Annotated in this window: 52 protein-coding genes and 1 pseudogene (1 of these 53 only partly in view); 26 read left to right on the forward strand and 27 right to left on the reverse strand. The window is 58.8% G+C overall.

The annotated features are described in order from the left end of the window. The first annotated feature begins 268 nt into the window (after positions 1 to 268). Complete coding sequence (locus tag ACMG4M_RS14895) at positions 269 to 1,351, forward strand: glycosyltransferase family 9 protein (RefSeq protein WP_414430307.1); 1,083 nt, start codon at positions 269 to 271, stop codon at positions 1,349 to 1,351. 196 nt (positions 1,352 to 1,547) lie between these two features. On the opposite strand, the gene ACMG4M_RS14900 is transcribed toward ACMG4M_RS14895, so the two are convergent. From ACMG4M_RS14900 to bioB, 7 genes are all read right to left on the reverse strand, one after another. After that, the gene (locus ACMG4M_RS14900; RefSeq protein WP_414430308.1) at positions 1,548 to 3,659 is read right to left on the reverse strand and encodes a metallophosphoesterase; all 2,112 of its coding nucleotides are present in this window, start codon (positions 3,657 to 3,659) and stop codon (positions 1,548 to 1,550) included. After that, a complete protein-coding gene (locus ACMG4M_RS14905; RefSeq protein ID WP_414430309.1) occupies positions 3,656 to 5,380 on the reverse strand; it encodes an alkaline phosphatase D family protein in 1,725 nt (574 codons plus the stop codon). Before ACMG4M_RS14905 ends, ACMG4M_RS14900 begins: the two co-directional genes overlap by 4 nt. Before the next feature lie 193 nt (positions 5,381 to 5,573). Next, positions 5,574 to 6,218: a dethiobiotin synthase gene (bioD, locus tag ACMG4M_RS14910; protein ID WP_414430311.1), complete on the reverse strand. Its 645-nt coding sequence runs from the start codon at positions 6,216 to 6,218 to the stop codon at positions 5,574 to 5,576. A gap of 156 nt (positions 6,219 to 6,374) precedes the next feature. Then, entirely contained in the window at positions 6,375 to 7,196 is an 822-nt protein-coding gene (gene bioC, locus ACMG4M_RS14915) for a malonyl-ACP O-methyltransferase BioC (RefSeq protein ID WP_297769729.1), read from the reverse strand. After that, positions 7,162 to 7,974: a pimeloyl-ACP methyl ester esterase BioH gene (gene bioH / locus ACMG4M_RS14920; protein WP_414430312.1), complete on the reverse strand. Its 813-nt coding sequence runs from the start codon at positions 7,972 to 7,974 to the stop codon at positions 7,162 to 7,164. Before bioH ends, bioC begins: the two co-directional genes overlap by 35 nt. A gap of 134 nt (positions 7,975 to 8,108) precedes the next feature. Next, on the reverse strand, positions 8,109 to 9,269 hold the full coding sequence (gene bioF, locus ACMG4M_RS14925) for an 8-amino-7-oxononanoate synthase (protein WP_414430313.1): 1,161 nt from the start codon (positions 9,267 to 9,269) through the stop codon (positions 8,109 to 8,111). Positions 9,270 to 9,272: 3 nt separating this feature from the next. After that, complete coding sequence (gene bioB, locus ACMG4M_RS14930) at positions 9,273 to 10,436, reverse strand: biotin synthase BioB (protein ID WP_035245077.1); 1,164 nt, start codon at positions 10,434 to 10,436, stop codon at positions 9,273 to 9,275. A 204-nt stretch (positions 10,437 to 10,640) separates the two neighbouring features. On the opposite strand from bioB, the gene ACMG4M_RS14935 reads away from it, so the two are divergent. The 9 genes from ACMG4M_RS14935 (at position 10,641) to ACMG4M_RS14975 (ending at position 17,339) form a co-directional block, all read left to right on the forward strand. After that, complete coding sequence (locus ACMG4M_RS14935) at positions 10,641 to 11,207, forward strand: ComF family protein (protein ID WP_414430314.1); 567 nt, start codon at positions 10,641 to 10,643, stop codon at positions 11,205 to 11,207. A 174-nt stretch (positions 11,208 to 11,381) separates the two neighbouring features. Continuing rightward, on the forward strand, positions 11,382 to 11,927 hold the full coding sequence (locus tag ACMG4M_RS14940) for a hypothetical protein (RefSeq protein WP_035245102.1): 546 nt from the start codon (positions 11,382 to 11,384) through the stop codon (positions 11,925 to 11,927). Between the two features lie 25 nt (positions 11,928 to 11,952). Further along, positions 11,953 to 12,636 carry a 2-phosphosulfolactate phosphatase gene (locus ACMG4M_RS14945; RefSeq protein ID WP_035245104.1) on the forward strand — a complete coding sequence of 228 codons (684 nt, stop codon included), beginning with the start codon at positions 11,953 to 11,955 and terminating at the stop codon, positions 12,634 to 12,636. Between the two features lie 105 nt (positions 12,637 to 12,741). Continuing rightward, the gene (locus ACMG4M_RS14950) at positions 12,742 to 13,983 is read left to right on the forward strand and encodes an acyl-CoA dehydrogenase family protein (RefSeq protein WP_035245106.1); all 1,242 of its coding nucleotides are present in this window, start codon (positions 12,742 to 12,744) and stop codon (positions 13,981 to 13,983) included. 164 nt (positions 13,984 to 14,147) lie between these two features. Next, positions 14,148 to 14,963 carry a fatty acid desaturase family protein gene (locus ACMG4M_RS14955; protein WP_035245107.1) on the forward strand — a complete coding sequence of 272 codons (816 nt, stop codon included), beginning with the start codon at positions 14,148 to 14,150 and terminating at the stop codon, positions 14,961 to 14,963. Next, the gene (locus ACMG4M_RS14960; RefSeq protein ID WP_035245109.1) at positions 14,960 to 15,361 is read left to right on the forward strand and encodes a hypothetical protein; all 402 of its coding nucleotides are present in this window, start codon (positions 14,960 to 14,962) and stop codon (positions 15,359 to 15,361) included. The genes ACMG4M_RS14955 and ACMG4M_RS14960 overlap by 4 nt, the downstream gene beginning before the upstream one ends. An 86-nt stretch (positions 15,362 to 15,447) precedes the next feature. Then, on the forward strand, positions 15,448 to 16,158 hold the full coding sequence (locus tag ACMG4M_RS14965; RefSeq protein ID WP_035245111.1) for a hypothetical protein: 711 nt from the start codon (positions 15,448 to 15,450) through the stop codon (positions 16,156 to 16,158). A gap of 174 nt (positions 16,159 to 16,332) precedes the next feature. Then, positions 16,333 to 16,665: a 4a-hydroxytetrahydrobiopterin dehydratase gene (locus tag ACMG4M_RS14970; protein WP_035245113.1), complete on the forward strand. Its 333-nt coding sequence runs from the start codon at positions 16,333 to 16,335 to the stop codon at positions 16,663 to 16,665. A gap of 215 nt (positions 16,666 to 16,880) precedes the next feature. Further along, positions 16,881 to 17,339, forward strand: a complete 459-nt coding sequence (locus tag ACMG4M_RS14975) for a PaaI family thioesterase (RefSeq protein ID WP_035245115.1) — start codon at positions 16,881 to 16,883, stop codon at positions 17,337 to 17,339. Positions 17,340 to 17,521: 182 nt separating this feature from the next. Here the strand turns inward: ACMG4M_RS14975 and ACMG4M_RS14980 are convergent, their stop codons facing one another. The 12 genes from ACMG4M_RS14980 to ACMG4M_RS15035 form a co-directional block, all read right to left on the reverse strand. Beyond that, a complete protein-coding gene (locus tag ACMG4M_RS14980) occupies positions 17,522 to 18,304 on the reverse strand; it encodes a hypothetical protein (RefSeq protein ID WP_035245117.1) in 783 nt (260 codons plus the stop codon). Between the two features lie 153 nt (positions 18,305 to 18,457). Next, positions 18,458 to 19,519 (reverse strand): uroporphyrinogen decarboxylase, encoded by a 1,062-nt coding sequence (gene hemE, locus ACMG4M_RS14985; RefSeq protein ID WP_035245119.1) that lies wholly within the window; start codon positions 19,517 to 19,519, stop codon positions 18,458 to 18,460. 145 nt (positions 19,520 to 19,664) lie between these two features. Continuing rightward, positions 19,665 to 21,086, reverse strand: a complete 1,422-nt coding sequence (locus ACMG4M_RS14990) for an FAD-dependent oxidoreductase (RefSeq protein WP_035245121.1) — start codon at positions 21,084 to 21,086, stop codon at positions 19,665 to 19,667. A gap of 11 nt (positions 21,087 to 21,097) precedes the next feature. Beyond that, positions 21,098 to 25,561, reverse strand: coding sequence for a glutamate synthase large subunit (gltB, locus tag ACMG4M_RS14995; RefSeq protein WP_035245123.1), 4,464 nt, complete (start codon positions 25,559 to 25,561; stop codon positions 21,098 to 21,100). Positions 25,562 to 25,704: 143 nt separating this feature from the next. Beyond that, positions 25,705 to 27,291 carry an SPOR domain-containing protein gene (locus ACMG4M_RS15000; protein ID WP_414430315.1) on the reverse strand — a complete coding sequence of 529 codons (1,587 nt, stop codon included), beginning with the start codon at positions 27,289 to 27,291 and terminating at the stop codon, positions 25,705 to 25,707. Then, positions 27,281 to 28,360, reverse strand: a complete 1,080-nt coding sequence (aroB, locus tag ACMG4M_RS15005; RefSeq protein ID WP_035245127.1) for a 3-dehydroquinate synthase — start codon at positions 28,358 to 28,360, stop codon at positions 27,281 to 27,283. The genes ACMG4M_RS15000 and aroB overlap by 11 nt, the downstream gene beginning before the upstream one ends. Positions 28,361 to 28,490: 130 nt before the next feature. Beyond that, positions 28,491 to 29,024: a shikimate kinase AroK gene (gene aroK / locus ACMG4M_RS15010; RefSeq protein ID WP_035245129.1), complete on the reverse strand. Its 534-nt coding sequence runs from the start codon at positions 29,022 to 29,024 to the stop codon at positions 28,491 to 28,493. Next, positions 29,021 to 31,168 (reverse strand): type IV pilus secretin PilQ, encoded by a 2,148-nt coding sequence (pilQ, locus tag ACMG4M_RS15015; protein ID WP_414430316.1) that lies wholly within the window; start codon positions 31,166 to 31,168, stop codon positions 29,021 to 29,023. The genes aroK and pilQ overlap by 4 nt, the downstream gene beginning before the upstream one ends. Positions 31,169 to 31,184: 16 nt before the next feature. Further along, on the reverse strand, positions 31,185 to 31,712 hold the full coding sequence (locus ACMG4M_RS15020) for a pilus assembly protein PilP (RefSeq protein ID WP_052042465.1): 528 nt from the start codon (positions 31,710 to 31,712) through the stop codon (positions 31,185 to 31,187). Between the two features lie 7 nt (positions 31,713 to 31,719). After that, entirely contained in the window at positions 31,720 to 32,406 is a 687-nt protein-coding gene (locus tag ACMG4M_RS15025; RefSeq protein WP_156964814.1) for a type 4a pilus biogenesis protein PilO, read from the reverse strand. Further along, a complete protein-coding gene (locus tag ACMG4M_RS15030) occupies positions 32,403 to 32,972 on the reverse strand; it encodes a PilN domain-containing protein (protein ID WP_035245131.1) in 570 nt (189 codons plus the stop codon). Before ACMG4M_RS15030 ends, ACMG4M_RS15025 begins: the two co-directional genes overlap by 4 nt. Continuing rightward, the gene (locus ACMG4M_RS15035; RefSeq protein ID WP_414430317.1) at positions 32,969 to 34,036 is read right to left on the reverse strand and encodes a pilus assembly protein PilM; all 1,068 of its coding nucleotides are present in this window, start codon (positions 34,034 to 34,036) and stop codon (positions 32,969 to 32,971) included. The genes ACMG4M_RS15030 and ACMG4M_RS15035 overlap by 4 nt, the downstream gene beginning before the upstream one ends. 198 nt (positions 34,037 to 34,234) lie before the next feature. Here ACMG4M_RS15035 and ACMG4M_RS15040 point away from each other — a divergent pair, with 198 nt between their 5' ends. Next, a complete protein-coding gene (locus ACMG4M_RS15040; protein ID WP_272962151.1) occupies positions 34,235 to 36,814 on the forward strand; it encodes a penicillin-binding protein 1A in 2,580 nt (859 codons plus the stop codon). 149 nt (positions 36,815 to 36,963) lie between these two features. Here ACMG4M_RS15040 and ACMG4M_RS15045 read toward each other — a convergent pair whose 3' ends face one another. Further along, on the reverse strand, positions 36,964 to 38,238 hold the full coding sequence (locus ACMG4M_RS15045; RefSeq protein ID WP_035245137.1) for a malic enzyme-like NAD(P)-binding protein: 1,275 nt from the start codon (positions 38,236 to 38,238) through the stop codon (positions 36,964 to 36,966). A gap of 128 nt (positions 38,239 to 38,366) precedes the next feature. Beyond that, positions 38,367 to 38,585 carry a 50S ribosomal protein L31 gene (rpmE, locus tag ACMG4M_RS15050; RefSeq protein ID WP_035245139.1) on the reverse strand — a complete coding sequence of 73 codons (219 nt, stop codon included), beginning with the start codon at positions 38,583 to 38,585 and terminating at the stop codon, positions 38,367 to 38,369. Positions 38,586 to 38,743: 158 nt separating this feature from the next. On the opposite strand from rpmE, the pseudogene ACMG4M_RS15055 reads away from it, so the two are divergent. The 14 genes and pseudogenes from ACMG4M_RS15055 to tatC all read left to right on the forward strand — a co-directional run. Further along, positions 38,744 to 39,766, forward strand: a pseudogene (locus tag ACMG4M_RS15055) (DEAD/DEAH box helicase); the annotation flags it as partial. Between the two features lie 145 nt (positions 39,767 to 39,911). After that, the gene (priA, locus tag ACMG4M_RS15060) at positions 39,912 to 40,916 is read left to right on the forward strand and encodes a primosomal protein N' (protein ID WP_414430318.1); all 1,005 of its coding nucleotides are present in this window, start codon (positions 39,912 to 39,914) and stop codon (positions 40,914 to 40,916) included. Between the two features lie 121 nt (positions 40,917 to 41,037). After that, entirely contained in the window at positions 41,038 to 42,792 is a 1,755-nt protein-coding gene (argS, locus tag ACMG4M_RS15065) for an arginine--tRNA ligase (protein ID WP_414430319.1), read from the forward strand. A gap of 21 nt (positions 42,793 to 42,813) precedes the next feature. Further along, positions 42,814 to 43,443, forward strand: a complete 630-nt coding sequence (locus tag ACMG4M_RS15070; RefSeq protein WP_035245144.1) for an SPOR domain-containing protein — start codon at positions 42,814 to 42,816, stop codon at positions 43,441 to 43,443. 261 nt (positions 43,444 to 43,704) lie between these two features. Further along, positions 43,705 to 44,229 carry an ATP-dependent protease subunit HslV gene (hslV, locus tag ACMG4M_RS15075; RefSeq protein ID WP_035245145.1) on the forward strand — a complete coding sequence of 175 codons (525 nt, stop codon included), beginning with the start codon at positions 43,705 to 43,707 and terminating at the stop codon, positions 44,227 to 44,229. Between the two features lie 4 nt (positions 44,230 to 44,233). Beyond that, the gene (gene hslU, locus ACMG4M_RS15080) at positions 44,234 to 45,568 is read left to right on the forward strand and encodes an ATP-dependent protease ATPase subunit HslU (protein ID WP_035245146.1); all 1,335 of its coding nucleotides are present in this window, start codon (positions 44,234 to 44,236) and stop codon (positions 45,566 to 45,568) included. A 108-nt stretch (positions 45,569 to 45,676) separates the two neighbouring features. Continuing rightward, positions 45,677 to 46,372 (forward strand): FFLEELY motif protein, encoded by a 696-nt coding sequence (locus tag ACMG4M_RS15085; RefSeq protein WP_272962148.1) that lies wholly within the window; start codon positions 45,677 to 45,679, stop codon positions 46,370 to 46,372. A 1-nt stretch (position 46,373) separates the two neighbouring features. Continuing rightward, the gene (gene ubiE, locus ACMG4M_RS15090; protein WP_035245148.1) at positions 46,374 to 47,126 is read left to right on the forward strand and encodes a bifunctional demethylmenaquinone methyltransferase/2-methoxy-6-polyprenyl-1,4-benzoquinol methylase UbiE; all 753 of its coding nucleotides are present in this window, start codon (positions 46,374 to 46,376) and stop codon (positions 47,124 to 47,126) included. Beyond that, the gene (locus tag ACMG4M_RS15095) at positions 47,123 to 47,794 is read left to right on the forward strand and encodes an SCP2 domain-containing protein (RefSeq protein WP_035245149.1); all 672 of its coding nucleotides are present in this window, start codon (positions 47,123 to 47,125) and stop codon (positions 47,792 to 47,794) included. Before ubiE ends, ACMG4M_RS15095 begins: the two co-directional genes overlap by 4 nt. Continuing rightward, entirely contained in the window at positions 47,794 to 49,401 is a 1,608-nt protein-coding gene (locus ACMG4M_RS15100; protein ID WP_035245150.1) for an AarF/UbiB family protein, read from the forward strand. Before ACMG4M_RS15095 ends, ACMG4M_RS15100 begins: the two co-directional genes overlap by 1 nt. Positions 49,402 to 49,486: 85 nt before the next feature. Then, positions 49,487 to 49,822: a phosphoribosyl-ATP diphosphatase gene (locus ACMG4M_RS15105; RefSeq protein ID WP_035245151.1), complete on the forward strand. Its 336-nt coding sequence runs from the start codon at positions 49,487 to 49,489 to the stop codon at positions 49,820 to 49,822. Between the two features lie 43 nt (positions 49,823 to 49,865). Next, positions 49,866 to 50,099: a Sec-independent protein translocase subunit TatA gene (gene tatA / locus ACMG4M_RS15110; RefSeq protein ID WP_272962145.1), complete on the forward strand. Its 234-nt coding sequence runs from the start codon at positions 49,866 to 49,868 to the stop codon at positions 50,097 to 50,099. 47 nt (positions 50,100 to 50,146) lie between these two features. After that, complete coding sequence (gene tatB / locus ACMG4M_RS15115; protein WP_035245153.1) at positions 50,147 to 50,500, forward strand: Sec-independent protein translocase protein TatB; 354 nt, start codon at positions 50,147 to 50,149, stop codon at positions 50,498 to 50,500. Continuing rightward, entirely contained in the window at positions 50,493 to 51,251 is a 759-nt protein-coding gene (gene tatC / locus ACMG4M_RS15120; RefSeq protein WP_035245154.1) for a twin-arginine translocase subunit TatC, read from the forward strand. The genes tatB and tatC overlap by 8 nt, the downstream gene beginning before the upstream one ends. Positions 51,252 to 51,378: 127 nt before the next feature. On the opposite strand, the gene ACMG4M_RS15125 is transcribed toward tatC, so the two are convergent. The 5 genes from ACMG4M_RS15125 to pip all read right to left on the reverse strand — a co-directional run bounded on the left by ACMG4M_RS15125 (position 51,379) and on the right by pip (position 56,260). Then, positions 51,379 to 52,320, reverse strand: a complete 942-nt coding sequence (locus tag ACMG4M_RS15125) for an alpha/beta hydrolase (RefSeq protein ID WP_035245155.1) — start codon at positions 52,318 to 52,320, stop codon at positions 51,379 to 51,381. Next, on the reverse strand, positions 52,299 to 54,017 hold the full coding sequence (locus ACMG4M_RS15130; protein WP_272962144.1) for a DUF4105 domain-containing protein: 1,719 nt from the start codon (positions 54,015 to 54,017) through the stop codon (positions 52,299 to 52,301). The genes ACMG4M_RS15125 and ACMG4M_RS15130 overlap by 22 nt, the downstream gene beginning before the upstream one ends. A 224-nt stretch (positions 54,018 to 54,241) precedes the next feature. Continuing rightward, entirely contained in the window at positions 54,242 to 54,724 is a 483-nt protein-coding gene (locus ACMG4M_RS15135; RefSeq protein ID WP_035245157.1) for a DUF3015 domain-containing protein, read from the reverse strand. A gap of 178 nt (positions 54,725 to 54,902) precedes the next feature. Further along, positions 54,903 to 55,340, reverse strand: a complete 438-nt coding sequence (gene dtd, locus ACMG4M_RS15140; protein WP_035245158.1) for a D-aminoacyl-tRNA deacylase — start codon at positions 55,338 to 55,340, stop codon at positions 54,903 to 54,905. Then, positions 55,337 to 56,260 (reverse strand): prolyl aminopeptidase, encoded by a 924-nt coding sequence (gene pip / locus ACMG4M_RS15145; RefSeq protein ID WP_035245161.1) that lies wholly within the window; start codon positions 56,258 to 56,260, stop codon positions 55,337 to 55,339. Before pip ends, dtd begins: the two co-directional genes overlap by 4 nt. Between pip and ACMG4M_RS15150 the strand changes: the two genes are divergently transcribed. After that, positions 56,259 to 56,726, forward strand: a complete 468-nt coding sequence (locus ACMG4M_RS15150) for a nuclear transport factor 2 family protein (RefSeq protein WP_035245162.1) — start codon at positions 56,259 to 56,261, stop codon at positions 56,724 to 56,726. The genes pip and ACMG4M_RS15150 overlap by 2 nt on opposite strands. A 151-nt stretch (positions 56,727 to 56,877) precedes the next feature. Here the strand turns inward: ACMG4M_RS15150 and glnG are convergent, their stop codons facing one another. Then, positions 56,878 to 57,671, reverse strand: partial view of a nitrogen regulation protein NR(I) gene (glnG, locus tag ACMG4M_RS15155; RefSeq protein WP_035245163.1) — the 3' portion only. It continues 640 nt past the right edge of the window; the window shows 794 of its 1,434 coding nt (coding positions 641-1,434); the start codon falls outside the window, past its right edge; the stop codon is at positions 56,878 to 56,880.

A 57,671-nucleotide genomic window follows, 5' to 3' on the forward strand; every position in this document is an offset into this window, starting at 1 on the left:
GGGCAGAGGCAAAGCTCTGTCCGCCGTTCTTTCTGGAAGCTGTCGAGTGCTGAAATGCCTGATTGCTCTATGGGCGATTTCCGCGCAAGCGCGGTTCGCGGCTCAAGCGCCGCTCCTACAGCGGCTTCGTCGAAATGACGAAGCACGAGTAACTTTCCAGACCTTCCCTCTATCCAACCAGCGTAGCTCGTAGCTCGTAGCTCGTAGCTCGTAACTGCCTGTTGTCATGTAAACGACACCCCATCCCTCTAGGCTGTTATGCCATGTTATGGATAACTACCAGCCTGTCATGTCCCGCTTGTTGATTCTGTTTCCCTGCAGCCACATGGGCAATCTGCTGATTGCTCTGCCCCATCTGCGTGCCATGCTGACCGCACAACAGGACGCGTTGCTGGTGGTGAGTCAGCGCTATCAAACGCTGGTGGAACAAAGCCTGCCCGACGAAACGCGCCTGCTGTATTACCCGGAACAGTCACTCACCCGTCAGACGCCATTACTTCAGCGCGCGCGCAGTTACCTGCAACTGGTCATGACCATGCGTCGCTTCAAAGCGAAGGTGGTGGTGGATATCGAAGGTGAGCAAAAGTCCGCCACGCTGGCGCGGCTCAGTGGGGCCGGCGAGCGGATCGGCCCGCGCCGCCGCCATGGCCAGTGGCTCTACACCCGACAACGGCAAGCGGACTGGTCCGGCCATCGCTGGCAGGCCTATGCCAGCCTTAGCTGCCCCGCTGCGAAATCACCGGCACACTACCTGCCACTGAAAGACACGGTGGCAGGCCAGGACGAAGCGAACCGCATTCTGGAAGGCGCCCACAAATCTGACACTCTGATCGTCATCCATGCCGGCGCCACCAAGACCTACAAGATCTGGCATGCGGAGCAATTCGCGGCCCTCTGCCAACGCCTGCGTCGTGCCGGCCTGACGCCCTTGCTGATTGGCGCCGGCCAGAAAGATCGCCAACAGATTGCCCGCATCCAGAGCTTTCTCTGCGAGCCGGTTATCGACCTGTGCGATCAGCTCAGCCTGAACGGACTGATCGCCTTGCTGAAACGCAGCCGCGGTTTTGTCGGCAACGACAGCGGTCCCATGCATCTGGCCGCAGCCTGCGGGCTTCCTACCGTGGCCCTGTTCGGGCCCACCGATGACACCCTCTGGCAACCACTCTCACCCGATGCACGGGTGCTGCGCTGGCAGCATTGTCATAAGAGTTGCGAACGCTGCAGCTGCGCCCTGGACAGTTACCCCTGCCTGCAGAGGATTACCGTGGACCAGGTGGTCAATACCCTGGAAGAGCTGGGAGTGCTCCCTGTAGCCCACTCGGGCCCGGTGAAGACGTTGCGCATTTCCTGAAGCGATACCGCTTACCCGTTGAAGCCTTGCTTGCAAGGCGAAGGTGTCAACAGAATCCGGAGATTTTCGGCCCTTCGCCTTGCAAGCAAGGCTCCAACGACCTCTTCCCTCTACCCTCTTGCTCTCTCAAAAAAACCGCGAGGCGTTTCCACCTCACGGTTTATGGACAAGGAAGACTGTCTGTTTTTATTGGCAATCAGAAACCATCAAACAATCCAGCCAGCAACCCGGTGATCGGCGACAACAGATCCAGCAGCGGTGCCAGAGGGCTGAGCAGTCGCTCATCCAGTTGTTCGGTCACTTCCCGCACCACGATCAGCAGCCCTGAAGACAGCGCATCGCCCGGCAAGGTCGCATAATCCTCCGCGCCGGGAATCTGGTTGAGCCAGAGCACGTCGTTGACCAGATTCTCAAGGGTCTGCTGTACCGTGCCCACCAGTTGCTCACCGGTGGCACTGGTATCCAGCAGGACCAGTTGTTCCAGGGTATTCGCCAGACCCAGAGAAACGGTAGAGAGCACCGAGGTCAGCCCGGCAAACACTGGCACGTCGCTCGGCACCTGCTCTTCAATGCCATCAAGAATATTGTTCAGGTTGCGGGACAATGCCACCAGCGGGCCGGCGATAAAGGCAATGTCTTCCACCGTGCCGCCTTCACCCGCATCACCACCACCGCCACCAAAACCGGCGGCCAGGGCATCGAACGCGCCGCCCAGTTGATCAAAGGGTGCCGGCAGACCGCTGGTATCGATGGCCTGCAATTGCTCCGACGCCGCCAGCACCGCCTGAACGGACTGGGTGATTCCACTACTGTCGCCTTGCAGGATCGCAGCGGTGGCCGCATCCATGGCATTGAACAGGATATCGGTCCCGGCAATCATCTGGTCGAACACCTGACGCTGATCGTCGGGCAAGTTGGCACCGGCCTGGGTAAAACCGGACACCAGGGTTTCACGCAGCTCTTTCAGCGGGCCAGTAAAATCCGCATCAAAACCATCCGGCAATGGCAGCGGCAAGGCGCCGTCACCCAGGGGCAGACCGGAAAAATCATTGCCCGGCACCAACCCCGTCATGGGCTGTTTTTCATAACAGTGGGTATAGGCCGGGGTCAGCTCGCCGTTGCTGATCACGCCCAGTCCTTCTGCCTCCGGCTCTACCACATAGGCATCCAGGCAGAGGGTGGCTGGCGCCAGGGTAACCGGGTCGGCTTCAGTGGCCTTCATCCAGAAGAAACCATAGACATCGCCTTGCTGGAAACGCGCCGCATTGCGTTCCGGATCATCAATGGACCGGGTCTTGCCGGCGGCGCCACTGACCACGAACTCGGTACGGCCGCACTCCGGCACCGCTTCGAGAACCTGCAGATCATGGTCGTGACCGGCAAAGAAAAAGTCGGTCTGATCACAGACTGCTTCTTCCATAAACGCCTTCCAGCGCTCCCCGGCCAGCACCGGCAGAATCTCACTGGGCACACCATCATAGTTGCCGGCGTTGCCATGAGTACCATTGGACAAATAGGGATGGTGGGCCATGGCGATCTTGAACACGGCATTGGAGCCGGCCAGAGTGTTCACCGTCCAGTTGCGCTGATCAATGCCATAGGTGTGGTAAGCATAGGCAATATCCGGATCACCGAAACCACCGGCAATGGGGTTGGAATCCAGTGCCACGAAATCCACCAGCGAGCGGGGATTGGTGTGGGTGGTGCCAGCACTATGCAGGAAATAACGGTCCGGCATATTCCAACGGTTGGACAGCTTGCCATCGAAGTAGGTGTAATCTACCTGAAACTCACCACGTGAATTTCCCGCGCCGTCGCCGCCCACATAGGCCGTATTGTCGTGGTTACCCAGGACCATATAGAAAGGCAGCTGCACCGGCTCGAAAGGCTTCTCAAATTTTTCTGCGAATTGGGGGTCGTCCACACTGGTGACACCGGACTCGTAGATGTTGTCACCCAAGCCGACAACCAGGTCACAGCCCGGAAACGCCATGTCGTCCACAAACTCATCTTTGCGTTGGCAGACTTCGGCGATGGCTTCACCCACCGCATACTGACCGGCAGAGCCACTACCGGAATCACCGATCACAATAAAACGCAGTGCCGCTGGCGGGTTGCTGGCCACCGGCCCTTCACCGCCCTCATCACCGCCTTCTCCATCCCCCGGCTCGGATGGGTTGTTGGGAGTTTCGCTGTTACCGCCAGCGTCATCGCTGTTCGCCGGGCCGGAACCGGAAGAGCCCCCGCCGCCACAGGCTGTCAGCGTCAATGCCGCCACCAGGGGCAACAGTTTCCAGGGAAAAGTCATGACATCACCTCATCGGAATTCGGTACAGGAGGATGGAAAACCGCGGTGCGCAGGGAACGCGGCCGAGACGGGGGCAGGTCTTCGACAATGCGACTGTCACCGCTTTTCACCGCCACCACCTTGGTCTTGCTGGTATCGATCTGGCCACGCTGATCGAAGGATTCGATGCTCTGCGCGTAGTAGAACTCGCCCTGGGTACGCTGGCGATCCACGTCCACCAAAATGAAACCGCGGGATTTAGCTTCCACATAACGGATATGCGGGTTAACCACTGGAATCAGCGCGCCGGCCACTTCTGCCGCCCCGTCCGGGAAGCCCGGGCTGGTCACCGCCGGGGTGACCAGCTCTGCTGCCAGCGGCTTGTCGAACAGATCACCGAGTAATGAGCCCGGGTTGCGATAGATTTCACTGGCCCAGGAGGTATGAATATCCCCGGTGAGAATCACCACATTATCGATGTTGTTGTCGTCGATATGGTTGAGAATTTTCAGTCGGTCTGCCGCATAGCCATCCCATTGATCCATGTTGATGGCGGACAGATTGCCGCGCAGTTGTGCGCTGCGCTCATCCAGGGTCGGCAGCTCGGCAATGTTGAGCTGGGCAAACATGACCTGCTGGCCGATGAAACGCCACTGACTGGTGGAGGCGCTGAGACTGTCGAGCAGAAAGTCCATCTGCTCGGCACTGATCAGGTGGCGGTCTTCATCGTTGCGGGCCGGGTCAGCGGGAATCGTCAGTTGCTCGTCACGGCCTTCCAGACGCGTGTCCAGCATGGTCAGATCCAGCAGATCGCCGAACTGGAAACGGCGATAGATCACACTGTTATTACCCGGTTCGCGAGGGCGAATGGGCAGCCATTCGAAGTAGGCCTGCTGGGCAATCTGTTTGCGGGTTTCCCAGTCGCCTTCAGTGAGCGGCTGGTGATTCTCGGCACCGTCGCGGTAGCTGTCGTTGGTAGATTCGTGATCATCCCAGACAGCGATCATGGGGAATTGCTGATGAATTGCCTGCAGATCCTGATCGGTCTTGTACTGGGCATGGCGTTGGCGGTAATCGCTCAGCGACACCATTTCATGGGCCGGCAGCGGGTCACGGTCGGGAAAATCCCCATATTCTCCCGCGCCATATTCGTAGATGTAATCCCCAAGGTGGAGGACAAAATCCAGGTCCGAGTGATTGGCCACCGCCCGGTACACCGAGAAAAATCCATTGGGATAATTGGAACAGGACACCACCGCGAAACGGGCGCGGTCGATAAAACGATCAGAGGCCGGAAAGGTCCGGGTACGACCCACCGCAGAGGTGTTGTTCGCCACCGCAAACTGATAGTAGTACCAGCGGTCTGCCTGCAGGCCCGAGGCATCCACCTTCACGCAGTAGTCTGCTGCTGCCGTGGCCGTAGCCGCATAAGTAGCCACGATCTGCTGCATGGCCGGATCACTGGCCACGGTAACCGCCACCGCCACATCCTCACCGTTGCCAAGGTCTGGCGTTACCCGCGTCCACAGAATAACCCGGTCGGACAGTGGGTCCCCGGATGCCACCCCATGCAGAAAAGACGCAGAGGGCAATGCATCAGGCTGATCCGGAATCTCGGGCTGATTCGGTGTCGGTGTATTAACCGGTGTCGTTGGCGAGCTGCTGCCGCCCCCGCAACCCGCTAATGCGAGCGTACTGCCCGCACCCAGCGCCTGCACCAGGCGACGTCGTTTGTGATCCATGGAATTTCCCCCTGATTGAACGCCATCGCTTCACGCGCTGACGACTCAAGATTAGGCAGGAAATTGCATCGGGACAGTGGGCCTTGGGTAGTTGCACTGTAGTACTATGTAGCCTCCTGTAACCACCCAGTTAAAGGTGACAGACGCATGAATAACGGCTGAAAAATCTATGACGATGGCCGGGAAAAACGCGCTACACCAGCGCAAATGCGCCGGGCAGATGCTGTCGAAGGGCAAGCAGATTCTCCTCCTGCACGTCCATCTCACCGAAGCAGTTGGCCATGGTGCCCGCATACTGGAGCCCATCCTTTTCAATCGCTTCCGCGGTCAACAGTGCATGATTGATACAGCCCAGTTTCATGCCCACTACCTGAATAACCGGTAGCTCCAGGGCACTGGCCAGGCCGGAGAGCATTTCCCGGTCGTTGAGAGGCACCCGCCAGCCACCGGCGCCTTCAATCAGAATCAGGTCTGCTTTATGAGCACTCAGGGCGCCGCGCACATAACCCACCAGGCGCGCCAGGCTGATCGCCTTGCCTTCCTGCTGAGCAGCAATATGCGGCGCAACCGGCGCTTTCAACGCCACCGGATTAACCAACTCATAGGGCAATGTCACCGAGCTGGCCGCCATCAACTGCAGGGCATCATCATTGCGCCAGCCCTCTGCGGTTTCCTCACACCCGGCGGCTACCGGCTTGAGACCGTAGCAACTCAAGCCGGCTTCGCGGGCACGCTCCAGCAGACGACAGCTCACCCAGGTCTTGCCGACTTCGGTGTCGGTGCCGGTGACGAAGAAGATGCCTTTGAGTGCGGGAAGGGGTGGTTTTTGGTTTTCCATAGCTATCCTTGGGTTGAGCTTATCGCTTTGATCGCCCTTCGGTCGATTCCGTGCTTCGCACGGTTCGTCCCTCAAGAGGAACTCCTACAAGCGGCTTCGTAGAAACTTCAGAACCCCCGCGAACGTCCAAGTTTTTCTTAATCCAATCAGCGTAGCTCAAAGCTTTTCCGCTTCCAGGAACAACACATTCCAGGTCAACGGCAGCCCCTGCCTGGTACGCCTGGTTTCGTATTCTGCCACCATCGCCTGCCAGGCATTCTTGCCGGTGAGGCCGCTGGCGCCATTCACGTGATCCGCGCCGGTAGCCTTGAGGCGGCGAGCAATCTGTTTGACCGAATCGTAGTATTCCACCATCACCTGTTGCTGGCATTGCGCATCGGCAAACCCAGCCTGCAAAGCCGCGCCCTGCCAGTCCTTCAACGACGGCAAGGGATTCACATGGGGACGATGATTGACTCCCTGCCAGCTCTGATTCAATTCCTGCAGAGAACCAGCCAGGGGGACCGCCAGCAACAACCGCCCTCCCGGGGCCAACACCCGGCACACCTCCGCCATGACCCTGACCGGGTGGCACCACTGCAAGGCAAAACAGGAAAACACCAGCCCCTGGGACGACGCCTGCAGCGGCAGGGATTCCGCATCCGCGCACAGGGGCTGGTAATGATCGTTGAGTCGGCCCCGTTCAGCGGCTTCGTTAAGCATATCGGATGACAGATCCACCGCCTGCCATAACACCTCCGGCAGAGCCTGTTGCTGGGCACGGGCAAAGGGTGCGGTGGCACAGCCAAGATCGAGAGCCGCCGGCTTCACCAGTTGGTCAGGCAGTCGCTGGACCAGCGAGCGCCCCACCGCCAGCTGCAGCTCCGCGTGCGCATCGTAACTCCGCGCGGCACGGCCGAAATGCTGACTGACAGCAGTCTTTAGTGGCGAGTCCACAGTCGGCTCAGCCAACCAGTCGATGGTCGCGATAGAAGTCATAGACGGCCCGGGTAAACGTATCGGGGGCGGACAGGAAAGGCACATGGGCCACCTGTTCGATCAGGGCGGTGCGGCCGGTTTGAATCAGGGGTTCCACCGCCGCCATGGCGGCCGCCGGCACGATATGATCATTCTCGCCAAACACCATCAGCACCGGCATGGGCAGGGATTTCAGCGTACCGCGCAGGTCCGTATCACGGAGAATATCGAGACCGCCGCGCAGGGCCCTGCGCGCCGGCAGGCCGCAGAAATAAAGAATGTCTTTCAGGCGCGCGGTGTCTTCACGCATGGCCGCACTGCCCTTGCAGTTGAGGGCCAGGAAGCGCACCAGGGTGCCCTCGTAATCCTCGTCGAACATCTCGGCAAACTTGGCCAGGATGTCCGCCTTCATGGCTGGCTGCCAATCTGCTGCCGCAGTGAAGCGAGGGGACGTGGCCACGGTGACGACAGACTCCACTCTCTGCGGCGCCTTCTCTGCCATGGCCAGTGCCACCAGCCCCCCCAGGGACCAGCCCAGCAAATGGGCCTGTTCCGGCATGACCGCCAACACCTGGTCGGCGAGAAAGTCCAGGGTGTAGTCATCATTGGGCAGCGGGCTCTGCCCCATGCCCGGCAGATCCACCACGGTGACCCGGAACCGTTCCAGCAACGCCGGCACAATGTCGTCAAAGACAATGGCATGCAGACCCCAGCCATGGATCAGCACCACATCCTGGGCATCCGCATCCGGGACGCCAGTGGCTTTGTAGGTGTTGTGGAAAGGGATCAACTTGGCCATTCAATTTCCTTTTTTACCACAGAGGGCACAGAGATCGCAGAGTGAAAACAAGACAGCCCAGCAGGGTGAGGGCGACCAGAAACACCCCCTACGCTGTTATCGGTTTTTCTCAGTGATCTCTGTGTCCTCTGTGGTTAAACGTCTTTTCTTTGACACCGCGCCAGCGCCACCAGCAACGCACCCACGTCGTTTTCCTCATGGGCCGCCGACAGGGTGACCCGCAATCGTGCCTGGCCCTCCGGCACCGTGGGCGGGCGAATGGCGGTGACCAGAAAACCCTGCTCTCGCAGCTGCTGGCTGAGCGCCAGTGCCTGCTGATCGGCACCGATCAGCAAAGGCTGGATCGGGGTAGTCGAGTCCATCAGGGAGAAACCCAGTTGCTCGGCGTCGATACGAAAATGCTGGATCAACGCTGCCAGTTTTTCTCTTCGCCACTGTTCTTCGCGGGCCTTGGACAGGCTCACCAGGGTGGCCGCCGCCACCGCTGCCGGCATGGCGGTGGTATAGATATAAGTGCGCGCGAATTGTATCAGGGTCTCGATCAAGGCGTGGCTGCCAGCCACGAAGGCACCGGCGGTACCCAGCCCCTTGCCGAGCGTGCCCATCAGTACCGGCACCCGCTTATTGACGCCCTGCGCAAAGACACTGCCACGCCCCTGTGCATCCAGTACGCCCAAGCCATGGGCATCGTCCACCATCAGCCAGGCATCATTGTCTTCGCAGGCAGTCGCATAGTCAGCCAACGGCGCCACGTCGCCGTCCATGCTGAACACCCCGTCAGTGACTACCAGCTTACGGCGCGCGTCACTGCGCTGCAGCTGGCCACGCAGGGCAGATGAATCGTTGTGGGAAAAACGACGAAAACGGGCACCACTGAGCAAGCCACCATCCAGCAGGGAGGCATGATTGAGGCGGTCGTGAAACACCGCATCGCCCTTGCCCAGCAAGGCGGTCATCACGCCCAGATTGGCCATATAACCGTTGGAAAACAGCAACGCTCTTTCACGACCGACATGATCGGCCAGCGCCTCTTCCAGTTGCTGGTGAGGGCGTTGATGACCGCAAACCAGATGGGAGGCACCACTGCCGACGCCCCAGTCTGCCGCTGCCTCCTGAAAGGCGGTGATCACCGCCGGATCATTGGCCAGCCCCAGATAGTCGTTGCTGCAAAAATTCAGGTACTGACGCCCGTCCACCACCGCATAACGGCCACAGGGGCCGTCCTGAATCAAGGGGTGGCGGTAACGGTGCTGCTCATGGCGAGCCGCCAGGTCGGCGGCCAGATCGAAAGCCATGACTCAATGTTCGGTGGCAGCGGGACGGCCGGTGTCCTTGTCCAGCACATGCTTGGCGGGGCGTTTGCCGCCGTCATTCTGCGACATGGCGTTGTAGAACAGCCCGGCTTCTTCTGCCTGCTGTTCAGCCACCTGGGCCTTGATCACATCCTCATGGGCTTCGTCGGACGCTTCATGACGCAAATCCAGGGGATGAATGCCCAAACGCTTGAACAGTTGCTGGTCGTGGTTGGCTTCCGGGTTATCCGTGGTCAGCAGCCGCTCGCCGTAGAAGATGGAGTTGGCACCGGCCAGGAAACACAGGGCCTGGGCTTCATCGTTCATTTCCTGACGACCCGCAGACAGACGCACATAGGATTGCGGCATCAGGATGCGCGCCACCGCCACAGTGCGGACAAACTCGAACGGGTCCAGGTCATCCACATCCGCCAGCGGCGTGCCTTCGATCTTCACCAGCATGTTGATGGGCACGGATTCCGGATGGTGCGGCAGGTTAGCGAGCTGCTGCAGCAGACCGACCCGGTCATCGCGCTGTTCGCCCATTCCTACGATACCGCCACAACACACTTTCATGCCGGCATCGCGCACATTGGCGAGCGTGGAAAGCCGATCATTATAGGTGCGGGTGGTGATGACCTGACCGTAGTATTCCGGCGAGGTATCCAGGTTGTGGTTGTAGTAATCGAGGCCAGCGTCCGCCAACGCATCCGCCTGGCCCTGATCCAGCATGCCCAGGGTCATGCAGGTTTCCAGCCCCAGGGATTTTACCTGCCGCACCATGTCCAGCACATAGGGCATATCTTTCTCGCGAGGGCTACGCCAGGCGGCCCCCATGCAGAAACGGGAAGCGCCCTTGTCGCGGGCCGCTTGCGCTTCTTCCACCACCCGCGCCACTTCCAGCAGCTTTTCCTTTTCCAGCTCGGTGTTGTAGTGACCGGACTGGGAGCAGTATTTGCAATCCTCCGGACAAGCGCCGGTCTTGATGGACAACAAGGTGCTCACCTGGACGGCATTGGGATCGAAATGGCCCCGGTGCACGCTGGCTGCCTGAAACAGCAAATCGTTGAACGGCAGGGCAAACAGGGCGTCGATCTCACTGCGTTTCCAGTCATGGCGTACAGCAACGTCAGAGGCTGGCGATTGGGCGGGGCTGGCGGTTGCGGGCATGCTTCTTCTCCATTCGGGAATCCAAGCAGGCTAGGGAGCAATATGACACCTGTCAACCTGATAGAGGCAACAAAAGTTTACTGCAGTCTATTTTTTGATCAATCCTGCCGTTGCCTGTTCTGCGGACAAACCCAGAGCAACCAGGTATGTCCGTCCTGCCTGGTATTGCTGGCGCGCCTGGATGGCCCTCTGTGTCGGTGCGGCTTGCAACATCCTGCTGGCAACGACGATGAAGACATCCCCGCTCCGCTCTGTGGACGCTGCCTGCGTCAGCCTCCCCCCTTTACCGCCAGCCAGGCCCCTCTGCGCTACAGTTTCCCACTGGATCGGCTAATTGGTCGTTACAAGTACCGCGGCGATCTGGTGGCGGAAAGAGGGATCGAACAGTTACTGGCAGACACTCCCTGCCCCTGGCCCGACATGGATGCCCTCTGCGCCCTGCCCGCACACTGGCGAAGGCGTTGGCAGCGGGGTTTCGACCAGAGCCAGCGACTGACCGATCGTCTCGCCGGCCTGTGGAAAATACCGTCCTTACCCGCACTGCAACGCCAACAATCAACCCCCATGCAGCAAGGACTCAGCCGTAGCCAGCGGCGACGCAATTTGCGTGGTGCCTTTGCCTGCACCCGGCCAGTCAGCGGGCTGAAGCTGGTACTGGTGGATGACGTCATGACCACCGGCAGCAGCGCCCGGGCCGCCAGTGAATGTCTGTTGCGCCATGGCGCCGCGGAAGTGCGGGTGTGGACCCTGGCACGGACTCCAGAGCGTTGAGACGCCTCTGAAAAAGGTCTCTTCTACTGTGGAAAGCGATACTTGCGTCGCGAATAACGGCGGTCCTGACGGCAGCTTCGCGATGCAAGTATCACTTACCACAGAATCAGCTGCCCGGACTGTATTTCAACCGCCTGTTAGGCATAATGAATCCCTGTTCACGGAGGGATACCCATGAAAACAATAACAACCTTGATAACTCTGCTTTTACTAACAGCAGGCACCCTTGCCAGCCATGCCCATGCCGAAGATCGTTACAGCGGCGTCACCCTGATTCGCGGCACCGTTTTTTCAGTGGGCCGTGTCGACCCCACTGAAAACGTGGATACCGGTTTCTTTGTGGATGCCAACTACAGCAGCGTGGCCATCAACGCCGGCGTTGGCAGCAAGAAATTCGGCGATTCGCCGCTGCGCTCAGACCAGCGCGAGGACGACCTCTCCGAAGCTGATGGCGAACGGGTCAACAACGCCTATGCCGGCATCGGGTTCGGTCGCATCGTGCAGATCCAGTACGGCTACGGCAACCACGGCGACCTGCTGCGCTTCCGCTCCGATTTCAACTACCGCTCGGTGGTGGATTTCTTTACTGGAAAACGTACCCCCAAGGACCGCATGACCCTGGGCGACCGCATTACCTTCACCATTGCGGTGGAACAATACCAGGACAGTGACGAAGAGATTTTCGACAATGCCACCTGGGGTGTGGGTCTGTTGTTCTGAGCCAGCGATCAAGAAAGGATCATTGATGGAAGTACATATCGCCCAGGGACATAACCCGCCGCACAATATTCACGGCATCACCGTGATCATCGACGTGATCCGTGCGTTCACCACCAGCCACCATGCCTTCCGCAAAGGTCTGCGCTGCATCTGGCCGGTGGAGAACGCGGAACAGGCCTTTGCCCTGCGTGACGAGCACCTGCCCGACGCCTTGCTGGCCGGGGAAGTGGATGCCCTGCCGATCAAGGGATTTGATTTCGGCAACTCTCCCTGGGAAATCGATCAGGCGGACTTGCAGGACCGGGAATTGATCCTGCGCACCACCAACGGCGTGGCGGCCACCCTGAAAGCCCGGGACAGCAAGGAAGTGCTGGTTGCCGGGCTGGTGAATGCGCAAGCGACGGCCAACTATCTGCGCGAACAGAATCCACCCACCGTGGTGCTGGTGGCCTCTCATCCCACGGGCGATGAAGATGTGGCCTGTGCGGAATACATCCGCCACTTGTTGGGCGGCGAAGGCGTCAGCTATGCCATTGCCCGCGAACGCACCCTGAATGCCAGGGCCGCCAAAAAATTCTACGACGGCTCCCACCCCCGCCTGCGGCCCCAGGACATTGACGCTGCGGCGGCAAGCGAAGGCGACAACGCACTGATCATGCGAGTCAGCTTTGATCCTTTCCCCTGCATCACCGCCCACCCGGCTCCCTAGCAACCTGCTGACCCGGAACGTCAAGGTTTCCGCTCTTTTTGATCAATGCGGTGGGCCTGTCCGGCTTGTTACTGTTGAAACCACTTCAACAGACAGGACAGCCCCATGATCCAGTGGTCCGAACAACAACAGATGATCCAGAAGATGGTGCGCGATTTCGTGGAAAAGGAAATCGTGCCGCACCTGGATGACATCGAATACAACGGCGTGCCGCCCTACGACATCCTTCGCAAGCTGATAAAGACCTTCGGCATGGATGTGATGGCCCAGCAATCCTTCGAGAAACAGCTGGCCCGGGAGAAGGCCATTGCCGCCGGGGAAACCGTCGAGGAAAAGAAAAAGGATGGCCCTTCTGCCATGGCCGGCGAAGAGGCCGCCATGCGCATGATCCCCATTATCGAAATCTGCAAACATGCCCAAGGGCTTGTCACGGCCATGGGCGTGTCCATGGGTCTGGGCGGTGGCGCCATCATGAGCAAGGGCACCATCGAGCAGAAAGAACGCTGGGCACTGCCGCTGCTCACCCTGGAGAAGGTGGGCGCCTGGGCGATCTCCGAGCCCAATGCCGGCTCCGACGCCTTCGGACAGATGAAGACACTGGCCAAACGTGACGGCAATGGTGGCTACATCATCAACGGTAGCAAGACCTGGATCACCAACGGTCCCTACGCCGACACCATCATCCTGATCTGCAAGCTGGATGAGGAAGGGGTCCCAGCCGACCAGCGCAAGATCGTCTCCTTCATTCTCGACAGCGGCATGGAAGGCCTGGAGCAATCCAAACCCTTCAAGAAGATGGGCATCGGCTCCTCGCCCACCGGCGAACTGTTCCTGTCTGACGTCAAAGTGGGCCCCGACCGGCTGCTGGGCGGTAGTGAAGACGGCTACGGCCGCAGCGGCGCCAAGGGCACCTTCATGCAGGAGCGCGCCGGTGTCGCCGCCATGGCCCTGGGGATGGTAGAACGGGCGCTGCAACTGAGCACCCAATACGCCCACGACCGGGTCCAGTTCGGCCGAGCCATCGGTCAGAATCAACTTATCCAGCTCAAGCTGGCCAAAATGGAAGTGGCTCGCACCAACCTGCAGAACATGGTGTTCCGCTATATCGAAATGACCGCCGCCGGCCAGCAGATGACCCTGGCCGAGGCCTCCGCCATGAAGCTATACGCCGCCCAGGCTGCCATGGAGGTGGCCACTGAAGCGGTACAGATCCATGGCGGCTACGGTTACATGCGCGAATCGCGTGTGGAACAGCTGATGCGCGACGCCAAGATCCTGCAGATCTACGCCGGCACCGACGAAATGCAGATCATCGCCATCGCCCGGGACTTGCTGGGCCGCGTGTAAGAGATTGACCATAAAGCCTGTAAGCTTTTGCCGGGTGCAATGTCAGCATATTGACCATCGCGCCCGGCAAAATGGTTTTTGTGGTCTTCATCACACTCTAAGTTTCAATATACACTCAACCATTATTCGTAGTAGGGACTGATACATCAGTCTAGGTGGTTGAAATGTTAGTACGCTATAGGGCTGATTTCGCCGCAGTTGCCCTGGTGTTGGCGGTGTTTTCCATTCAACTGGGCCTGTTTTTCTATAGTGACGGCCTGACAACCTGGCTGGCCATGCTGGCCCTGTTACCGGTTCAGGTATCCTGTGGCGCCATCTGCCACAACCATCACCATGTCAATGTGTTCGTCAAAAAACCGCTGAACCGACTGTTCGAGTGCATCCTCTACCTCCAGACCGGCACCAGCCCCCTGAGCTGGACCCTGCATCATAATATCGGCCACCATAAGTACTATTTAGAGCCGGAACAGGATCCCTCGTCCTGGCAGCAAGCGGATGGCTCGCTTATGCCCCGCTGGCGTTATGTGCTTATCAATACGCTGAAGGTCTACCCGGAAATCCATCGTATCGGCAAGCAGCACCCCCAGCTTTACCGGCGCTTTCTCCGTCTGTTAGTACTTGCAAACATTCCGCTTCTGCTGGCGATGCTCCATGACCCACGCAACGCCCTGATCCTCTTCATTCTGCCCATGACGGCAATGCTGTTCATGCTGCTGGACAACACCTACGGCCAGCATGCCGGCACCGGTTTCGAGGACCATTATCACGCCTCGCGCAATGTGGAACTGAAACGCTACAATCTGCCGTCCTGGAATCTGGGCTACCACACGGCCCACCATATGCTGCCCGGGATTCACTGGAGCCAGCTGCCGGCATTGCACGACAAGATCCGCCATCGCATCCCCGAGCACCTGATTACCGACAACATCCTGCTGCAGTGGGAACCCGCCCGCCAGCAACGAGGAGGATTGCCCTCATGATACGTGGCCTGCTTGTATGCCTGATCATGGGCTGCGCCGCCATGGCCCGTGCGCAGGACTGCTACTATTACTGGGTGCACCAGTGCATCGAAGTGGTCGATGCCAGCCAGAGACAGCTGCAGCAGTATGTGCTGATCTCCCCGGCGGTGAACTACCTGCAAGCTGAAGGCCAGCAATGCAGCGACGCGGTCACCGAGCGGCAGCAACCCATCGCCGTCGAACTACTGGCCCGCTTCAACCAGGCTGCCAGCAAGATCAGCGCCTGCCGGACCCCCGTCACGGAACTGCCCGCCCGGGTGTATGACAAACCCCACCAGGCCACCTGGCACTACAACCGCAGCCGCAAGGCCAGCCCACAGAAAATCGTGATTCCCCTGGCGGATTTACCTGTCCTCTGATATTAAGCCTTGAAGATCACTGCCAATCGCTGCACATCCGGTTGGGTGTGCTATGATCGACGGGCTTTTTCTATCCGGGGCGAATAATGAAAACAATTAAAACTGCCGCGTTACTGATCTGCATCCTACTGCTCGCCAGCTGCCAGAATCTGCAGGGCGAACGGCAAGGGGATTACTATTTCTCTCCCGCCGGCGCCTATATTCTGGACATGAGCATCAACACCTTCCGGGGTGAAGTGGTGCTTGATGAACGCTGCGACCGCCATGGTGGCTCAACCACCTTCTGGGACGGCAGTGGCCGTCTTTTCCGTGTGGACTATCTGAGCGCGGAAAACCATCCGATGATCCAGGCACCGCGGTTTGCCTCGGATCTGACCCTGCTCAACCTGACCCTGAACAGTTACTTGCGTGAGGTGGTGGCCAAGGCCCCCATGATCACCAGTGCCGAAGCCTCTTACCGGGAATTCCTGGAAGACGCCGATCCCCGTGCTCTGTTCGCCATCATTGGTATCAATGTGGATGCCGCCCAGGTGAAAGACAGCGAGGTGGAAAGCGGCACGTACTACTATGGTTTCATGCTGTTCAAGCGTGGCGACCGCATCTATGTGCTGCAGCACCGCCAACCGGTACTGATGCCTGAAAAAATGAAGGCTGTGCTGCTGAATCTGGCCGACGGCATGGAAATTCCCGGCCGCGTCCGCGACGACACGGATATGGAAAAGCTGCGCCGGCTATTGAAGAAAATGGCCCCGGGCGGCACCGATGGTGATCCGGTCCGACTGTGCGAACCCGCCTGAGAACATTAGCCAGTTGGAAGTTGCAACGAGCAACAGGCTTGGTGTGTACTGGATAGGCAGAACCCCGCGCTTCATGACAATGGCGCGGGTCCTATGCACTTCGGGAAACAGCACCCAAAACTGACTTTTGGGTTTTCGCTGTTAACTATTCACTATTCACTATTAACTGCTGCTATGACTTCCCTGACAACACAGAGCTGCGAAGCATGCCGGGCTGACGCACCCCGGGTAACCGACCAGGAACGCCAAGAGCTGCATCCTCAAATCCCTGAGTGGATTCTGGTAGAGGAAGACGGCATCGAGAAACTGCAACGGCATTTCTCGTTCAAGAATTTCGTCGACGCCTTGGCTTTTACCAATCAGGTTGGCGAGCTGGCCGAAAAAGAGGGCCATCACCCGGCCATCCTCACCGAGTACGGCAAGGTGACGGTGACCTGGTGGACCCACAAAATTGGCGGTCTGCACCGCAATGACTTTATCAGCGCAGCCAAGACCGACGCGCTTTAAGCACGAGCTACGCTTTTGGATAGTGGCGGCGTGAGAAGTTCCCGGCTTCCCTTTCACCGTCAAACATGGGCCAGGCTCACTCGGTTAGGCGTTGAAGTTTGAGGCTTGCCGCTTGAAGCTCTCTTTGACCATTTCCTCCACCGCCATGATCAAAACGGCTTGCGGCAACCGTCCCGGCCTTTGCTAGCATTCTTCTCAACCGAAGGAGAAACAGCATGGCCCTTTCCGAAGAACAGAAAACCCTGATTAAAGCCGCCAGCGACAAGACCTTTCCATTTGTGGAGCGCTGCGGGGTAAAGACCCTGGATGTGGAACGAGGTTACTGCAAGATGGTGATGCCTTTTGAGCCCAACATTAATCATGTTGGCATCATGTATGCGGGCGCCCTCTACACCATCGCCGAACTGCCCGGCGGGGTGATCTACCTGACGTCCTTCGACACCAAGCGTTGCTACCCCATCGTCAAGGACATGTCGATCCGCTTCCGTCGCCCGGCTACCACCGATATCACAGTGGAGGTCACCCTCAGCGAGGAAGAGATCGCACGCATCGAAAAGACCACCGAAGAGGTGGGTAAATGCGACTTCGAATGGGACGTGGAATTGAAAGACGCCAATGGCGAGGTGGTTGCCATCACCCATAACGTCTATCAGATGCGCAAGATCGGCGGGTGAATCGAGTTAAAAGTGCAAAGTTGAAAGTTACAAAGCGCGGGCAAGGGTAATGCCACATGACAAAGGCGATGCCCGCGCTCCAAGAAAGGCTTATCAACCCACCTGCAATGAACGCGGCCACCCAGATTTCAGAGCAAGATCAGGTAGTTCGCGTTTCAACTTTTAACGTTCAACTCGGTTTGTTATTCCGCCTGCTCACAGAAGCCGTTCGGCCCCATATTGACGGTGGTTGAGCATTGCCACTCCAGCCCACGCACCCCACCTTCCACCGGCCAAGTGGTCAGTTCATGGCCCTCCAGACGGCCAGCGAGCTCCAGCTTCAGCATGCCCTCGCGGAGCATATAGGCCCGTTTGATACGCTGATCCACCACCTGCTCAGGCGCAATCTCCATATCATTCAGGCTGCCCGGCCACTTGCCGCTGGACAGGTAGTACTCACTGATCCGCATGCGCAGCACCGACACGGTACTGAATGCTTGTGATAGAGAGGCCCGATCCCGGCTAGTGCTGAAAAGCTGCCAGGTTTTCCGGTCGATACCTGGCGGCGGCTCGTCCTTGTGCTGCGGACCACTTGCCTGCGATTTCTCGGGAATCGGCACCCGCCGGGCCAGGGCATCAATATCCGCTTCGTAACGCGCCCGCAGCGTGCAGCGCGAACCACTCCAGCGCCGCCCCTGCAGCGAGGGCTTTTCTTCCTGCAACTGGCTTAGATAGGCATCCCGGAGCAGGAATTCAGACCGGTCCTGCTGTTTGTAGGCCAGCTTACGTTTCTGATAATCATCGGTAGCAGCAATAACGCTCAGCAAGCTGACATGCAGCTCTTCTGTCATCATCTGCAAGGCCCGGTCGCAGACCTGCTGCTCGCTCTCCCCCTCCCCGGCCCGCTCCACCTTGGCCAGAGCCAGTGACACAGCGATTACAGGTGCACCCCACACCAGCAACAGGACCGCTATAACAGTGCGCACTCTATTTCCCCCTTGGGACCTCAAGCTATAACGCGATTGAATATTTTATCTGTGCTGAACCCAACAGCCCGCCTCCAAAGCCCCGGCGCTGCACCTGCAACGCAAACCAGACAAGCCCCTGATTCGCGTTGCAGCTTCAAGCTTATCGTTCTCTTACTTCCTGCTGAATTCCTGCACCGCGTCGATAAAGACACCCGCATTGGCAGGGTCCACCTGCGGCGTAATGCCGTGCCCCAGGTTGAAAATATGCCCGGGGTGATCACCGAAATCCGTCAGGATGCGTTTTACTTCCGCACGGATGGCATCCGGAGACGCATACAGCACCGCCGGGTCCATGTTGCCCTGCAAGGCCACCTTGTTGCCGACGCGGCGACGGGCTTCGCCGATGTTGATGGTCCAATCCAGGCCCAGGGCATCACAGCCACTCTCCGCCATGGACTCCAGCCACAGCCCACCGTTCTTGGTGAACAGGATCACCGGCACCTTGCGGCCTTCGTGGTCACGAATCAGGCCACCGACGATTTTCTTCATGTATTTCAGGGAAAACTGCTGGTAGGCCTCGGCGGACAGGGCCCCACCCCAGGTATCAAAGATCTGTACCACCTGGGCCCCATGACGAATCTGGGCATTCAGATACGAGGTGACCGATTGGGCCAGCTTATCCAGCAGGGCATGAGCCAACTCTGGCTGGCTGTAGACCATGGCTTTGAGATGACGGAAGTCCTTGCTGGAGCCGCCCTCAACCATGTAGGTCGCCAGAGTCCAGGGGCTACCGGAAAAGCCAATCAGGGGAATCCGGCCATTGAGAGCCCCACGAATGGTGCTGACCGCCTTCATCACATAACCCAGATCGCTTTCCGCATCGGGAATCGGTAACGCCGCCACGTCTTCTTCGGTGCGCACCACCTTGCGGAATTTCGGCCCTTCCCCGGTCTCGAAATACAGCCCCAGGCCCATGGCATCAGGAATGGTGAGGATATCGGAAAACAGAATGGCGGCGTCCAGCGGGTAACGCTCCAGCGGCTGCAGGGTGACCTCGCAAGCCAGGTCCGCATTCCGGCACAGATCCATGAAAGAGCCCGCATGCTCGCGGCTGGCCCGGTATTCCGGCAAATAGCGCCCGGCCTGGCGCATCATCCACACCGGTGTCTGATCCACAGGCTCACGGTTGAGGGCACGGAGAATACGGTCGTTTTGTAGAGGAGCGAAAGTCATGTGGGTTCCTTTGGAAACGCTCCACGCATCACGCTGCACGCAACACGCGAAAATCAAAAAATCCTCAATATCATATAGAAAAAGGGCCTGCAAAAGCAGGCCCTGATGTTGCGTGTCGCATGCACCGTGTTGCGTGCTACGTCAATCACACATCCAGATAATCGAGAATGCCCTTGGCCGCTTCACGCCCTTCCCAGATGGCAGTCACCACCAGGTCAGAGCCGCGAACCATATCGCCGCCAGCAAAGATCTTCTCGTTGCTGGTCTGGAATGGGAATTCCTGTTCTTCAACAGCCTGAACACGGCCGGAATCGTCAGTCGTCACATTCTTGGGCTCGAACCAGTCCGCCGGGCTGGGACGGAAACCAAAGGCCACGATGACCGCATCCGCCGGCAGAATTTCCTCGCTGCCCGGAATCGGCTCGGGACGACGACGACCGTTGTTGTCCGCCTCGCCCAACTTGGTTTCCACCACTTTCACGCCGGTGACCTTGCCGTCTTCCCCCACCACTTCGATGGGCTGACGGTTGAACAGGAACTGCACGCCTTCTTCCTTGGCGTTGGCCACTTCCTTGCGGGAACCGGGCATGTTCTCTTCGTCACGGCGGTAGGCGCAGACCACGCTGCCCGCCTGCTGGCGGATGGAGGTGCGGTTACAATCCATGGCGGTGTCACCACCACCCAGCACCACAACACGCTTGCCCTTCATGTCGATGAAGTCAGCCGGGTCTTTTTCGAAACCCAGGTTGCGATTGGCATTGGCCACCAGGAACGGCAACGCTTCGTGCACACCATCCAGGTCTTCACCGGGGAACCCACCCTTCATGTAGGTGTAAGTGCCCATGCCCATGAAGACGGCATCGTAGTCGGCCAGCAGTTCATCAATGGTGATGTCCTTGCCCACTTCCACGCCCAGACGGAATTCCACGCCCATGCCTTCAAACACTTCACGGCGCTTGGCCATGACCGGTTTTTCCAGCTTGAACTCGGGAATGCCGAAGGTGAGCAGACCGCCGATTTCCTCGTAACGGTCAAAGACCACCGGCTTCACACCGCTGCGTACCAGCACGTCGGCACAGCCGATACCCGCAGGCCCGGCACCAATCACGGCGACCTTCTTGTCGGTCCACACCACCTTGGACATGTCCGGACGCCAGCCCATGGCCAGGGCGGTGTCGGTGATGTATTTCTCGGTGGCACCGATGGTGACCGCACCAAAGCCGTCATTCAGGGTACAGGCCCCTTCACAGAGGCGATCCTGCGGGCACACGCGGCCACAGACTTCCGGCAGGGAGTTGGTCTGGTGACTCAGCTCCACCGCTTCCATCAGGTTGCCTTCACTGATCAGCTTCAACCAGTTGGGGATGTAGTTGTGGACCGGGCACTTCCATTCACAGTACGGGTTGCCGCAGTGCAGGCAACGGTGCGCCTGATGCTCCACTTCCCGAGTGTCGTACGGGTGGTAGATTTCCTCGTACTTGTGCTTGCGATCTTCAATGTCCTTTTTCTTCGGATCGTGCCGGGGCACGTCGAGAAACTGGAAGTTATTGCTCAAACGTTCAGCCATGGTCTCCCCCGTTATGCCGGATTGGCACGCGTGCTCTTGAGCAGGTTTTCCAGGCTTGCGGCCTTGGGCTTAACCAGCCAGAACTTGCGGCTCATGGCATCAAAGTTATCCAGAATGTACTGGCCCCACTCGCTGCCGGTCTCTTGCACGTAATCGGAGATCACGCCACGCAGGTGACTGCGGTGAGATTCGGTAGCTTCGGAACTGATGCGATGCAGTTCGATCAGTTCCGGGTTGATGCGGTCGAAGAAATCGTTGTCTTCGTCCAGTACAAAGGCGAAACCACCAGTCATGCCGGCACCGAAGTTATGCCCGGTGCGACCCAGCACGGTGATGGAACCGCCAGTCATGTATTCACAGCAGTGATCGCCAGCGCCTTCCACCACGGCGTGGGCGCCGGAGTTACGTACCCCGAAGCGCTCGCCAGCGGTACCCGCAGCCATCAACTTGCCGCCGGTGGCACCGTACAGGCAGGTGTTACCGATAATGGCCGTTTCCTGGCTCTTGAACGGGCTGCCATTGGGCGGACGGATCACCAGCTTGCCACCGGCCATGCCCTTGCCCACGTAATCATTGGCATCGCCTTCGATGTACATGTGCAGGCCGCCGGCGTTGAACACACCGAAACTTTGCCCGGCGGTACCGGTGAAGCGGACTTTGATCGGCGCGGTTTCCATATCCAGGTTGCCGTGACGCTTGGCGATTTCACCGGACACCCGCGCCCCCACGGAGCGATCACAGTTGGTGATCTCATAGTGGAAGGAGCCGCCGGACTTGCTGTCGATGGCCGTCAGCATGTCCTCAACCATTTTCTGGTTCAGCACCGCCTTGTCGAACGGCTCGTTGCGGCTGACCTGGCAGTGGGTAGGCTTGTCAGCCGGCACCAGATCATTGCGCAGGATCGGCGTCAGATCCAGCTTGCCCTGACGCACGGTTTCGCCTTCCAGCACTTTCAGCAAGTCGGTGCGGCCGATCAGCTCGGGAATGCTCTTCACGCCCAACAGCGCCAGCAACTCACGAACTTCCTTGGCCACAAAGGTGAAGTAGTTGATCAGCAGTTCCGGCGCACCGATAAAGTGTTCCTTGCGCAGGTCTTCACGCTGGGTCGCCACGCCGGTAGCGCAGTTGTTCAGGTGACAGATACGCAGGTACTTACAACCCAGCACGATCATCGGCACGGTACCGAAACCGAAGGACTCGGCCCCCAGGATAGCGGCCTTGATCACGTCCAGGCCGGTCTTCAGGCCACCATCGGTCTGCAGACGGATCTTGTCGCGCAGATCATTGCCACGCAGGGCCTGATGGGCTTCCGCCAGGCCCAGCTCCCAGGGGGAGCCGGCATAGCGGATGGAGGTCAGCGGGCTGGCCGCGGTACCGCCGTCGTAACCGGAAATGGTGATCAGGTCCGCGTAGGCCTTGGCCACACCGGAAGCCACGGTACCCACACCGGGCTCGGACACCAGCTTCACGGACACCTGGGCGTCCGGGTTGACCTGCTTGAGGTCGAAGATCAGCTGGGCCAGATCCTCAATGGAGTAGATATCGTGGTGCGGTGGCGGCGAAATCAGGGTTACGCCGGGCACGGAGTGACGCAGGCGCGCGATCAGCGCATTCACCTTGCCACCGGGCAGCTGACCGCCCTCGCCGGGCTTGGCGCCCTGGGCCACCTTGATCTGCAGCACCTCGGCGTTGACCAGATAATGCGGGGTCACACCGAAACGGCCGGAAGCAATCTGCTTGATCTTGGACACCCGCTCGGTGCCGTAGCGGGCCGGATCTTCACCACCCTCACCGGAGTTGGAGCGACCGCCCAGACGGTTCATGGCGGTGGCGATGGCCTCGTGGGCCTCCGGGCTGAGAGCACCGAGGGACATGCCCGCGGAGTCGAAGCGCAGCAGGATGTTTTCCAGCGGCTCCACCTGCTCCACATCAATGGCTTCCACGTCATCGCGCAGGGCAAAGAGATCACGCAGGGTGGCCACAGGGCGCTTGTTGACCAGTTCGGCATACTCTTTGTAGGCGTCGTAGTCACTGTCCTGGGTAGCCCGGTGCAGGGCATAAATCACGTCCGGGTTGAAGGCGTGATATTCCTTGCCGTGGATGTACTTGAGAATACCGCCGGCATCGATGGGCTTGCGCTGCTTCCAGGCATCCTTGGCCAGGCTCTTCTGGTCCGCTTCGAAATCCTCGAAGCTGGCACCCTGAATACGGCTGGGCACACCACGGAAACACAGATCCACCACATCGCGGGCAACGCCCACGGCTTCAAACAGCTGGGCACCGCGGTAGGACGTGATAGTGGAGATCCCCATCTTGGAGAGGATCTTCATCAGGCCCTTGTTGATGCCCTTGCGGAAGTTCTTCTGCAGCTCCACCGCATCGCCGAGCAGTTCGCCGGAGCGCACCATGTCGGAGATCACGTCATAGGCAAGGTACGGGTAGACGGCAGTGGCGCCGAAGCCGAACAGCACAGCAAAGTGATGGGAATCACGGGCGGTGGCCGTTTCCACGATGATGTTGGCGTCGGAGCGCAGACCTTTTTCGGTCAGGTAATGGTGCACGGCACCAGTGGCCATCAGGGCGTGGATGGTCAGCTGATCCTGGGCAATACCGTGGTCGGTAAGCACCAGAATGACCTTGCCATCACGGACTGCCTGGGCGGCCTGCTCGCAAAGATTTTCCACCGCCTGACGCAGGCCGATCTGCGGGTCGTAATGCAGGCTCAGCTTGGCCACATCGTACCCGGGACGATCGATCTTCATCAGGTTGGTGAATTTGGAATGAGACAGCACAGGGGTAGACAAAATCGCCCGGTCGGCATGATCCGCTGTTTCTTCGAACACATTCCGCTCGGCGCCCACACAGGTTTCCAGGCTCATCACGATCGCTTCGCGCAGCGGATCGATGGGCGGGTTGGTCACCTGAGCAAACTGTTGACGGAAGTAGTCGTACAGGGAGCGCTCGCGACGGGACAGCACCGCCATGGGCGTATCATCGCCCATGGAGCCGGTGGCTTCCTGGCCGGATTCTGCCAGCGGGCGAAGCACCTGATCGCGCTCTTCAAAGCTGATCTGGAAAAACTTCTGGTAGCTGAGCAGATCCTGTTGATCCACCTCGTCGGTACGCTCCACTTCGTGGTCGTAATCCGCTTCGATACGCAGGGCGTTGCCTTTCAGCCAGTCCCGATAGGGGTGGCGCACCTTGAGACGGTTGTCGATGTCCTTGGTGTGCAGCACTTCACCGGTTTCGGTATCAATGGCCAGGATCTGGCCCGGCCCGACCCGACCCTTGGCCACCACGTCTTCCGGCTTGTAGCCGTAAACGCCGATTTCTGAAGCCAGGGTAATAAAGCCGTTCTTGGTCACTACCCAGCGGGCCGGACGCAGACCGTTACGGTCGAGCATACAAACCGCGTAACGGCCGTCGGTCATTACCAGGCCGGCAGGGCCATCCCAGGGCTCCATGTGCATGGAGTTATATTCGTAGAAAGCCCGCAGATCGGAATCCATGGTTTCCACGTTCTGCCAGGCCGGCGGGATCATCATGCGCACGGCGCGGAACAGATCCATGCCGCCAGCCAACAACACTTCCAGCATGTTATCCATGCTGGAAGAGTCGGAGCCGGTGCGGTTAACCAGCGGGCTCAACTCTTCCAGACCGGGCAACAGTTCATTTTCGAACTTGTTTTCCCGGGCCAGTGCCCAGTTACGGTTGCCCTGTACGGTATTGATTTCCCCGTTGTGAGCCAGATACCGGAACGGCTGGGCCAGCGGCCACTGCGGCGAGGTATTGGTGGAGAAGCGCTGATGGAACACCACAATGGCGGTTTCCATGGCACTGTCACCCAGGTCCGGGAAGAACGCCGGCAGGTCCACCGGCATCATCAGACCCTTGTAGGAAATCACCGAGGCAGACAGGGAGCAGACGTAGAAGTAGCCATCGCTCTCCAACGCCTTCTCCGCATGACGACGGGCAAAGAACAGGCGGCGGTTAAGCTCCTGCTCGGTATTGCCGTCAGCTGCCACCAGCACCTGCCAGAAGCCGGGCAGAGAGGCACGGGCCAGATCACCGAGACAGGCGTCGTCGGTGGGCACTTCGCGCCAGCCCAGCACCTGCACGTCCTGCGCTTCCAGGGCCGTATTGATGGCGGCTTTCTGCTGTTCCGCCTGGTCGGCATCCGGGTGGGTAAAGATCATCCCCACGCCATAGTTGTCCGGCAGACTAATGGATTGAGCTTCCGCAACCTTGCGGAAGAAAGAATCGGGTTTCTTGAGCAACAGACCGCAGCCATCACCGGTTTTTCCATCGGCATTAATGCCGCCCCGGTGAGTCATACATGTCAGTGCTTCGATGGCCGTTTGCAAAAGCTCGTGGCTGGCGCTGCCCTCCATATGGGCAATCAGACCAAAACCACAGTTGTCCCGGAATTCTCCGGGCTCAGTGAGCCCCCGCACCAGCGTTGAGTTCTGCTGCATCAAAACCTTTCCTCTTGAAATTCAGAGACTTACAGAAGGCGAATGGCGTCAGGATAGTGGTGACGGCAAAAAAGGGATATGCATTCTACACATTGCGCCCTTGGGCGACAAATTGAACAGTCACCCAAGGGGTATTTTCGTTTTCAAAGTTCGCTGCGAATGTCGGCTATATTGCGGGGAAATGGGCCTGCAGAGCGCAACTTTGCAGGTAACGTCGACTTTGCATCCAGTGCCGCCTGACGGCTGGAATAGTCCCCGGAAAGCACTAGATAGACCGCTTTTCCGTTACGCTCGGCGCGATAATAGGCCCCCTTGCGCTCCAGCTGGTCCAGCACCCCGCGAGCATTGGCCTCCTGGCTGGTCACGGTAATCTGCAGGAACCAGCGGCTATCATCCAGCGTTGCCAACCAGTCTTCCCGCTGGTAGCCCAACTCCGCATCCAGGCCGCTCAGAGCCGGCTCGCTGGCGGGCACTGTATCAGGTTCGGCAGGCGTGTCCTGCGATTGCTCTTCCTGTTTCGGCTCTGGCGACGCCGCCTCCGCAGACTCCTGTGCCACACGCACTTCCGGCTCCTGCCGGGCAGGCGCTGACTGCATGACCGGATCCGTTACCGGCGTCAAGGACACACTTCCAGCATCACCATCCGTCTTTGAATCAGGCTCGGGATCCTGGCGATCGGGAAGGTCTTCCAGTCTGGCAACGGGCTCCATGGATGACGCCAACGGGCGAGTCTGAGGCTCTTGAGCTTCGGCAGCAGCACCCTCTTCAGCGCCGGATTGCTCCGGAACCGGAAGGGCAAGCTGACGAGATTCTCCCTGCCCGTAGCCGTCATCGCTACCGCCGGAGAAAACCGACCAGATGATGACCACCACGGCCAGCAGACCAACCACCGCCGCCACATGGCGCCATGGTGGAGTCACTGCGGCACGCCGCTCCTGTTCAACATCCTCATGGTCATCGCCAGTCTCAGCAAAACTCTCGGCCTCATCATCAACTGCGGATGAAGAAAGATGAAACTCTTCCTGCGAGTCCTCATCAACCGGGCGAGATGCAAATACGGCAGCGGGTTCGGAGTCATCCTCCTCTTCAGCAGCAGCGGACATCATCACCGGGGCGCCGACATCACCGTTGCTCAGCAACTCAATCAACCGGGCAATATTGCCGTCACTGTCATGACGGAGACGCTCCGCCTGGGCCTCATCCAGCTCAAGCCCCAGCACAAACCAGGCAAAATCCTGAATATCATCAGCAACCAGCGAAGGCAGATCGAGCACATCGTCCAGGGCCAGATCCGCCCCCTTCAGTTTTTCCACCGTACCGGGCAAGCCACCGAACAGATAACCCAGGCGGGCGCCCAGTTTCTGCTTAAGGGCGGCCATGGTTGCAATCGCCTCATCCAGCAGATCTTCGCTGTTATCCACTACTACCAGAATCCGGCTGTCAGCCAGGGTTTCCCGAAGTTTGTCGGGCAGTGCAGCCCGGTCAATATCGAAGTGCCGCAGTAGGGACTCGACGACCACATTGGCATTATGTTCAGCCGCGCCATCAATCCGGACGATCTCCATGTCACCAAGCAACGCCATCACCGTGTGACCAAGCAAGGTAGACACGCCGCTACCACTATCCCCTTCCAGCGCCACCACGGAACCCAGGCCAGCATGGGCAGTCAGCGCATCCAGATAATCGCCCCGGGATGCACCACTGAAAAAACGATCATCATCATGTTCCACAAAAAGCCTCCAGCGTCTGCCGTAATGCCACTGCATCATAGTCTGCTGTGACCACAGCCTCACCCAGCTGCCTCAGCAACACAAGACGAAGCCGACCATTCTGCACTTTCTTGTCCAGTGCCATCAGGTCAATGAACTGATCCGGGGTCATCCCCGGGGGAATCGTGACCGGCAGCTGCCACTGCGCCAACACACCCGCAAGACCTGGCTCCAGCGCCGCATCCACCCAGCCAAGCCTGACCGACATATGCACCGCCATCAGCATGCCAACGGCTACCGCTTCACCGTGGAGCCACTGACTATAGCCCGTGGCCGTTTCTATGGCATGGCCGAAGGTGTGGCCCAGATTCAGCAGGGCGCGGTTACCCTGCTCGGTTTCATCATCGGCCACCACCTGCGCCTTGTTCTCACAACTGCGATAGATGGCTTCGGATAATGCCTCATTGTCTCTGGACAACAGTTTGTCATTGTTGGTTTCCAGCCAGTGGTAAAAATCCGGATCGCGAATCAGGCCATACTTGATCACTTCCGCATAGCCTGCCGCCAGTTCACGTTGCGGCAGGGTGGCCAGCACATCAGTGTCTATCAACACCAAGCGCGGCTGATGGAACGCGCCAATCATGTTCTTTCCACGGGGGTGATTGACCGCGGTTTTGCCACCCACAGAGGAATCTACCTGGGCCAGCAACGTGGTAGGCACCTGAATAAAGTCCACCCCGCGCTGATAACAGGCCGCCGCGAAACCGACCATATCTCCGATCACACCACCACCCAGCGCAATCAGGGTGGTGGTGCGCGAATGGCGCCTGGCCATCAGAGCATCAAAAATACTCTCCAGGGTTTCCAGGTTCTTGAACTTTTCCCCGTCCGGCAGGACCAGGGTATCGCACTGGGAGGCAGCAAAATGTCGGGTCAAACGTTCCAGATACAGCGGGGCAATGGTCTCATTGGTAATGATCATTACCTGATTGCCGCGCACCTGCTCGGCAAGGGGAAAGGTGTCGAGCAAGCCGGCACCGATATGAATCGGGTAACTACGCTCGGCCAGGGCCACCTGAAGTGTTCGCATTGGGTCTCCGACAGACATTTGGTTCGATGCAAGGGCAAGGGGGGATCGAGTCATTCTTGCAGACAGGGTGAGGCGTCGCTAAACATGCCACCACCCAGTCGCGATGCGAACATCGCCTCTCACGACCACATTATCCTTGCCGGTGAGACACCAAACAAGCCAACACGTCATCCGCCACCTTTTTCAGGTTTCCTGAGGCCGTGGATACCACGTGATGAGACACCTGTCTGTAGAGAGGGTCCCGCTCGGCAAACAACGCCTCCAGCTTGGCGCGCGGGTCCGCCGTTTGCAGCAGAGGGCGATTCTTGTCATTGCGGGTACGGGCAAGCTGAACGTCCACAGGGGTCCAAAGATAGACCACGCAGCCGCGATCATGAAGCATATCCCGATTTTCGGGCGTCACCACGACACCACCACCAGTGGCCAACACGATACCGTTCTGACGGGTGAGCTCGTCAATCGCTTCCTGCTCACGGCGGCGAAAACCGGCCTCGCCTTCCATATCGAAGATCCACGGGATATCTGCTCCCGTCTTTTCCTCAATAACCCGATCAGAATCGAAGAAGGGATAATCCAGTATCTGGGAAAGGTGGCGACCCAGGGTGCTTTTCCCAGCACCCATGGGGCCAACCAGTATCAGAGAGGGGTTAGTCGTCTTGGTCACCGATTCGCCAAAGCATCCTTCATCAGCCTAGGAGTAATAAAAATCAACAACTCCTGCTTGTCATCCACTTTTGTAGTTCGACTAAACAACTTACCAATCCAGGGCAAGTCACCCAGGAACGGCGTTTTCGCAACAGAATTTCTTTTCTCCTGCTGAAAAATACCACCAAGAACAACTGTCTCGCCATCACTCACCAAAACAGAGGTCTCGACTCGATTTGTGTCGACCACCGGCGTATCCGCTACAAAACCACTTATCGCATCATTGAACACTTTCAGAGTCATTATGATATTGCCATCCGGAGTGATGTGAGGAGTTACCTCCAAACGAAGCTCCGCATCGATAAATTCCACCGCTGTCGCACCAGAGGATGTCGCCGTTTCATAAGGAACTCGCTGGCCAGCAGCGATAACAGCCGGCTGCTGATCCGCTGTCAAGACCTTGGGCGTGGCCACAAGCTCACCATGGCCTTCAGCCTCCAGAGCGGACAATTCAAGCTCAATCAACCCGGACGCCAAAGAGGTAAAGCCGACAGCAAAACGAGATGCCTCGCTAGACTCAACCCCCAAATCAACGATCAGATCATTATTGGTATCTACATTGAACTCTTCAATTTCACCAAGAGAGCCATCGTCATCACGATCAATATTGGCATAATGAAGCTGGCGAAGACTGGTTAGACGGCCGGAGAACATTGAAGTTTCACCTTCATTCGCCAGCTGAGAACCATCATAGCCAAGCCCGCCCCAGCGAACACCGAATTCTTTAGAGACATCATTTGAAGCCACAACCACTCTGGCCTCAATCAGCACCTGCTGCACAGGGATATCCAACTGCTCAATAAGATCACCAATATCATTCAGTCTGGCCTGGGTATCCTGAATAATGAGGGTATTGGTTCGCTTATCAACAACCACAGAACCACGCTCACTGAGCAAAGAGCCCACTTCTTTGTCGGCACCACTGATCAAGGTTTTAATTTCAGCGGCATTCGCATAATTCACATTTACATACTGCGTACGCAAAGGTGCCAAAGAGGCAATCTGCTTTTGACTTTCCAGCTCAAGCTGCTCACGAGCTGCAATTTCGTCTGCAGGCGCCACAAGCAAAACGTTACCCACTTTGCGCTTATCAAGACCTTTGGTTTTAAGTATCAGCTCCAGTGCCTGATCCCAAGGAACATTTTGCAACCGCAAAGTGATGCGACCATCCACCGTATCCGAAGCGACCAAGTTAAGTCCGGTAAAATCAGCAATCAACTGAAGCACTGAGCGAACCTCAATATCCTGAAAGTTCAGTGAAAGCTTCTCTCCTGTGTACTCAAACGCATCCTGTTTTTTCCTTTCAGCCGCATCGTTGGAAACAGGCTTCACATTAATACTGAAAAGCTCGTCAGCCTGATAAGCCAAATACTCCCACGCCCCTGAAGACTGAATCTCAATAGTTGTAGATCCATCTAACGCCTTAGTTTCAACTAACTTTACCGGGGTTGCGAAATCGGTAACATCCAGCTTCCTTACCAGCTCATCCGATACACCTGCACCGACAAAGCGGGCAACAATTTTATCGCCACTTTCTTGTACATCTACCGGGATCGACGCCTGAGACAACTTAACGAGCACACGGCCCTCACCATCATCTCCCCTGCGAAAATCAACCCCGGTCACAGCCGCCTCAGCGTCAGCAACAACATCAGAAGCAGTACCGACTCCCCCTGACCCGGCAGGCAAATTGTCACCGATCAAAACAACCAAGGTGTCGCCATCTACATTCGTCGAGTAACCCGCCAAGGAATCCAGATTGAAAATCAATCTCGTACGATCTTTTGCCTCAACGATGGTGACGCTGCGAACATTGCCTGCCCCCATATTTTGACGTTTTTCATCAACAACGCTATCAGCCCCGATTAAGTCGAGAGCGATACGCGCTGGCTTTTCTATACCGTAACCTTTTACCTCAGGCACAGCTCCGCTGAATGTCAGGCGCACCTCAAGACTATCACCAGATAGAGCATTGGCCTGAACCGACTTAAGAGTGCTTGCCTGGGCAGAGGATAAAGCCCCGAACAGAAGAACAGAAAGGAAAAACCCCGTCACACGCCGGGACATACCATTTTTTGTTTTAAAATCTATATTTATCATCATTGATCCCCAGCGATCATTATTCAGCAATAGAGACGGAGTTGGCGCGCTCTACCCAGCCATCTCGTCCATCTGGAACGATTTCCACAAGCTGAACTTTCGTTTCACTGACAGCCTGCACTTCACCGAAATTTTTCCCTAAATAACTGCCTGGCCTCACTCGCGTAACAGCCCCACCTGGATCAGCGATGAGCGCTTCAAGCTCCCCGCCAGGCCGGGAAATCGTACCAACCATTGTCAAGGCGTCCAGAGAGAAACGCTCCAAGTACTCTCTTGGCCTTCCCATGTCAGGCTCCACATTGCGTCCGTCGGGAATAAACGCTCCAGTTTCGTCTACCGGCTTACTGAACGGTGACCGAAGTTTATGTGCGGCATATGAATAAGTCGCAATTGGCTTGAATTCGGGTGGCGGCTCTATTCTCCCTCTGGGACGAGCTTTGATTTCTTCAAGTCGAGACTCCAAGCCCTGCAGCCCGCTTCCGCCGCTACATCCTGCAAGACCAAAGGCAGCAAAAATCGCCACACTGAAAGCTATTAACTTACGCATACCCCACCTATTTATTTTTACCTGCGGAGGCATTCTTTGTGACAGCCCCGTCATTGCTGGAATAGCGATAAGTTTTCGCTGTGACATCTAGGCGGAGAAGGCCAAGAGAAGCCATCTCTTTTTCTTTGCCCTTCCCCTCATCAGGAACAGATATAGAAAAATCATGCAGCGTCACGATTCTGGGCAACCCGGAAACACCAGAAACAAAAGCGCCAAAGGAATGATAGTCGCCGATAGCGGTGACCTTGATCGGGAGCTCTGCATAGAACTCCTGCTCAACCTCATCTTCCAGTTTTATCTCTTCAAACTCCAAGCCACTACCGAGACCTGTGTGAGTGATATCTTCAAGAAGACCGGGAACCTCAGTTTCTTTGGGCAGCTGCTTGAGCAACGCCCCAAAAGTCTGCTCCATATCGACGAGCTGCGCCCTGAACTGATCCAGATTATGGGCTTCAAAAGCTTTTTTCTCATAGCTCTTCAATAACGATATTTCTTCGTTGCGCTGTTGCTCTAACAGCTGGTTCGCATCCGCGATAAAGAAAAAATAACCCAAACCCAAAACAACCAATAAGACAAGAGTAGCCACACCCGCTTTAGCCGGTGCTGGCCAGCCCCCTACATTTTCAAAATCAAGAGAGTTAAGTTGGTCGATTAACTCCCTCAAATCCATATCTTTCAGCTCAGAGGTTTTCATTGTTTTTCTTCCTCATTTTTGCTGTTTGGAGTGTCCTGCAAGACCGTCAGCACAAAACTATTTGCCCCAGACTGATTCTCTTGTGCAACAACGCTCTGCAATGCTGCTTGCCGGAACCATGCGGACTTATCAAAATTTCGCATCAACCTGGAAATGCGGTTATTGCTCTCCGCCACACCTTCAATCGTATACTCCCCATCCTTTCGCTCTATTCGACTGTAATGGACGCCATCCGGAAGGGTCTTAACAAGCTGGTCAAACACATAAACGATTGTAGGCCGATTACCTTGCAAGCTCTGAATCACTTCCATACGAGCAACAAGTTCCTCTCGCCGAGCTTTTAGCTCTTTGATTTCCTTGATTTTCTCCTCTAATTCTGCCGACTTCGTCTGGATAAAACTGTTTCGAGCTCGCTGGTCCGAGATCTGCTGATCCACATACCCCTTCCACAACCAGAAAATGAGTCCACCCGCGATAGCAGCAAGCACCAGCATCATGACAAACTCTTGCTGCTGCTGCTTACGACGCTCTTCTCTCCACGGCAACAGGTTAATTGTTGTTGTCATTGGTCAAAGCTCCTCAATGCCAGGCCGCAGGCGATCATCAGTGCTGGCGCATCATTGGCAATGGCAGAGGCTCCCACTTTGTTTGCCAGTGCCATATCACTGAACGGGTTGGCCACGGAACAGTTGGCACCAACCTTCTCCTGGATTAGCTCTGCCAGATCCTGGATAGAAGCCGACCCGCCGGCCAACAGGATATAGTCCACCTCATTGAACTGGGTGGAGCCGTAGAAAAATTGCAAGGAGCGATTGACTTGCTGAACGACAGCATCTTTGAAGGGCTGAAGGACTTCCGCCTCATAATCATCGGGCAATTCACCGGTTTTCTTGGCCAGGCCAGCCTCCTCCATGGAAATACCATAACGCCGCTGAATTTCTTCGGTCAGCTGCTTACCACCAAACAACTGCTCACGAGTATAGACGCTGCGACCCTGATGAAAGACGTTCAACGTGGTCATGGTGGCACCGATATCAAAGACCGCCACGGTCTGCAGCTCCTCAGCGTTGGGCAGACCCGGCAGCACAAGCTGGAAAGCCCGCTCCATGGCATAGGCTTCCACATCCACCGCCTTGGCCTGCAAGCCACCAATCTCCAGAGCGTCGGTCCGCATTTCCACGTTTTCGGTGCGAGACGCTGCCACAAGCACTTCCACGCGCTCGTCATTACCTTCAACAGGCCCCATGACCTGGAAGTCCATACGCACTTCATCCAGCGGGAAAGGGATGTACTGATCCGCCTCCACTTTCAGCTGGCTTTCCAGCTCGTCTTCGTTGAGAGAGGCGTCCATTTCAATCAGCTTGGTGATCACGGCAGAGCCGGACACCGCCACCGCCGCGGCTTTGACCCCGGGACGGGCGCGGCTCACCAGACGGGCGATAGCATCCCCGACGCCCTCCACGTCACTGATGTTTTTTTCGACAACCGCGTTGGCCGGCAGGGGCTCAACCCCATAGCTTTCGACCTTGTAGCGGTTCCCCGATTTCGACAGCTCGAGCAGCTTCACCGCCGTGGAGCTTATGTCGATCCCCAGTAGTGTCTGGGCCTTTTTTCTGAGGAAAGGCAGCACTGTTGTCGTCCCGTCTGGTTATTATTAAAGTGTTTTTTCTTGATAAAGATACACTTACACGTTTTTTATGTCGAATCACTTTAGGTGTAGTAATAGCAGAACAGATATTAGATCACAACAACCTTTCCACCATATAATGACCCACTTCACGGGCCCGCTAGGCCTTTCTACCGATACCAGCCAGTAGTTGTCGAAAACATGCGCTTACCCTCCTGGACCCGATACCTGCTCCTTCTCCTGATTGCCGGCGCCGGTAGCGGGCTATCCATTCTGGCCGCCAGCTATCTGTATCTGGCCCCACAACTGCCACCAGCCAGCCAGATCCGCGAGGTGGAATACCAGATTCCCCTGCGCATTTATAGCAGCGATATAAAACTTATTGCTGAATACGGGGAAAAACGCCGACAACCGGTATCCTACGGGGAATTGCCGGAAACCCTGGTCCAGGCGGTATTGGCTGCCGAAGATGAGCGTTTCTTCAGACACAATGGCGTTGACCTGAAGGGTCTCGTACGAGCCGCCGTGGAACTGGCCCGCTACCGGGAAATCCGCTCCGGTGGCTCCACCATCACCATGCAGGTGGCGCGTAACTTCTTCCTCAGCCGGGACCAGCGCTTTCTGCGCAAATTCAACGAGATTGTCCTGGCCATCCAAATCGAGCGGGTACTCAGCAAGGAAGAGATACTTGAGCTATACCTGAACAAAATCTATCTGGGGCACCGGGCCTACGGCGCCGAAGCCGCCGCCCAAGTCTATTACGGCAAATCGGTGGGAGAACTCAATATCGCCCAGCAGGCCATGATCGCCGGCCTCCCAAAGGCCCCTTCAGCCTATAACCCGATCACCAACCCGGAACGGGCGCGGGTGCGGCGCAACTGGATCCTGTTTCGCATGGAAGAAACCGGTGTTCTTACTCCTGAGGCTCGCAAGGTAGCTCAGGCCGAACCGGTAAGCGCCCGCTTCCATGCCGCCCAGCCCGAGGTGGACGCCGCCTATGTGGGCGAAATGGTCCGCCTGCAGGCTGCGAAACTGGTGGAGCAGGATATTTTTACCGATGGCATTCGCATCATCACCACCATCGACAGCAAGCGCCAGACAGCGGCCGTTCAGGCACTGCGCACCGGCCTGCACAGCTACGATGAGCGCCATGGCTATCGCGGCCCCGTAGTGCAGCAGGATATCAGCGAAGCCCCGGCATTATCAGCCATCGACGTGTCAGACAGCGAACAACCTCCAACAGAAGAGAGCGAACTGCCTGCTCAGGCAGAAAAAGCGGAAATCGAGAAAACTATTACCGGACTGGATCCGAACGTCGCCCGCTGGGTAAAGATGATCCGCGACCAGCAACGAATCGGCCCCCTGCAACCGGTCATCGTCACCCGCGTTGGCGAACAGGATGCAGACATACTGTTCCGCGATGGTAAGCGCGCCCAACTGGCCTGGAATGATATCCGCTGGGCCCGCCCCCAGCTCAACAACAAATATGTCGGCGAAGAGCCCCAGAAAGCCGCCGATGTACTAACCCGGGGCGACATCATCCGCGTCCGTCCGGTGGGCCCCGACGATAACCGCCGCTGGCGCCTGGCCCAGTTGCCCGTCGCGCAATCCGCCCTGGTCTCACTGGACCCGGCCACCGGCGCCGTGCTCGCCATGCAGGGCGGCTACAGCTTTTCGGCTTCCAACTTCAACCGAGCCGTGCAAAGTGAGCGCCAGGCAGGCTCCGTATTCAAACCCTTTATCTATACTTCGGCCATGGAGAACGGCTTCACACCTGCCTCCATCATCAATGACGCGCCCGTGGTGTTCGATGACGACAAACTGGAAACCGCCTGGCGCCCCACCGGCGCCAGCGGCAAGTTCTACGGCCCCACCCGCATGCGCGAGGCCCTGTATCGCTCCCTGAACCTGGTCTCCATTCGCATTCTGCGTCAGATCGGCATCAGCCAGGCCATGGGCACTCTGAAGCGCTTCGGCCTGCCCGCTGACGGCTTTCAGCGTGACCTGTCGCTGGCACTGGGTAGTGCCAGCGTCACTCCGATGGATATCGCCAGCGCCTACAGCATCTTCGCGAACGGTGGCTACCGGGTGACCCCCTGGGCCATTCAGCGCATTGAAAATGCGGATGGCGACATCCTCTGGCAGGCAGCGGACGTCATTCTGTGCGAGCCCCCTTGTCTGCCGCCCCTCAAACTGGAGGACGAGATCCCCGAACTGGCGTCGTCGCCGGAGCCATCGGATCCGGACAACAAGGATAGCGCCGACAAACCGGGCACACCAATTCAGCCAGAACCGGTCATGGCCCCCCGGGTACTGGATCCGCGCATTGCCTGGCTGATGAACTCCATGCTCCAGGACGTGATTCGGGTAGGCACCGGCAACAAGGCCCGTGCCCTGGGCCGTGACGACCTGGCCGGCAAGACAGGTACCACCAACGACCAGGTGGATGCCTGGTTCTCCGGCTATTCTCCGGACCTGGTGGCCACTGTCTGGGTAGGCTTCGACAACCCGGCCAACCTGGGCTGGGGCGAATACGGCGGTAAGGCGGCCCTGCCAATCTGGATCGATTACATGGGCCCTGCCCTGCAAGGGGTTCCGGAACGACAGCTGGAACAACCCTCCGGCATCTCCACCGTGCGGATCGACCCCGACAGCGGCCTGCTAGCGCGCCCGGACAACCCCAATGCCATCCGCGAGTACTTTATTGAGGACCAAGTGCCGGAAATAGAACCCCAGCGCGGCCCCGGCGGCAGCAACAGCGCGCCGGAACAGATATTTTAATGCCTGACGCCTGACGCCTGACGCCTGACGCTAATCACTTTAAGGACAGCGTTTTCGCGTCAAGCATCAGGTTCGACAGGCCCATAAAAAAACCGCCTTTCGGCGGTTTTTTCGTCTTGCATCAAGCGTCTTGGATCAAGCGCGCCCCATCACAACTCCGGGAAAATCTCATCCAGGGAGCTCAACGGATAGTGCGAGGGATACCCCTTGCGAGCCACACCACAATCCACCGCCGCACGAGCCACCGCCGAGGACACACGGCCCAACAGACGAGGATCATTGGGCTTGGGAATGATGTAGTCGGCGCCAAAGGTCAGCGGCTCACCGCCATAAGCGTCCAGCACTTCCTGAGGCGGCGCTTCGCGCACCAGCTCGGCAATGGCGTGCACCGCAGCGATCTTCATTTCCTCGGTGATCGAGGTGGAGCGCACATCCAGCGCACCACGGAACATGTACGGGAAACACAGCACATTGTTCACCTGGTTGGGAAAGTCGGAACGACCGGTAGCCACGATCGCATCCGGGCGCGCCGCCTTGGCCACCTCCGGGCGAATTTCCGGATCCGGATTGGCCAGGGCAAAGATGATCGGCCGAGGGGCCATCTTCTTGACCATTTCCGGGGTCAGCATATCCGGGCCGGAAACACCGATAAACACATCCGCATCTTCCACTGCATCGTTCAGGGTGCGCTTGTCGGTATCGTTGGCCAGCGCCGCCTTGTACTGGTTGAGATCGTCTCGACGGCTATGAATCACGCCCTTGCGATCCAGCACCAGGATATTTTCCTTGCGCGCACCCATCTCGATCAGCAGCCGCACCGATGCCACGCCAGCGGCGCCGGCACCCACACAGACCACCTTGATGTCTTCGATACGCTTTTTCTGGATTTCCAGCGCATTGATCAGACCGGCCCCCACCACGATGGCGGTACCGTGCTGATCATCGTGGAAGACCGGCACATCGCACTGCTCTTTAAGGATGCGCTCGATCTCGAAACACTCCGGCGCCCGGATATCTTCCAGGTTGATACCGCCAAACGTGCGATGGATACGCACCACAGTGTCGATAAAGGCCTGGGAGTCTTCCGCGTCCACTTCGATATCGAACACATCAATACCGGCAAACAGCTTGAACAGAATCCCCTTGCCTTCCATCACCGGCTTGGACGCCAGCGCACCCAGATTGCCAAGGCCCAGGATGGCAGTGCCATCACTGATCACGGCCACCAGATTGCCCTTGGCAGTAAAGCGGTAGGCCAGCTCCGGCTCCCGGGCGATCTCGCGCACCGGTTCCGCCACACCCGGACTATAGGCCAGGCTCAGATCACGGCTGGTTGCCGCCGGCTTGGTCACCTCAACGCTGATTTTCCCTGGCCGCGGTTTGGCGTGGTATTCCAGGGCCGCCGTTCTCAAATCCTCAGACATGCTGGTCTCCGCTGGTCCCTAGTCGGGCTAAACTGTCAGGCTAAACACTGTGTACGCAAGATCTCAAAGCAAAAAGCACCCCGCAGGGTGCTTTTTAAAGGCTACATAAACTGCGGTGAAAACGCTGTTTAGTCCTTCTTGCTGCGCATCATGCCGAAGCGCTGCTTGAACTTGTCGATCTGGCCACCGCTGTCGGCTTGCTTCTGCTTGCCAGTATAGAAAGGATGGCAAGCGGAACAAACGTCCAGGTCCATCGCACCACCGCGGGTGGAATGGCTTTCAATAACGTTACCGCAGCTGCAGGTATAAGTCGCTGCCTGGTATTCGGGATGAATCTCTGGTTTCATGGCTGAGCTCCAATATGTGTCGCTACCTGGCTCTACGACAGGCACCACACGGCTTGCGTCTGGGAAAAAGAAGGCGAATCATAACAGCTTAATCCCAATCCGCAAGCGCTGAGGGCCTATTTGAAGGCTCTTTGGCGCAGCAGTCTTCAGGAACGCCCTTGTCAGCCAAGAAAACCCTGCAAATTGCCCTGCCGGTCCCGCTAACAGGCTGCTTTGACTACCTGTACCCGGGCGACACCCCGCCTCCGCGCGGCTGCCGGGTACAAGTGTCTTTCGGTCGGCGAACCCTGGTGGGCCTGGTCCACGGTCACGGCAACAGCGATTACCCCAAACTCAAAGCCGTTCAACGGGTACTGGACGACAGCCCTGTTCTGCCGACAGAGCTTTACCAGCTGTGCGAACGGGCCGCCCGCTACTACCACCACCCCCTCGGCGAGGTCCTCAATTACGCCCTGCCGGCCCTGCTGCGCCAGGGCAACGACGCCGAAGCGAGCCAGGAAAAGCGCTGGCAGCTTACCGAACGGGGCCACCATGTCAGCGACGACCAGGTCAGCCGGGCTCCCCGCCAGCGCCAGGCCCTGCACACCTTGCGGGATCACCCCAAGGGGCTGAGCAGCGCCATGCTCGCCGCCCTGGAGGTTCCCTCAGCCACCCTGGCCAGCCTGCGAGACAAGGGCTGGGCGGAGCAGGTGGCTCTGGACGATGACGCGCCGCCCAAGGACATTCTGGCCCAGCCGCCCCTGGCCGCCAACGCAGAACAGCGCAAGGCCATCCGTGCCCTGCAGGAAGCCAGGGGGTTTACCCCCTTCCTGCTCGACGGTGTCACCGGCAGTGGCAAGACCGAGGTCTACTTACAGGCCATGACCGCGCATCTCACCGCCGGCAAGCAGGTACTGGTGCTGATTCCGGAAATCGGCCTGACACCGCAGACCGTGCAACGCTTCCGCCAGCGCTTCGCCGTGCCGGTGGTCACCCTGCACTCCGGACTCAGCGACCGGGAACGGCTGGACAACTGGCTGGCCGCCCGGGATGGCAAGGCACGCATCATCATCGGCACCCGTTCTGCCATCTTTACCCCGCTCGCCGACCCGGGCCTGATCATCGTCGACGAAGCCCACGACGCCTCGCTGAAACAACAGGATGGCTTTCGCTTCCACGCCCGCGACCTGGCCACCTGGCGAGCCCAGCAACTGGACATCCCGGTAGTACTCGGCAGCGCCACCCCAGCCCTGGAAACACTGCAGCTCGCTCGGCAAGAGCGCTTTCAATGGCTGAAACTGTCGCAACGGGCCACGGATCAGGGACGCCCGCCCATCGAAATCCTCGATGGCACCCTGGCCGCCCCCGGCCAGCCACTGCTCCCCCAGTCCCTTGCAGGCGATAAAACACTGCGTAGAGCAGGGCAACCAGGCCCTGGTCTTTATCAACCGGCGCGGCTACGCCCCCATGATTCTCTGCCAGGATTGCGGCTGGCAGGCGGAATGCCGCCGTTGCGACAGCTTCCTCACCTGGCACCGCAGCGAAGGCAGTCTGCGCTGTCACCACTGCGACTATCAGCAACGGGTGCCATCGCGTTGCCCGGACTGCGGCTCCAGCGCCATCCATGAAGCTGGCAGCGGCACCGAAAAACTCACCGAATTGCTGGAACAGTCAATACAGGTGCCGGTAATCCGCATCGACCGGGATGCCACCCGCCGCAAGGGCAGCCTGGACGCCCACTTGGCCACCATCCAGCAAGGCAACCCGGTGGTAATGGTGGGCACCCAGATGCTGGCCAAGGGGCATCACTTCCCGAAACTGTCTCTGGTAGTGATTCTGGATATGGATGCCGGCTTTCTCAGCGCCGACTTTCGCGGCCCGGAACAGGCCGCCCAACTGCTGCTGCAAGTGGCAGGCCGCAGCGGCCGGGAAAACCAGGGGCGGGTACTGCTGCAGACCCGCCACCCGGACCACCCACTCCTGCAACTGGCCGCCAGCGGCGACTACCCGGCCCTGGCCAGCGCCTTGCTGGAGGAACGGAAGATGGCCGGCCTGCCCCCCTTCGGCCACCTGGCCCTGTTCCGCTGCGAAGCCATGAGCATGAACAAGGCCATGGAGTTTCTGCAGCAGCTTGCAGGTATTCCCCTGCCCCCGGACGTGCACCTGCTGGGCCCGGTCCCCGCCCCCATGGAAAGACGCGCCGGCCGCTACCGCACCCAGATGTTGCTGCAATGTACCAGCCGCCCCCCCCTGCACCAGGCCATCAGCCTGTTGCTGGAACAGGCCCGCACCCTGCCCACCGCCCGCCAGTGCCGCTGGCATCTGGATGTGGATCCAATTGATATGTTGTGAGAAGGCAGCATGCTGTGGACCGCGGGGCGCGCGCTGCGTGTCCCGTGCTGCGTAATCCCGCCATTTCCCGTACAATCGCCGCCCAATCGAACGGCCCAGATGCCCTCCACAAAAGAATGCCATGAAAGAACGCCTGATTACCCTGATCGACAGCGCCCTGGACACCCTGATTGCCGAGGGGGCTCTGCCCGCCGAGGCCAAGCGCCCGGCGCAGATCGACCGCACCAAGGACAAGAGCCACGGCGACTTCGCCACCAATATCGCGCTGATGCTGGCCAAACCCGCCGGCATGAAGCCCCGCGACCTGGCGGAAAAACTGATTGCCGCCCTGCCGGCGGACAACGCCGTGGCCAAAGTGGAAATCGCCGGCCCCGGTTTTATCAATTTTTTCCAGGCCGATGACTGGCTCACCGGCCTGCTGGATCAGGCACTGGCGGACCCATACCTTGCTGTACCCCGCCCTGAGCAGGCACAGACCGTGGTGGTGGACTACTCCTCCCCCAATCTGGCCAAGGAAATGCACGTGGGGCACCTGCGCTCGTCCATCATCGGCGATGCAGTGGTGCGCACCCTGGAATTCCTCGGCCACGCGGTGGTTCGCCAGAATCACGTGGGCGATTGGGGCACCCAGTTCGGCATGCTGCTGGCCTACCTGGAAGAACAGAAAAGCGAGGAAAGCGACTCCGAGCTGTCCCGCGAGCTGGGAGACCTGGAAGGTTTCTACCGTGCCGCCAAGCAGCGCTTTGACGAATCCGACGCATTCGCCACCCGCGCTCGCAGCCTGGTAGTAAAACTTCAGGCCGGCGACGAAGACTGCCTGGCTCTGTGGCGGGAATTCAACAGCGTCTCCCTGAGCCACTGCCAGGCCGTCTATGACCGCCTGGGCGTCAGCTTGACTCCAGCGGACGTGCGCGGTGAAAGCGCCTACAACGATGACCTGGCGCAAGTGGTCAGCGATCTGGACGCCAGAGGCCTGCTCAGCGAGGATCAGGGCGCCCAGTGCGTGTTCATGGACGAATTCAAGAACAAGGAAGGTGCCCCGCTGCCGGTGATCGTGCAGAAAGCCGACGGTGGCTATCTGTACGCCACCACCGACCTGGCCGCCCTGCGCTACCGGGCCGGCACCCTGCATGCCGACCGCATGCTCTACTTCGTGGACCAGCGTCAGGCCCTGCACTTCCAGCAGATGTTCAGCCTGGCCAAACGGGCCGGCTTTGTGCCTGAGCCCACCGAGCTCGAACACATGGGCTTCGGCACCATGAACGGCCCGGACGGTCGCCCGTTCAAGACCCGCGACGGCGGCACCGTGAAACTGATTGATCTGCTCGACGAAGCTGAAGAACGCGCTTATACCCTAGTCAAGGACAAGAACCCGCAACTGGACGACCAGGACCTGCGAACCATCGCCCACGCCGTGGGTATTGGCGCAGTGAAATACGCGGACCTGTCGAAGAACCGCAGCAGTGACTACATCTTCAATTTCGAGCAGATGCTCAGCTTCGAAGGCAACACCGCCCCCTATTTGCTCTACGCCTACACCCGGGTGGCCAGCGTATTCCGCAAGGCCGGTCTGGAGATGGCCCAGGTCAGCGGTGACTTCCAGCTTCAGGAAGACGCGGAGCAGGCACTGGCCGCCCGCCTGGTGCAATTCGGGGAAGTACTGGAAAGCGTGGCCGAAAAAGGCCTGCCACACCTGCTCTGCACCTATCTGTATGACGTGGCCGGCCTGTTTTCCACTTTTTACGAGCATTGCCCGATCCTCTCCGGCGACAATGAGGCCCTCAAACAGAGCCGCCTGAAGCTGGCAGCCCTTACCGCCCGCACCCTGAAACAGGGCATGGAACTGCTGGGCCTGAGCCCGCTCGAACGGATGTAGCCGAGAACCACAGGACACCCCATGGCAAAGAACACCAGCAAACGAGGGGCCAGCCGCGGCCCGGTACGCAAGAAGACGCAACGCCAGGTCCCGGGCTGGGTGTGGCTGTTCACCGGGCTGATGGTGGGCCTGTTTGTGGCGTTCCTGTTTCACCTGGGCAAGACCCAGCTGGAGCAAGGAAATAACGGCAAGGTGGCACAGAAGCCGGAGCAGCCCGCCAAACCGGCCAAGCCAGCACCGAAAAAGGACAGCAGCGACGATTCCCCGCAATTCGATTTCTACGCAGTACTGCCGAAGATGGAAGTGATCGTGCCGCAGAATGAAACCGATTCTGGCAGCCGGGACAGCCGCAAACCCGCTCAGGACAAACCGACCAGCGAACGCAAACCGGACGCCGGCACACGCTCCAGCAGCGAGCGCTATCTGCTGCAAGCGGGCAGTTTTCGCCGCAACGAGGATGCCGACCGCCGCCGTGCCGAGCTGATCCTGAAGGGCTTCGATGCCTCCATTCAGTCCGTGGACCTGGAAAGCGGAGACAGCTGGCACCGGGTCATGATCGGCCCCTACGACAACCTTAACGCCATGCACCGGGCCCAGGATCAACTGGCCGGCAATGGCATTGAGACCCTGCCGATCAAGATGAAGAAGTGAGGACGTTCCAACTGCAGGAGCTTGCCCGCAAGCGAGGCGGGATCAAGCTCCTGCGGCTAATGGATAATTGATAACGACCCAATCCATGGCTGTGACTCTCAAAGCGCAGACGTCGCAACGAAACCATGAGCGCACCCTCTGCTGGCCCGGCACCAAGCCCCCTCGCGAGCTATCCACTATCAATTATCAAATGCCCTCTCTTCCCTTGAATCCCTTATCGCCAGCCCCACATCTGCAAAACCACTATAAAAGGAGCTTACCGTGACCACTATCGTATCCGTACGCCGCGGCAATAGCGTTGTGATTGGCGGTGACGGCCAGGTGTCACTGGGCAACACCGTCATGAAAGGCAATGCCCGCAAGGTCCGCCGCCTCTACCACGGCAAGGTCATTGCCGGGTTTGCCGGCGGCACCGCCGATGCCTTCACCCTGTTTGAGCGATTTGAAGCGCAACTGGAAAAACACCAGGGCCATCTGGTCCGGGCCGCTGTAGAGCTGGCCAAGGATTGGCGCACCGACCGCGCCCTGCGTCGCCTGGAAGCTCTATTGGCCGTGGCCGACAAGGAAGCCTCACTGATCATCACCGGCAATGGCGACGTCATAGAGCCGGAAAACGACCTGATCGCTATCGGTTCCGGTGGACCCTTTGCCCAGGCAGCCGCCACTGCCCTGCTACACAACACCGAGTTGGCTGCCGGAGATATTGTCGAGAAGAGCCTGACCATTGCCGGCGATATCTGCGTCTACACCAATCAACAGCAAACCATTGAAGAATTGAGCTGGTAATCCGATGCCAAACCTGACCCCGCGCGAAATTGTTCATGAACTGAACAAGCACATTGTCGGCCAAGAGCCGGCGAAAAAATCCGTTGCCCTGGCCCTGCGCAACCGCTGGCGTCGCATGCAGCTGCCGGCAGAAATGCGCGCTGAAGTGGCGCCCAAAAATATTCTGATGATTGGCCCTACCGGCGTGGGCAAGACCGAAATTGCCCGCCGCCTGGCCAAACTGGCCGATGCCCCCTTTATCAAGATCGAGGCCACCAAGTTCACGGAAGTGGGCTATGTGGGCCGCGATGTGGAATCCATCATTCGTGACCTGGTGGAAATGGCCATCAAGATGCTACGCGAGAAAGCCATCGCCCGCGTCGGCAGCCAGGCTGATGATGCCGCCGAGGAACGCATTCTCGATGCCCTACTACCCGCCGCCCGCGGCGAGGAAGAGAACAAGACCGACAACAGCACCCGTCAGATCTTTCGCAAGAAACTGCGCGAGGGTGAGCTGGACGACAAGGAAATCGAGATCGAGGTGTCCAGCAACCCGGCCGGGGTGGAAATCATGGCACCGCCAGGCATGGAAGAGATGACCAGCCAGCTGCAGCAGATGTTCTCGAAAATGGGCGGCAGCGGTAACAAGCGCACCCAGAAACTGCGTGTCCGCGAAGCCTACCGACTGATCCGCGACGAGGAAGCGGCACGTTTCGTCAATGAAGACGAATTGAAGGTGCAGGCCATTGATGCGGTGGAAAACAACGGCATTGTGTTCCTGGATGAAATCGACAAGGTGGCCAAACGCGGCGAAAGCGGCGGCACCGATGTATCCCGGGAAGGGGTCCAGCGCGATCTGCTGCCGCTGATCGAAGGCTGCACCGTGTCTACCAAATACGGCATGGTGAAAACCGACCACATCCTGTTCATCGCCTCCGGCGCCTTCCACCTGTCCAAACCCAGCGACCTGATCCCGGAGCTGCAAGGCCGTCTGCCCATTCGCGTGGAACTAAGCGCGCTGACGCCAGATGACTTCCAGCGCATTCTCACCGAACCCAGATGTTCGCTCACCGAGCAGTACAAGGCCCTGCTGGACACCGAAGGGCTTAATCTGGAGATCACCGACGACTGCATCCGGCGCATCGCCGAGGTGGCCTGGCAGGTCAACGAGCGCACCGAAAATATCGGTGCCCGCCGTCTGCACACGGTACTGGAAAAGCTACTGGAAGAGATCAGCTACGATGCCGACTCCCTGGCCACCCAGTACCACGACAAGGCGCTGGTACTCGACGCCGAAGCGGTGGACCGCTATCTGGGTGAGCTGGCCGATGACGAGGATCTGAGCCGCTACATCCTCTGATGGCCCGCGTCTGAGGTCGGGCATCTGACACGAAACCTGCAAGTGTTGGATGCCTGACTTCCGTCGTCCACCCCCTTTCCTGCTATGATCCCCGCCGGAGGAAAAACCATGACCGCCGGCGAACAACTACAACACTATCTGGACCGTTTCTTTGCCCTGCGCCAGCATGGCGACGACACCCTGTTTCTCGCCCGCCTGCAACGTCTACAGGACTGGCAGGGGGAACGTCTCAAGCACACCCATCGCCATCTTCTGAACGCTCCGGCCACGGCGGAGGGCATCCGTTTTCTCCTCGAGGAAGTCTACGGTGGTCGCGAGCTGCTACCGGTGGCCCGGGAAATCCGGCGCGCCCTGCCCAAGGCCATGAAGCTGCTGCCGGACAAGGTCATGGCCACCTCCGCCAGCGCTCTGGAGGCCGCCATTCTCACCCAGGAGCTGGACGAGCAGGTCACCGACTGGCTGAGTGACGAGCTGGATCAACCGCTCACGGAGCTGACCTACCTCAAGGGGTTTCGCCAGCAAAGCCATCACCCTGCCCGCCAGCGCCAGCTACAATTGGTGGCTGAGCTTGGCCATCGGCTGGACCGCTATATCCGCTCGCGAATGATACAGACCACCTTTCGCATGGTACGCAGACCGGCCCATGCGGCAGGCTTTGCGAACCTGTATGATTTCATGGATCGCAGCTTCCGGGTGATGAAGCCAGTGCCCAGTGTGGGCCTGTTGCTGGAGCAGCTGGCCGCACGGGAAGAGACCATCATGCAGAAGGTCTACGACCATCACCCGGCCCCCTTCGAGGACTGACATGAACGACGAAACCAAGGTCACCCACTTCGGTTACCAGCAGGTACCGTGGCAGGAAAAGCAGCAGAAAGTGGCTGGCGTATTCCGCTCGGTGGCGGGCAAATACGATGTCATGAACGACCTGATTTCCATGGGTAGCCATCGCCTGCTCAAGCGCATGACCATCGAACTTGCCGGCATTCGTCCGGGCCACAAGGTACTCGATCTGGCCGGCGGCACCGGTGACCTGGCCATCAAGTTTTCCCGTCTTGTCGGCGAAACTGGGCAGGTGGTGCTGGCAGATATCAATGACGCCATGCTGGCAGTGGGCCGCGACCGTCTGTTCGACGCGGGTTGCAGCCACAATACCCAGGTCGCCCAGGTAAACGGCGAATGCCTGCCCTTCGAAGACAACAGCTTCCACTGCATCACCATTGCCTTCGGCCTGCGCAACATCACCGACAAGGATGCCGCCCTGCGCTCCATGCTGCGGGTACTGAAACCCGGTGGCCGGCTGCTGGTACTGGAATTTTCCACCCCGGTGCACAAGCCCCTGGCCAAGGCCTACGAGCTGTACTCCTTCGGCGTATGGCCCAAACTGGGCAAGCTGATCGTCAATGACGCAGACAGCTACCAGTACCTGGCCGAGTCCATCCGCATGCACCCGGACCAGGACACTCTGCAGGGGATGATGGACCAGGCCGGCTTCGCCCGTACCGAATACTTCAACATGCTGGGTGGCATCGTGGCGCTGCACAGAGGGTTCAAATTTTGAGTCTGAAAGACCAGTCCCGCTCCCCCGGCCTCCTCTCCACCACCGCTCTGGCTACGGTGGAACGAGCCATTAACACCGCCCTGCGCTCCGATCCGGCCAGCGCCGACCGGCTGGCGCTGCATGCCGGGCGCCTGCTGGCCATCGAGGTGACCTTACCGCCGCTGGCCATCTATGCGCTGATCGTGGAAGACGGGGTGGAGTTATATCACCGCAGCGATGCCAACGCGGATGTCACGGTAAAGGGCAACCCCATGGACCTGGCCTCCCTGCTGCTCAACTGGAATACCCGCCCCGGCGTCATTGGCGGCCCGGTGGATATCAGCGGCAACCGGGAACTGTTGCAGGAAATGCAGCAACTGGCCCGTGAACTGCAAATCGACTGGGGCGCCATCCTAGAGCCGGTGACCGGCTCGGAACTGGCCCAGCAACTGGATTATAGCGCCCGTCGCCTGTTCGGCTGGGCCCGCCAGGCCGCCGGTCGGCTGACCGAGCAACTGGCCGACTACGTGGGCAACGAATCCGGCCTGACCCCCGGGCGCCGGGACGTCTACGAATTCGGTCAGGACGTGGACGAGCTGCGCATGGACGTGGACCGTCTGGATGCCCGTATCCAGCGCCTGCGCACTGCACGGTCCGGCAATACCAGCAACGGGAGCGCCACCGACTGATGCTGCCCGTTACCCGCATTCTGGTGGTCGCCCATGTGGTGTGCCGCTACCGGCTGATTGCCCTGCTGCCCTCGCATCCGCTGCGCAATGTGCTGCTGATGCTGTCATTCCTGGTACCTTCAAGCTGGCTTGGCACCGGCAAACTCAGCGAAGGCGAGCGCCTGCAGAAGGCCCTGGAACGCCTCGGCCCCATCTTCATCAAGTTCGGCCAACTGCTGGCCACCCGCCAGGACATGCTGCCACCGGAGTGGACCAGCGCCCTGGCCCGACTGCAGGACCAGGTGGCGCCCTTCGACGGGCAACAGGCCCGGGATCTGGTGGAAGCCAGCCTGAGCCAACCCTTCGATGAGGTATTCCTCGACTTTGACACAACGCCCATGGCCGCCGCCTCCGTGGCCCAGGTCCATGCCGCTACCCTGCACAATGGCCAACAGGTGGTGGCCAAGGTACTGCGCCCCACCATCCGTCCGGTGGTGCACCGGGACCTGAAGGTAATGGCCTTCGGCGCCCGCTGGCTGGAACGGTTGTGGCGCGATGCCCGCTATTTCCGCCCGGCCCGGGTGGTACAGGATTATCGGGACATCATCCTTGGCGAACTGGATCTGGCCGCCGAGGCCCGCAACAGCGAAACCATGCGCCGGCACTTCCTGTTCAGCCCGCTGCTGCATATCCCGGCCATTCATCTGGAGCTGTCCAGTCCCACCGTGATCATCATGGATCGCATTCACGGCATCCCGGTGAATGATATCGAGCGCATCAAGGCTGCCGGCATTGATCCCAAGGTGCTCGCAGAACGGGGCGTGGAGATCTTCTTTTCCCAGGTATTCCGTTTCAACTTTTTCCACGCGGACATGCACCCGGGCAACATCTTCGTCAACCCGGAACACCCGGAATCCCCCCAGTATATGGCCGTGGATGCGGCCATCGCCGGGCGCTTGTCGAAGGAAGACCTGAACGTGCTGGGCCGCATGGTGCTGGCCGTCATGCGCGAGGATTACAGCGCCCTGGTGGATGCGGTGATCCGCGCCGGCTGGAATACCGCCCCCATCGACCGCCCCCGCTTTGAGCGGGCCGTGATCGACATTGTCGAGCCGGTGCGCTCCGCCCAACTGGACCAGCTGGAATTCGCGCCGCTGGTGATGAAGCTGTTCGATATGGCGCGCAACTACCACATCGAAATGCCGGTGCAGTACATCCTGCTGATGAAGACCCTGGTACATATCGAAGGGCTGGGGCGCAGCATTTACCCGCAACTGGATATCTGGAGCACCGGACGGCCGCTGCTGGAGGCCTGGATGCTGGCCGAATACGGGCCCAGCGCCACGCTAAAAAAGCTGCAGAACCGCATGCCGGAGTGGACCGCCCAGCTGCCTGACATGCCGGATCTGCTGCGCGACGGTCTGGAAAGCCTGCGCGAACTGCCCTATCAACAGGACCGCCTGGAAGCCCGCTTCGAACAGGCCCTGTTACGCCATCGGCACAAGCTGTTTGCCGGTCTGGCCGGCCTGGGCTGCGCCGGCACCGCCGTGTGGCTGGCAACCCCCCATTTCAGCTGGCCACTGGCCGCGGCTGCCATGCTGCTGGTGAGCTGGAGCTGGCGGCGCTAGACTGTGGCACCGCACTGCGGCACACCGGATAATCCGTCGGCGCCCGCCCGCAGCAGGCGCCAACAATAAAGAAAGTACAAACGCTATGTCAGATATACTCAGTCAGCTCCATCAGGTGCTTGAATCCCGCAAGGGCTCCGACCCGGACAGCTCCTACGTGGCCAGCCTGTACGCCAAAGGATTGAACAAGATCCTGGAAAAAGTGGGCGAGGAAGCGGTGGAAACCATTCTCGCCGCCCGCGACGCGGAGGTCAGCGGCAAAACCGATGCGCTGATCAGCGAAACCGCAGATTTGTGGTTCCATAGTCTGGTCATGTTGGCCAAACTGGGAGAACACCCTGACAAGGTACTGGCAGAACTGGAGCGCCGCTTCGGCCTGTCCGGCCATGACGAAAAAGCGGCGCGCGGCAGCAAGCACTGAACCGCCCTGACTATCGGCGCCTGACCTACTGGAGAGAGACAGCATGTTTTCCGGCATCAGCATTTGGCAGTTACTGATCCTTCTGGCCATCGTGGTCCTGTTGTTCGGCACCAAGAAGCTGCGCAATATGGGTGGCGACCTTGGCGGAGCCGTAAAAGGCTTCAAAAATGCCATGAAAGACGGCGAGGAAGAGCAGGATCAGAAGCGCCTGGCCGACGAAGAGAAAGAGGCTCCCGAACAAAAAACCGAAAAGGACAAGGAAAAAGACCAAGCCTGATCTGGCCCGGGCTTTCGGCTTCTCCAACGCCCCGTTAAGAGGTTTCCATGTTCGATATCGGCTTTGCCGAACTTACCCTGATCTTCGTCATTGGTCTGGTGGTGCTTGGCCCCGAGCGTCTTCCCACGGTGGCGCGCACTTTGGGGCAATGGATCGGTCGTGCCCGCTCCACCTTCAATCATCTGAAAAGCGAACTGGAGCGCGAAGCGGTCACCCAGGACATGCGCGAACGCATGGAAAAACAGATGCGCGAGATGGGCCTGGATGAAGACAGCATCCGCGACGCCAAAGAAAGCCTGCTAAGCCCGGAACAGATTGCCAAGGCGAGAACCCCCCGCGACTCGCAAGCGGACTCCGCCGACGACAGTGAAAAAACCCAGGAACCACCGCGCCATGAATGACGCCAGCAACGATTCCGGCCAGCCACTGATTGCCCATTTGCTGGAACTGCGCAATCGCCTGCTCAAAGCCATGGCAGCCATCTCCGTGGTGTTCCTGGGGCTGTTTTATTTCTCTCGAGAACTGTACACCCTCGTGGCCAAACCGCTGATGCAGGCCATGCCGGAAGGTACCAGCATGATCGCCACCGGCGTCGCCTCGCCGTTCCTGGCGCCCTTCAAACTAACCCTGTATCTGAGCATCTTCGTGGCCATGCCCTTTATCCTGCATCAGGCCTGGGCCTTTGTGGCACCTGGCCTGTACCGGCATGAAAAACGCCTGGCCATCCCGCTACTGGGCAGCAGCGTGCTGCTGTTTTACGCCGGCGCTGCCTTTGCCTATTTCGTGGTATTCCCGCTGATGTTCCAGTTCTTTACCGCCATTGCCCCGGAAGGGGTGGCGGTGACCACGGACATCAGCAGCTATCTGGATTTTGTGCTGGCCCTGTTCCTGGCGTTCGGGCTGGCCTTTGAGTTACCCATCGCCATCGTGCTGCTGGTCAGTACCGGGGCCACCACAGTGGAAAAACTGGCCAGCGCCCGCGCCTATGTGGTGGTGGGCTGCTTCGTGGTAGGCATGCTGCTAACACCACCGGACATCATCAGCCAGACCCTGCTGGCGCTGCCCATGTGGTTCCTGTTCGAGGTTGGCCTGATGGCCGCGCGTTTGATACGTCGGGAAAAGCAGAAACAGCAGGAGACGCCCGACCCGTAGGGTGGATTAGCCGAAGGCGTAATCCACCAGACCAGGCACATCGAATACTCTCCCACCTTATGGTGGATTACGCCCTTTGGCCTAATCTACCCCCTACGCACAGTCTCGCGCTCGGCAGCCTCCTTCATTAAAAGCGGTAGCCATTATTGCCGGTTGGCGCTGGCGGCAACGGCAACGGCGCCAGGCCATCCATACCGTCATCACGGGCCGGTGGCGCTGGTGCCGGTGCGGCGCAGCCATTGTGCTGCAGAAAATCCACTATGCGTTGCTGCACCGACGGATCCCGGGTGCTTTCGATATGCCCGCCACGCAAGCGCTGGAACGTTTTCGGCTCGCTGGCAGCAGCAAACAACCGCTTGCCGTGGTCATAGGGAATAATCGGGTCGTCTTCGCTGTGCATCACCAGCAAGGGCGTCGGTGCCACCCCTGCAATACGGGATTCCGGGTCCAGGTCGGTGCCGGGCATACCCGGTAGCACCAACCAACGCAGCGGCCACAGCAACCAGCTGCCTTTCATCACATCATTGGTGATACCCCGATAACTGGCAAACGCCGCCTCCAGCACCACGCAGTCCGCCGCACCCTGATTCTCGGCATCTCCCAGCACCGTCGCTGCCATGGCGCCCCCCAGGCTCTGACCAAACACTGTCAGCGGGCCCTCGGCACTCTTGGCATTGCGCAACCAGTCCAGCCCCAGCTGCACATCGTCGAACACCGCCGGCAGTTTCGGCTTTCCCTCTGACAAACCATAGCCACGGTAATCAAGGAGAAAAACGTTATACCCCTGCTCTGGCAACCATTGCACACTGGCCAGATGGGTGCTGATGTTCTGAGCATTGCCATGAAGAAAATACACGGTGCCACGCACATGACCATCACCGGCTGCCGGCAGCCACCAGCCATGCAGGCGCAGCCCGCGCGGATGGATCAACACCACATCCTCGTAGCTGAGCCCCTGGTTTTCCGGGTTTTGTACCCAGGGCTCCATGGGATAGAAGAACAGTTTGCTGCAGCCGGCCAGCGCCATGGCCAGCCCAGTCAGCAGGATCAGTCGAAGTACCATCGCCATTGCAGTTTGAACTCGTTATCACCATCCCCGCGCCAGCCTTCCCGGCTCAGCGATGCCCGCAGTCCGTGCTGTCGGGCAAACGCCCAGTGCACGGCAAGCTCGGAGGTATGTCGATAGGTATCGTTGTTGAAGTAATGCCCCACGCTCCCCACTTGCCACTGCCAGCGCCCACGCTGGTAGAGCAGACCGGCATCCAGCCCGGCCCCGGGGGTGAGGAAGGTATCGAAGTCGCTATTATTTTCCATTCGCAGGCTGGTTAACAGGTAAGGCTGCCAGTTCCCCATGGCCCAGCTGCCACCCGCACCGCCCTGAACATAGCGAACCAGTCTGCGACGCCCCGCCCAGGCTCTCTCCAGGCCACCCTCCACATACCAGCTCAGCGGTTTGCTGAAGCGGTTACGGGGGGCCAGCGAGCGAATGCTCACCACATCCAGTTCTTCCAGTCGTGGATCACCGGATTCCGTGCTGCGCAACGTCAGTCCGAGCCCCTGGATCTGTGCTCCGCGCAGAAACCCGTAATTATTATCCAGCAAGTCATGATAGGTCAGCCGGTAACTCAGTTCCCCAAAATCCTGGTTTCCTTCGCGCTGACCACCAGCCAGCGCCAGCATCTGGGTGCCATGGCCGGCTTCCGGCGGCTCGGGGTCCTGCGTTTCCGGCACATCGACCCTGGGCAACTGATTCATCTTTGTCAGCAAGACAAAGGAATCCCTGGCGACCTCTGGATCCCGTGCCCCCTTGCGGTTGACCAGGCGCAGATAGCGGTAGGCTGTGGTGACCATCTGCGCCTGCTGCTCCGCACCGGCTTGCAGGAATTCTTCCGATTCCATTAAACCGGGATCATCCGCCAGACGCCGGGCCAGCTTCTGTTGGCGCGGCGTCATCTGGCGGCGCAGGTTATCCAGCTCCACCGCCTTGGAGGGCCGGTAGTGGCGCTCGCTGATCAGATCCCGGTCATCCAGGGCGCGCACCGTATTCACCGGCACTTCGGCAAACCGTAATTCTGTCAGCAGCTGCGACCCCGGACGTGCTACCTCCACCAGCTCCAGCAAACGAAAGGAGCAATTTTCATCAAAAAAGTAGTAATCGAAATTGATGTCCTTCAATTCCCACAGATGCTCAATCAGCCAGTCAATTTCCTGCTGATCCAGGTCCAGGGTGTACTCCCACATGTCGCGGTTTTCCATGTGGGAGTATTCCTGAATTTTTTGCACGTAAGGGACCAGGGCAAATCGCCCGGGATAACCACCCGCCAGACCCCGGTAAATATAAAACAGGGAATTGTCGGCCTCGCTGGATACCGCACCGAAGTTCACCGCCCAGGACAACCACACGGCACTGCCTTCGCCCTGATCCAGGCGCAACAGAGTGTGACCGAACATGGAAGACGGGCTGTTCAGATAAGCCGCAGGAAAAACCAGCACTGCCCGACTGGCCTGTACCGCAGCACGCCATTCGGAATAATCCTCGCAGTGGGCAAACGGCGTATCATCCTGCCAATTGAAATGCCCGGCCAGGAAACGATAGCGGGCAGGGAAACGACAACGATCCGGGGCTTCTGCCGGCTCAAGCGCAGCAGCCGTTGCCCGCAATTCGGCAAGCACATCATCCTTGCCATTGTCTGCCAGAAAATAATTGTCGTCGTCGATATAACTGCGTCCCCGGTCACGCAGGGTGGCACCGGGATTTACATGCATGAGAGCCTGCCATCGTGATGAAGCGGCAAGATCAACCAATGAGGGAGAGGAGTTCGCGGCCAACGCCGGGGCAATCCAGCACAGCAGCACACAAAACAGTCCAGTGCGCATCCGGTATTATCCGTGATTCGGGCGGGGGAAATTCAGACCTGAATCCGTGATTTCAGATCAGACAAACAAAGCCCCGCCGTTGGGCGGGGCTTGTCGGTAAACGTGCTAGCCGTTTACGCCAGGTACTTGGACAGGCTCTGGTCCTGCTTCATTACCTCGGTGATGCTGGCCATGACTTCTTCGGCAGTCACATCCTGGTGCGGGAAGATAACTGCAAAGTTTTCATGCATGGCAGCATTGAAGCGAGCGCGGTCGCCAGCTTCGATGCCCATGGATACGGACAGTGCGGTCAGGGCTTCGCCTTCACCGGTTGCCATATCCTGAGCCACTTCTTCCATCACACCGGTCATACCCAGCAGGCTCTGGCCGCTGTAGGTCAGAGAACCATTGGTATCACAACCGTTGGTGCCGGTAGTCATACCAAAGGTGGCGTTGCCGGAGGTGCCATTCACAATGGTCGCCAGCAGGTGCATAGGCAGACCGGAGTTGCCTTCGAACAACAAGTTGCCCCAACCACAGCCCGGACCACCCGGTGCTACAGCCATGGCAGAAGTAGAAGCGCCAAGCAGAGTGGCAGCGATAAGCGTCTTTTTCATCCTGAGATACCTCCAAGTTTTTATATGTCGTCCCTGGGGATACTTCACAGCACCAGGCTGTATTTCGCAACCCTTTTGCAGCGATGCTGCTCAGTGCTCTCCCCGTCACCCGTAATCAGGTAACAAACTTCATCATAAACAAGGCGAGGACCTTTGCAATACAATTGCAAAACCGGTGTCACGAGCTCAAAAGAAATGTGACGGGTCCATCATTGACGAGTTGAACCTGCATATCGGCACCAAAGACTCCGCTGCGCACCGGAATATTCTGTTTCTCCAGCTCCCGCAGGTAACCCTCGTATAGCTGTTTGCCCTGCTCCGGCTGGGCTGCCTTGCTGAAGCTGGGCCGACGCCCTTTGCGGGTATCTGCCGCCAGAGTGAACTGGGATATGGCAAGAATTGCGCCATGAATATCTCGCACATCCAGGTTCATCTTGTCATCACTGTCGGCAAACACCCGATATCCCACCGTCCTCTCGGCCATACGCGCAATCGTAGCCTCATCGTCGCCGGGCTCAATGCCAACCAGCAACAGCAGACCTTGACCAATGCGCCCCACACAATCACCGGACACCGTCACCGACGCTTCGCTGACACGCTGCAACAACACCTTCAATCGTCAATCCTCTTTTCCAGTCGATTTACCGCATCCATCAGTGCATTGGAAATCGCCGGGTCGGAGGAAGAATGACTGCCCCCTTCCACCCAGTGGAGTCGACTGCCTGGCAATACCTGATGCAGAGCAAGGGCCTGATCCGCCGGGCAGACAAAATCCCGGGTGCCGTGAACCATTTCCACCGGCAGGGTCATGCCGGCACAAGCCTCCAGCAACGGCGCTGTCAGGAAACCATCATGAAGAAAATAATGGGTTTCCTGCATGGCCATGCATAACTCATCGTCACTGGCTTCACCGGACGGTAGCACCGACGTTAACGCCAGCGTGGACTCCCAGTTACACCAGCTACGGGCATGATAGCGGGCACGATCTCCTTTCAGCCCCTGATGATAGCGCTGCAGCAGGCTCCCCTCGCCAGGCGGGGCCTGCTTCTGTAATGCAGCCCATTCTTCAGGGAACAGCCGCGCCGCACCCTCTGACGTATAAAGCCAGTCACGATCCTGCTGACGACAGAGGAAGACGCCCCGCAGCACCATACCGACGACTCGCTGCGGATGCGCCGCCAGATAGGCCAGAGCCAGAGTGACGCCCCAGGAACCACCAAACACTCGCCATCGCTCCACCCCAAGGGCCTCGCGGAGAGATTCCAGATCAGCAATCAGATGCGAGGTGGTATTGTGGCTGGTAGACGCAAAGGGACGGCTTTGACCACTACCCCGCTGGTCGAAGAGAATAATGCGAAACCGCCGGGGATCGAAAAAGCGGCCCATGAACGGCGAGCAACCGCCACCGGGGCCACCGTGCAACACGATCACTGGCACGCCGTTCGGGTTACCACTTTCTTCCACATAAAGCTGATGCCCCTGACCCACCGGCACCAGAGACTGCCGATAACTGTTCGGCAAGGGAAATAACGCCATGAGAACTGCACTTGTCTGCAGAAAGATTTCAGCATACCTGCTGCTGATTGCCCTGCAACTGTTGATCGCTGGCTGCAACAAAACACCACCGGAGCAAGCCATTCTGGATGCTCTGGAAAAGCTTGAGACAGCCATAGAAGCCGGCGATACCGGCACGGTTATGGATGCCCTCACCGATCCGGCAGAGATTCAGCGTGGCGGCCAGATCCTGCAGCGCGACGAGCTTCGGCGCCTGGTGATGGGCACTTTCCTGCGCTACCCGAAGCGTCAGCTCGCACTCACCCAGATCAACATCGAGCTGGATCCGGTTACCCAGCGCCACGCCCGCGTCACCTTCACCGCCTTCGCCTGGGGCGGGCAAAGCGTGATGCCCGACAACGCCGACAGCTACCGGGTGGTGAGCGACTGGCGCGAGGACGGAGAGTGGAAGATTGAGGGGCTGACGGCGAACGGGCTTAGGGAGTGAATTGATAATTGATAACGACGCGGGTTGGCGTTCTGTTATCTTTGAGTGCAAGAGGCCGCGACTAAACCATTGTCGCGGCCTCTTGCGTTTTAAGCTTTACTATCCCTTCTGGCGAGTTATCAATTATCCATTCTCAATCATCAATTGCCTTTCAATCCTCTTCCCCTGCTGTCAACTCTCCTTCCATATCCAGCTCCTTGATCTTGCGGGTAAGAGTGTTTCGCCCCCAGCCGAGCAGAGCGGCGGCGTCACGTTTGCGGCCGCCGGTGTGCTGCAGGGCCACTTCGATCATGGTGCGCTCAAAGCCGGGAACCGCCTGTTCGAGGATGCTGCGCTCACCCTGTGACAGGGCGCGATCGGCCCAGTTGCGCAGGGACTTGAGCCAGTCGCCGGACACATCAGCCCCCTTGGCGGCACCCGCTTCTTTCAATTCCGGGGGCAAATCATCCACAAGGACTTCGCGACCGGACGCCATTACGGTCAGCCAGCGACAGGTATTTTCCAGCTGCCGCACATTGCCCGGCCACGCCTGGGCAGACAGGTATTTCTCGGTATCCTTGTGCAGAATTTTCGGCTCCACACCCAATTCATGGCCTGCACGCTGGAGAAAATAATTGGCCAGCCGGGGAATGTCTTCGCGGCGCTCGGCCATACGCGGAATATGGATGCGAATCACGTTTAGCCGGTGGAACAAATCCTCCCGGAAGTCCCCTTCCTTCACCAGTTTTTCCAAATCCTGGTGGGTGGCGGCAATAATCCGCACGTCCACATGGATAGGCGTTGTACCTCCGACCCGGTAAAACTCACTTTCCTGCAATACCCGCAACAGACGGGTCTGCGCTTCCAGCGGCATATCACCGATTTCATCGAGAAACAGGGTGCCGCCATTGGCCTGCTCGAAGCGGCCTACACGCTGGTTGTTGGCGCCAGTAAAGGCACCTTTTT

This window comes from Alcanivorax sp. IL3, from assembly GCF_047495465.1.
GTDB classification, from domain to species: domain Bacteria; phylum Pseudomonadota; class Gammaproteobacteria; order Pseudomonadales; family Alcanivoracaceae; genus Alcanivorax; species Alcanivorax jadensis.

What these genes read in the sequence shown, in the direction of transcription:
- ACMG4M_RS14895 (WP_414430307.1), top strand. Translation starts at nt 269, where the DNA reads ATGGATAACTACCAGCCTGTCATGTCCCGCTTGTTGATTCTGTTTCCC.
- ACMG4M_RS14900 (WP_414430308.1), bottom strand. Translation starts at nt 3,659, where the DNA reads ATGACTTTTCCCTGGAAACTGTTGCCCCTGGTGGCGGCATTGACGCTG.
- ACMG4M_RS14905 (WP_414430309.1), bottom strand. Translation starts at nt 5,380, where the DNA reads ATGGATCACAAACGACGTCGCCTGGTGCAGGCGCTGGGTGCGGGCAGT.
- bioD (WP_414430311.1), bottom strand. Translation starts at nt 6,218, where the DNA reads ATGGAAAACCAAAAACCACCCCTTCCCGCACTCAAAGGCATCTTCTTC.
- bioC (WP_297769729.1), bottom strand. Translation starts at nt 7,196, where the DNA reads ATGACTTCTATCGCGACCATCGACTGGTTGGCTGAGCCGACTGTGGAC.
- bioH (WP_414430312.1), bottom strand. Translation starts at nt 7,974, where the DNA reads ATGGCCAAGTTGATCCCTTTCCACAACACCTACAAAGCCACTGGCGTC.
- bioF (WP_414430313.1), bottom strand. Translation starts at nt 9,269, where the DNA reads ATGGCTTTCGATCTGGCCGCCGACCTGGCGGCTCGCCATGAGCAGCAC.
- bioB (WP_035245077.1), bottom strand. Translation starts at nt 10,436, where the DNA reads ATGCCCGCAACCGCCAGCCCCGCCCAATCGCCAGCCTCTGACGTTGCT.
- ACMG4M_RS14940 (WP_035245102.1), top strand. Translation starts at nt 11,382, where the DNA reads ATGAAAACAATAACAACCTTGATAACTCTGCTTTTACTAACAGCAGGC.
- ACMG4M_RS14945 (WP_035245104.1), top strand. Translation starts at nt 11,953, where the DNA reads ATGGAAGTACATATCGCCCAGGGACATAACCCGCCGCACAATATTCAC.
- ACMG4M_RS14950 (WP_035245106.1), top strand. Translation starts at nt 12,742, where the DNA reads ATGATCCAGTGGTCCGAACAACAACAGATGATCCAGAAGATGGTGCGC.
- ACMG4M_RS14955 (WP_035245107.1), top strand. Translation starts at nt 14,148, where the DNA reads ATGTTAGTACGCTATAGGGCTGATTTCGCCGCAGTTGCCCTGGTGTTG.
- ACMG4M_RS14960 (WP_035245109.1), top strand. Translation starts at nt 14,960, where the DNA reads ATGATACGTGGCCTGCTTGTATGCCTGATCATGGGCTGCGCCGCCATG.
- ACMG4M_RS14965 (WP_035245111.1), top strand. Translation starts at nt 15,448, where the DNA reads ATGAAAACAATTAAAACTGCCGCGTTACTGATCTGCATCCTACTGCTC.
- ACMG4M_RS14970 (WP_035245113.1), top strand. Translation starts at nt 16,333, where the DNA reads ATGACTTCCCTGACAACACAGAGCTGCGAAGCATGCCGGGCTGACGCA.
- ACMG4M_RS14975 (WP_035245115.1), top strand. Translation starts at nt 16,881, where the DNA reads ATGGCCCTTTCCGAAGAACAGAAAACCCTGATTAAAGCCGCCAGCGAC.
- hemE (WP_035245119.1), bottom strand. Translation starts at nt 19,519, where the DNA reads ATGACTTTCGCTCCTCTACAAAACGACCGTATTCTCCGTGCCCTCAAC.
- ACMG4M_RS14990 (WP_035245121.1), bottom strand. Translation starts at nt 21,086, where the DNA reads ATGGCTGAACGTTTGAGCAATAACTTCCAGTTTCTCGACGTGCCCCGG.
- gltB (WP_035245123.1), bottom strand. Translation starts at nt 25,561, where the DNA reads ATGCAGCAGAACTCAACGCTGGTGCGGGGGCTCACTGAGCCCGGAGAA.
- aroB (WP_035245127.1), bottom strand. Translation starts at nt 28,360, where the DNA reads ATGCGAACACTTCAGGTGGCCCTGGCCGAGCGTAGTTACCCGATTCAT.
- pilQ (WP_414430316.1), bottom strand. Translation starts at nt 31,168, where the DNA reads ATGATGATAAATATAGATTTTAAAACAAAAAATGGTATGTCCCGGCGT.
- ACMG4M_RS15020 (WP_052042465.1), bottom strand. Translation starts at nt 31,712, where the DNA reads ATGCGTAAGTTAATAGCTTTCAGTGTGGCGATTTTTGCTGCCTTTGGT.
- ACMG4M_RS15025 (WP_156964814.1), bottom strand. Translation starts at nt 32,406, where the DNA reads ATGAAAACCTCTGAGCTGAAAGATATGGATTTGAGGGAGTTAATCGAC.
- ACMG4M_RS15030 (WP_035245131.1), bottom strand. Translation starts at nt 32,972, where the DNA reads ATGACAACAACAATTAACCTGTTGCCGTGGAGAGAAGAGCGTCGTAAG.
- ACMG4M_RS15040 (WP_272962151.1), top strand. Translation starts at nt 34,235, where the DNA reads ATGCGCTTACCCTCCTGGACCCGATACCTGCTCCTTCTCCTGATTGCC.
- ACMG4M_RS15045 (WP_035245137.1), bottom strand. Translation starts at nt 38,238, where the DNA reads ATGTCTGAGGATTTGAGAACGGCGGCCCTGGAATACCACGCCAAACCG.
- rpmE (WP_035245139.1), bottom strand. Translation starts at nt 38,585, where the DNA reads ATGAAACCAGAGATTCATCCCGAATACCAGGCAGCGACTTATACCTGC.
- priA (WP_414430318.1), top strand. Translation starts at nt 39,912, where the DNA reads ATGGCACCCTGGCCGCCCCCGGCCAGCCACTGCTCCCCCAGTCCCTTG.
- argS (WP_414430319.1), top strand. Translation starts at nt 41,038, where the DNA reads ATGAAAGAACGCCTGATTACCCTGATCGACAGCGCCCTGGACACCCTG.
- ACMG4M_RS15070 (WP_035245144.1), top strand. Translation starts at nt 42,814, where the DNA reads ATGGCAAAGAACACCAGCAAACGAGGGGCCAGCCGCGGCCCGGTACGC.
- hslU (WP_035245146.1), top strand. Translation starts at nt 44,234, where the DNA reads ATGCCAAACCTGACCCCGCGCGAAATTGTTCATGAACTGAACAAGCAC.
- ACMG4M_RS15085 (WP_272962148.1), top strand. Translation starts at nt 45,677, where the DNA reads ATGACCGCCGGCGAACAACTACAACACTATCTGGACCGTTTCTTTGCC.
- ubiE (WP_035245148.1), top strand. Translation starts at nt 46,374, where the DNA reads ATGAACGACGAAACCAAGGTCACCCACTTCGGTTACCAGCAGGTACCG.
- ACMG4M_RS15100 (WP_035245150.1), top strand. Translation starts at nt 47,794, where the DNA reads ATGCTGCCCGTTACCCGCATTCTGGTGGTCGCCCATGTGGTGTGCCGC.
- ACMG4M_RS15105 (WP_035245151.1), top strand. Translation starts at nt 49,487, where the DNA reads ATGTCAGATATACTCAGTCAGCTCCATCAGGTGCTTGAATCCCGCAAG.
- tatA (WP_272962145.1), top strand. Translation starts at nt 49,866, where the DNA reads ATGTTTTCCGGCATCAGCATTTGGCAGTTACTGATCCTTCTGGCCATC.
- tatB (WP_035245153.1), top strand. Translation starts at nt 50,147, where the DNA reads ATGTTCGATATCGGCTTTGCCGAACTTACCCTGATCTTCGTCATTGGT.
- tatC (WP_035245154.1), top strand. Translation starts at nt 50,493, where the DNA reads ATGAATGACGCCAGCAACGATTCCGGCCAGCCACTGATTGCCCATTTG.
- ACMG4M_RS15125 (WP_035245155.1), bottom strand. Translation starts at nt 52,320, where the DNA reads ATGGCGATGGTACTTCGACTGATCCTGCTGACTGGGCTGGCCATGGCG.
- ACMG4M_RS15130 (WP_272962144.1), bottom strand. Translation starts at nt 54,017, where the DNA reads ATGCATGTAAATCCCGGTGCCACCCTGCGTGACCGGGGACGCAGTTAT.
- ACMG4M_RS15135 (WP_035245157.1), bottom strand. Translation starts at nt 54,724, where the DNA reads ATGAAAAAGACGCTTATCGCTGCCACTCTGCTTGGCGCTTCTACTTCT.
- ACMG4M_RS15150 (WP_035245162.1), top strand. Translation starts at nt 56,259, where the DNA reads ATGAGAACTGCACTTGTCTGCAGAAAGATTTCAGCATACCTGCTGCTG.
- pip (WP_035245161.1), bottom strand. Translation starts at nt 56,260, where the DNA reads ATGGCGTTATTTCCCTTGCCGAACAGTTATCGGCAGTCTCTGGTGCCG.